33 protein-coding genes and 2 tRNA genes (1 of these 35 running past the window's edge) are annotated in these 45,804 nt (G+C 35.5%); 15 read left to right on the plus strand and 20 right to left on the minus strand.

Annotation, left to right across the window (positions count from 1 at the left end; all coding sequences use genetic code 11):
- Positions 1-7 carry the 5' end (the start) of a hydroxylamine reductase gene (gene hcp, locus EO244_RS10370; protein WP_129254607.1) on the minus strand. It extends 1,640 nt beyond the left edge of the window, so the window shows 7 of its 1,647 coding nt (coding positions 1-7); the start codon lies at positions 5-7; the stop codon falls past the left edge of the window.
- A 357-nt stretch (positions 8-364) separates the two neighbouring features.
- On the opposite strand from hcp, the gene EO244_RS10375 reads away from it, so the two are divergent.
- Together EO244_RS10375 and uvrB are read left to right on the plus strand one after the other, a co-directional pair.
- Positions 365-1,384: an endonuclease/exonuclease/phosphatase family protein gene (locus EO244_RS10375; protein WP_129254608.1), complete on the plus strand. Its 1,020-nt coding sequence runs from the start codon at positions 365-367 to the stop codon at positions 1,382-1,384.
- 115 nt (positions 1,385-1,499) lie between these two features.
- Positions 1,500-3,506 carry an excinuclease ABC subunit UvrB gene (gene uvrB / locus EO244_RS10380; protein ID WP_129254609.1) on the plus strand — a complete coding sequence of 669 codons (2,007 nt, stop codon included), beginning with the start codon at positions 1,500-1,502 and terminating at the stop codon, positions 3,504-3,506.
- 85 nt (positions 3,507-3,591) lie between these two features.
- Here uvrB and EO244_RS10385 read toward each other — a convergent pair whose 3' ends face one another.
- Together EO244_RS10385 and EO244_RS10390 are read right to left on the minus strand one after the other, a co-directional pair.
- Positions 3,592-4,452 (minus strand): sigma-70 family RNA polymerase sigma factor, encoded by an 861-nt coding sequence (locus EO244_RS10385; protein ID WP_129254610.1) that lies wholly within the window; start codon positions 4,450-4,452, stop codon positions 3,592-3,594.
- A 111-nt stretch (positions 4,453-4,563) separates the two neighbouring features.
- Positions 4,564-5,997, minus strand: a complete 1,434-nt coding sequence (locus EO244_RS10390) for a Do family serine endopeptidase (protein WP_129254611.1) — start codon at positions 5,995-5,997, stop codon at positions 4,564-4,566.
- Positions 5,998-6,143: 146 nt separating this feature from the next.
- On the opposite strand from EO244_RS10390, the gene dapF reads away from it, so the two are divergent.
- Positions 6,144-6,935 carry a diaminopimelate epimerase gene (gene dapF / locus EO244_RS10395; protein ID WP_129254612.1) on the plus strand — a complete coding sequence of 264 codons (792 nt, stop codon included), beginning with the start codon at positions 6,144-6,146 and terminating at the stop codon, positions 6,933-6,935.
- A gap of 79 nt (positions 6,936-7,014) precedes the next feature.
- Here the strand turns inward: dapF and EO244_RS10400 are convergent, their stop codons facing one another.
- The 4 genes from EO244_RS10400 to EO244_RS10415 form a co-directional block, all read right to left on the minus strand.
- On the minus strand, positions 7,015-7,587 hold the full coding sequence (locus EO244_RS10400) for an LOG family protein (RefSeq protein ID WP_129254613.1): 573 nt from the start codon (positions 7,585-7,587) through the stop codon (positions 7,015-7,017).
- Positions 7,588-7,683: 96 nt separating this feature from the next.
- Positions 7,684-9,645, minus strand: a complete 1,962-nt coding sequence (gene gyrB / locus EO244_RS10405; protein WP_129254614.1) for a DNA topoisomerase (ATP-hydrolyzing) subunit B — start codon at positions 9,643-9,645, stop codon at positions 7,684-7,686.
- Between the two features lie 424 nt (positions 9,646-10,069).
- Positions 10,070-11,779, minus strand: a complete 1,710-nt coding sequence (locus EO244_RS10410) for a TonB-dependent receptor (protein ID WP_129254615.1) — start codon at positions 11,777-11,779, stop codon at positions 10,070-10,072.
- 41 nt (positions 11,780-11,820) lie between these two features.
- Positions 11,821-15,021, minus strand: a complete 3,201-nt coding sequence (locus tag EO244_RS10415) for a tetratricopeptide repeat protein (protein ID WP_129254616.1) — start codon at positions 15,019-15,021, stop codon at positions 11,821-11,823.
- Between the two features lie 266 nt (positions 15,022-15,287).
- On the opposite strand from EO244_RS10415, the gene EO244_RS10420 reads away from it, so the two are divergent.
- Together EO244_RS10420 and EO244_RS10425 are read left to right on the plus strand one after the other, a co-directional pair.
- Entirely contained in the window at positions 15,288-16,013 is a 726-nt protein-coding gene (locus tag EO244_RS10420) for a cell division ATP-binding protein FtsE (RefSeq protein ID WP_129254617.1), read from the plus strand.
- The gene (locus EO244_RS10425) at positions 16,006-16,668 is read left to right on the plus strand and encodes a rhomboid family intramembrane serine protease (RefSeq protein ID WP_206734535.1); all 663 of its coding nucleotides are present in this window, start codon (positions 16,006-16,008) and stop codon (positions 16,666-16,668) included. Before EO244_RS10420 ends, EO244_RS10425 begins: the two co-directional genes overlap by 8 nt.
- On the opposite strand, the gene EO244_RS10430 is transcribed toward EO244_RS10425, so the two are convergent.
- The 5 genes from EO244_RS10430 to EO244_RS10450 form a co-directional block, all read right to left on the minus strand.
- Complete coding sequence (locus EO244_RS10430) at positions 16,658-18,460, minus strand: MutS-related protein (protein WP_164977466.1); 1,803 nt, start codon at positions 18,458-18,460, stop codon at positions 16,658-16,660. The two genes, EO244_RS10425 and EO244_RS10430, sit on opposite strands and share 11 nt — an antisense overlap.
- Before the next feature lie 150 nt (positions 18,461-18,610).
- Positions 18,611-19,525, minus strand: a complete 915-nt coding sequence (locus tag EO244_RS10435; protein ID WP_129254619.1) for a hypothetical protein — start codon at positions 19,523-19,525, stop codon at positions 18,611-18,613.
- A gap of 250 nt (positions 19,526-19,775) precedes the next feature.
- Complete coding sequence (locus EO244_RS10440; protein WP_241687969.1) at positions 19,776-20,567, minus strand: M48 family metallopeptidase; 792 nt, start codon at positions 20,565-20,567, stop codon at positions 19,776-19,778.
- A 16-nt stretch (positions 20,568-20,583) separates the two neighbouring features.
- Complete coding sequence (locus tag EO244_RS10445; RefSeq protein ID WP_129254620.1) at positions 20,584-22,605, minus strand: thioredoxin domain-containing protein; 2,022 nt, start codon at positions 22,603-22,605, stop codon at positions 20,584-20,586.
- A gap of 141 nt (positions 22,606-22,746) precedes the next feature.
- Positions 22,747-23,367, minus strand: coding sequence for a CPBP family intramembrane glutamic endopeptidase (locus tag EO244_RS10450; RefSeq protein WP_129254621.1), 621 nt, complete (start codon positions 23,365-23,367; stop codon positions 22,747-22,749).
- A 203-nt stretch (positions 23,368-23,570) separates the two neighbouring features.
- On the opposite strand from EO244_RS10450, the gene rbr reads away from it, so the two are divergent.
- Entirely contained in the window at positions 23,571-24,173 is a 603-nt protein-coding gene (rbr, locus tag EO244_RS10455) for a rubrerythrin (protein WP_317133214.1), read from the plus strand.
- Positions 24,174-24,231: 58 nt separating this feature from the next.
- Here rbr and trmD read toward each other — a convergent pair whose 3' ends face one another.
- Positions 24,232-24,912, minus strand: coding sequence for a tRNA (guanosine(37)-N1)-methyltransferase TrmD (gene trmD / locus EO244_RS10460; protein WP_129254622.1), 681 nt, complete (start codon positions 24,910-24,912; stop codon positions 24,232-24,234).
- Between the two features lie 315 nt (positions 24,913-25,227).
- Between trmD and EO244_RS10465 the strand changes: the two genes are divergently transcribed.
- The 3 genes from EO244_RS10465 to yidC all read left to right on the plus strand — a co-directional run bounded on the left by EO244_RS10465 (position 25,228) and on the right by yidC (position 30,869).
- On the plus strand, positions 25,228-27,105 hold the full coding sequence (locus tag EO244_RS10465) for a DUF349 domain-containing protein (RefSeq protein ID WP_129254623.1): 1,878 nt from the start codon (positions 25,228-25,230) through the stop codon (positions 27,103-27,105).
- Between the two features lie 198 nt (positions 27,106-27,303).
- Positions 27,304-28,908, plus strand: a complete 1,605-nt coding sequence (locus EO244_RS10470; protein WP_129254624.1) for a CTP synthase — start codon at positions 27,304-27,306, stop codon at positions 28,906-28,908.
- Between the two features lie 113 nt (positions 28,909-29,021).
- Entirely contained in the window at positions 29,022-30,869 is a 1,848-nt protein-coding gene (gene yidC / locus EO244_RS10475) for a membrane protein insertase YidC (protein ID WP_129254625.1), read from the plus strand.
- 108 nt (positions 30,870-30,977) lie between these two features.
- Here yidC and EO244_RS10480 read toward each other — a convergent pair whose 3' ends face one another.
- Positions 30,978-32,153, minus strand: a complete 1,176-nt coding sequence (locus EO244_RS10480; RefSeq protein ID WP_129254626.1) for an MFS transporter — start codon at positions 32,151-32,153, stop codon at positions 30,978-30,980.
- 234 nt (positions 32,154-32,387) lie between these two features.
- Between EO244_RS10480 and EO244_RS10485 the strand changes: the two genes are divergently transcribed.
- Positions 32,388-32,462: transfer RNA gene (locus EO244_RS10485), tRNA-Arg, on the plus strand.
- Positions 32,463-32,495: 33 nt separating this feature from the next.
- A tRNA-Arg gene (locus EO244_RS10490) sits at positions 32,496-32,570 on the plus strand.
- Positions 32,571-32,675: 105 nt separating this feature from the next.
- Here the strand turns inward: EO244_RS10490 and EO244_RS10495 are convergent.
- Both EO244_RS10495 and EO244_RS10500 read right to left on the minus strand, forming a co-directional pair.
- Positions 32,676-34,700, minus strand: a complete 2,025-nt coding sequence (locus EO244_RS10495) for a cache domain-containing protein (RefSeq protein WP_129254627.1) — start codon at positions 34,698-34,700, stop codon at positions 32,676-32,678.
- 23 nt (positions 34,701-34,723) lie between these two features.
- On the minus strand, positions 34,724-35,284 hold the full coding sequence (locus tag EO244_RS10500) for a hypothetical protein (RefSeq protein WP_129254628.1): 561 nt from the start codon (positions 35,282-35,284) through the stop codon (positions 34,724-34,726).
- A gap of 197 nt (positions 35,285-35,481) precedes the next feature.
- On the opposite strand from EO244_RS10500, the gene EO244_RS10505 reads away from it, so the two are divergent.
- Positions 35,482-38,565 (plus strand): sensor histidine kinase, encoded by a 3,084-nt coding sequence (locus EO244_RS10505; protein WP_129254629.1) that lies wholly within the window; start codon positions 35,482-35,484, stop codon positions 38,563-38,565.
- Here EO244_RS10505 and EO244_RS10510 read toward each other — a convergent pair.
- Positions 38,558-39,376, minus strand: coding sequence for an aminotransferase class IV (locus tag EO244_RS10510; protein WP_129254630.1), 819 nt, complete (start codon positions 39,374-39,376; stop codon positions 38,558-38,560). The two genes, EO244_RS10505 and EO244_RS10510, sit on opposite strands and share 8 nt — an antisense overlap.
- 232 nt (positions 39,377-39,608) lie before the next feature.
- On the opposite strand from EO244_RS10510, the gene EO244_RS10515 reads away from it, so the two are divergent.
- A complete protein-coding gene (locus tag EO244_RS10515; RefSeq protein WP_129254631.1) occupies positions 39,609-39,890 on the plus strand; it encodes a hypothetical protein in 282 nt (93 codons plus the stop codon).
- A gap of 85 nt (positions 39,891-39,975) precedes the next feature.
- The gene (locus EO244_RS10520) at positions 39,976-42,774 is read left to right on the plus strand and encodes an alpha/beta hydrolase family protein (protein WP_129254632.1); all 2,799 of its coding nucleotides are present in this window, start codon (positions 39,976-39,978) and stop codon (positions 42,772-42,774) included.
- A 59-nt stretch (positions 42,775-42,833) separates the two neighbouring features.
- Here EO244_RS10520 and EO244_RS10525 read toward each other — a convergent pair whose 3' ends face one another.
- Together EO244_RS10525 and EO244_RS10530 are read right to left on the minus strand one after the other, a co-directional pair.
- Positions 42,834-43,595 (minus strand): MBL fold metallo-hydrolase, encoded by a 762-nt coding sequence (locus tag EO244_RS10525; protein WP_129254633.1) that lies wholly within the window; start codon positions 43,593-43,595, stop codon positions 42,834-42,836.
- A 102-nt stretch (positions 43,596-43,697) separates the two neighbouring features.
- Positions 43,698-44,648 carry a bile acid:sodium symporter family protein gene (locus EO244_RS10530; RefSeq protein ID WP_164977467.1) on the minus strand — a complete coding sequence of 317 codons (951 nt, stop codon included), beginning with the start codon at positions 44,646-44,648 and terminating at the stop codon, positions 43,698-43,700.
- 200 nt (positions 44,649-44,848) lie between these two features.
- Here EO244_RS10530 and EO244_RS10535 point away from each other — a divergent pair, with 200 nt between their 5' ends.
- Entirely contained in the window at positions 44,849-45,625 is a 777-nt protein-coding gene (locus tag EO244_RS10535) for an EI24 domain-containing protein (RefSeq protein WP_129254635.1), read from the plus strand.
- A 73-nt stretch (positions 45,626-45,698) separates the two neighbouring features.
- Here the strand turns inward: EO244_RS10535 and EO244_RS10540 are convergent, their stop codons facing one another.
- A complete protein-coding gene (locus tag EO244_RS10540; RefSeq protein WP_206734541.1) occupies positions 45,699-45,800 on the minus strand; it encodes an IS3 family transposase in 102 nt (33 codons plus the stop codon).
- Positions 45,801-45,804: the final 4 nt, after the last annotated feature.

The raw sequence follows: 45,804 nt of genomic DNA on the forward strand, positions 1-45,804 counted from the left end.
TAGCCATAATTTAAAATTTTATCGTGTTATTATTAGAGTTCTTAATTTACAAAATCAAATGGAGACTGCCTAAATTAATTCGTTAACAGCCTAACTCCCTTTCGACACTACAAATATGAGCCAAGATCTCAGCAAAAAGTGTAACGAATGTTACAAACACAAAAGTTTTTCAGAGTTTTTTATCTTTTAATCTCTTTATCAGACTAAAATCCTTCTATTCTTTCAAAAAAATAATCCAAAATCAAGAGACAGCTATTGTCGCCATCTTTTTCCCAACTCAATTATTTCATTAACTTTGGTGTAATCGTATAAATCCACAAGAATAACCGCTAGAAGTTACAATCAAATTCTAATGTATAAGCTCATGTTAAAAAAAGCATTGCTATTATTTGCAGTTGCACTCATCTGCCTTTCATCCTTTGCTAAGGGGAAAAAAGATATTACTGTTGTATTCTATAATGTAGAGAACCTTTTCGACACCATCAATAATCCTGATAAAAGGGATAATGACTTTACCCCGATGGGCAAATTGCAGTGGAATACCAAGCGTTATAACGACAAAATATCCAAACTCAGTTACGTTTTAAGCTCAATCGATAAAGAAGAGCTACCTGCACTTGTTGGTCTTTGTGAAATTGAAAATAAGGATGTACTCGAAGATCTTATTGATCAAGAAAAATTAAAAGATGGTAAATACAAAATCGCTCATAGCGAAAGTCCTGATAAAAGAGGAATTGATTGTGCTTTGATTTACCAAAAAAGCCGATTCAAATACATCAAGCATGAAACGATAAGTATTGAATTTCCCTGGGAAAAGGAATACAAAACAAGAGATATTCTTTATGTACAAGGTCTGGTCGGAAGAAAAGACACCTTAAATATTTTCGTGAATCATTGGCCTTCTCGTCGAGGGGGACAAGAAAAATCAGAGCCAAACCGAATATTTGTAGCACAACAATTAAAAAAAGCTGTGGATAAAATACAGGCCAAAAATCCTTTTGCCAAAATCATTATCATGGGCGATTTCAACGATGAACCAACTGATAAGGCCGTAGCAGAAGTGCTAAAGGCTGGCAACAACAGGGACACAGATAATCCTATGCAATTATTCAACCTGATGTATGATATGAAAATCAATGGAGAAGGAACTTACAACTACAGAGGCACCTGGAATATGCTTGATAATTTAATTGTCTCAAACTCACTTCTAAATGGGTCAAGAGGGTATCAAACCTTACACAATGCCGGTCGAATCTATCGCGACAAATGGATCTGTTTTAAAAATAAAAAAGGGATACTAACACCTAATAAAACCTATGGAGGAACAAAATATTATGGCGGTTTTAGCGATCATTTCCCAGTCTATTTTAAACTGAAACGCTAAAACAAATCAAAACACGTTGTTTCAAAGAAATTAGCTTAGGATTAGAGCATATGCATTTCATGTATATGCTCTCTTTTTATTAGTTTTACAACTACAAACAAAGCAAAATTGGCACATGGATTTTAAACTTGTATCTAAATTTCACCCAACTGGTGATCAACCCGAAGCTATCAAACAACTTACTCAAGGTTTGAATGATGGGCATCCGTTTCAAACCCTTTTGGGAGTTACGGGTTCAGGGAAAACCTTTACCATTGCCAATGTCATCAAAGAAGTTCAGCGACCTACACTGGTTTTAAGTCACAATAAAACCCTTGCCGCTCAACTATATGGTGAATTCAAGAATTTTTTCCCTGACAATGCCGTTGAATATTTTGTAAGCTACTACGATTACTACCAACCGGAAGCCTATCTGCCCACTACGGATACCTATATCGAAAAAGATTTGGCCATAAACGATGAGATTGAGAAACTGAGACTAAGTGCTACCTCAGCCCTACTTTCCGGTCGTAAAGATGTGATTGTTGTTTCATCGGTTTCCTGTATTTATGGTATTGGGAATCCTGAAGATTTCCATGCCAATGTTTTGGAATTGAAACAAGGCCAACGTATCTCCCGAAACAAACTCTTACTCTCATTTGTTGATGCTCTTTATTCAAGAAACGAAGTCGAATTTGAGCGAGGTCATTTTAGAGTTAAAGGCGATACTATCGATATTTTCCCCGCTTATGCCGATTTTGCCTATCGCATTATTTTTTGGGACGATGAGATTGATGAAATCTATTCTTTTGATCCAATTAATGGACAAAAAATAGAACGCTACGATAGGATCACAATTTATCCAGCTAATATCTTTGTTACGAGCAAAGATAAGGTACAGAATGCCATTAAAATGATTCAGGATGATATGGTGGCTCATGTTGAATATATGAAAAGCATTGGAAAACATCTGGAAGCCAAACGTGTTGAAGATAAAGTTAATTTCGATTTGGAGATGATTCGTGAATTGGGTTATTGCTCAGGTATTGAGAACTATTCCCGTTATTTCGATGGCAGGGCGCAAGGTTCACGTCCTTTCTGCCTTATCGACTATTTTCCCGACGATATTCTAATGGTTGTGGATGAGAGTCATGTCACACTTTCACAGGTAAAGGCCATGTATGGAGGGGATCATTCGCGAAAAGTCAATCTGGTTGATTACGGATTTCGTTTGCCATCGGCACTCGACAATCGCCCTTTAAAATTTGAGGAATTTGAAGCCTTAAGTTCACAAACAATATACGTCAGTGCAACACCATCTGACTATGAACTTGAGAAATCTGAAGGAGTTGTTGTGGAACAAGTAATACGTCCAACAGGTTTACTCGACCCCAAAATCGACGTCCGTCCAAGTTTGAATCAAATTGATGATTTGGTTGCTGAAATTCACAAACGAAGTGAAATTGATGAGCGTGTTTTGGTTACGACACTAACAAAACGTATGGCTGAGGAACTCTCGCAATACTTTGCTGATCTAAACATCCGTTGTCGCTATATCCACTCCGATGTTGACACGCTTGATCGGGTTAAAATTATGGAAGATCTCCGATTGGGATTATTTGATGTTTTAATTGGGGTCAATCTTCTACGTGAGGGACTTGATTTACCCGAGGTTTCACTCGTAGCCATATTAGATGCTGACAAAGAAGGCTTCCTGCGATCGACAAGAGCCTTAGTTCAAACTGCAGGTCGTGCAGCCCGTAATGTCAATGGCCTGGTTATTATGTATGCCGATAAAATAACCAAATCGATGCAGGAAACCATTGATTCAACAAACTACAGAAGAGAAAAACAATTGGCCTATAATGCCAAACACAATATCACACCAACACAAATTATCAAGGATAAGACCAGCATCATGCAAAATGGTGGTGTCGATCCCAAAGCATATTGTGGTCCTGAAACAATTGAGATTGCGGCTGATCCTGTTATTCAGTATATGAGTAAGGAAAGTCTTGAAAAATCGATTGCTCAAACGAAAAAATCAATGCAAAAAGCAGCTAAGGAGCTCGATTTCCTTCAAGCAGCCCAATTCCGCGATGAAATGTATAAGCTTGAAAAACTTCTGAAAGAGAAAAAATAATTTTAATCACAAACTATTATATAGCAAAGAGGCTATTGAAAATTAATTCAATAGCCTCAATCTATTTTTTCACAGTTCTAAACGATTAACCTAAGTAGGTTTTAAGCAGTTTAGATCTTGAAGTATGTCTTAAACGTCGAATCGCTTTCTCTTTAATCTGACGAACACGCTCACGTGTTAAACCAAATTTCTCACCGATCTCTTCAAGAGTCATTTCTTGAATTCCAATACCGAAGAATAACTTGATAATATCACTTTCTCTTTCTGTTAGAGTAGCCAGGGCACGATCGATCTCTCTTGTCAGCGATTCGTTCAGTAAGCTACGGTCAGCGATTGGTGAGTCATCATTAATCAGTACATCAAGTAAAGAATTATCTTCTCCATCAACAAAAGGCGCATCTACTGATATGTGACGTCCCGATACACGAAGCGTATCAGCAACTTTATCAGCAGGCAATTCAAGAGTATCTGCCAACTCCTCAGGAGATGGTTTTCTCTCGTGCTCTTGTTCAAATTTAGAAAAAGCTTTGTTGATCTTATTCAAAGATCCAACTTGGTTCAATGGCAAACGAACAATACGAGACTGCTCAGCCAAAGCCTGCAAAATCGATTGACGAATCCACCATACCGCATAAGAAATGAATTTAAAACCACGAGTCTCGTCGAATTTCTCAGCAGCCTTAATCAATCCCAAGTTACCTTCGTTAATCAAGTCAGGTAGACTTAAACCTTGATTCTGGTATTGTTTAGCTACAGAAACAACAAAACGTAAATTAGCTCTTGTTAACTTTTCCAAGGCTCTTTGATCACCTTTTTTGATACGTTGTGCCAATTCAACTTCTTCCTCTACAGTAATAAGATCTTCTTTACCAATCTCTTGCAAATACTTATCAAGAGAAGCACTCTCACGATTGGTAATTGATTTTGTTATCTTTAATTGTCTCATAGTCCCTTTTTCAACTCGAAATATTCCGCAAAATTAGCCTTTTAAAAACTTATAGCCAAAATTGATTCACTTTTTATTCCAGTTATTTATTAATTTGCAATTCCGAGTCTTTTAATCTTGCACCAAAGAAAATGCATAATATTTATGCAATCCATTGGGATAAATACCCGAAATAAATACCCCCTCGTCTTCTATCTCACTTAAAGCCCTACGAATATCGTCTTCACTAGAAACAGGCTTATTATTTATGCTAATAATTATATACCCTTTCTTTATTCCTGCATGTTTCAATTTTCCATCAACCAGCTTACTCACTCGCATTCCATAGGGAATTCTAAGAGAATACATCTCTTTTTTTGATATCTTTTGAAATTCTGCTCCCAATAAATCGATTTGATTATCCTTAATCAGTTGGGTACCACCAATCATATTACGTAAAGTTAAGTCAAAATGTTTCTTTTTCCCCTCTCTTTTTACTAAAATATTAATTTTATCTCCAGGAGCATATTGACTAATTTGTTCTTGTAATTCTGAGCTCGTATTTATTTTCTTATTATTGATTTCAATAATGACATCACCCGACCGAATACCGGCTTCATCTGCAGCCCCCTTCATATTCACCCCATCTATATATACTCCTGTAATCTCTTCAAGCTTTAATTTTTTTGCCAAGTCAGCATCAACACTTCTGATACTTACACCTAAAAATGCACGCTGTACCTCACCATATTTCTTTAAATCAGCAATAACTTTTTTAAAAATACTTTCGGGAATAGCAAAAGAATAGCCTGAATAGGAACCCGTTCTCGACTCGATAGCCGTATTAATGCCAACCAATTCTCCTTGGGCATTAACTAGGGCTCCTCCACTGTTTCCCGGATTCACTGCCGCATCAGTTTGCAAAAATGACTCAATACTCATTCTGCCCCCCATGATACCGATATTTCGCGATTTGGCACTGATAATTCCGGCTGTAACAGTTGAAGTTAAATTAAAGGGATTTCCTACGGCCAGTACCCATTCTCCAAGTTTTAAAGCATCAGAATCACCAATATCCATCTTAGGAAAATCGTCTCCCTTTATTTTCAATAACGCGATATCAGTCGATGCATCCTGCCCAATTAATTTAGCCTCAAATACTCTTTTATCATGCAAAACAACCTCTATCCTATCTGATTGCTTAACCACATGATTATTGGTAACGATATAACCATCCTTCGAAATAATAACACCAGAACCTGCCCCCATTGTCGGTTGAGAATGGTAAGAACGCCCATTACCAAAAAAGAAATCGTAAATAGAACTTGATGGCTGTTCACCATAAAGGGTTTTCACGTGCACAACTGATTTTACCGAAGTCTCAGCGGCATAAGACAAATCAACCAACCCGGTGTCCAAATTTGTTGTCGTCGTCAGTTTCTGATCAGTAAAAGAGCTTGATTCAGGTTCAGGATCTCTTTTTTCCAAATAAATAAAAATAGAAACAGCAATTAAACCTCCCAAAATTGCCGTTAGAAGTCTTCCAAAAAACACTTTAGAATTCATAATCAAAAGTTCATATTCATTTTTAATTTCCTGATTTTAGGTCATATTTGAATCAGGATTACTATTTTTGACATCAATTTAATACTATAACATCATTTTTGTTCTGGTTATTATTATTCGTTAACAATTATTAACATATTGATAAAATGGAAATTTGCTTCTCAAAATACCAAGGGACTGGGAATGATTTCATTCTGATTGACAACAGAGACAATTCTTTTCCATCTGAAAATATTTCATTCGTAGAAAAAATGTGTGACAGACGTTTTGGAATTGGTTGTGATGGCTTAATGCTACTCGAAAACGAAGAGGGATTTGATTTTAAAATGAGATATTTCAACTCGGATGGCAGAGAAGGCAGTATGTGTGGAAATGGGGGACGTTGCATCGTAGCATTTGCCTATCACTTAGGTATTATAAAAGACAAAGCTCACTTTATAGCTGTTGACGGAGAACATTTTGCTAACGTCAGCCATGACGATAAGCAACTGATTGTAAAATTACAAATGCAAAACGTTCTTGAAGTCGAAACCGGAGATGATTATTACTTCCTGAATACAGGATCGCCGCATTACACTAATTTTATTAAGAGTCATACTAATTTCGATACAGTCACAAATGGTAGAGCCATAAGATACAATGATCGATTTAAAACTGAAGGAACAAATGTTAACTTCATATCCGGCGCTGGTAATCAGATTCAGGTTAGTACTTATGAGCGTGGTGTTGAAGATGAAACATATTCATGCGGAACCGGTGTTGTCGCATCATGCATTTCGGCCAAATTACAATTCAAAACCGATGACAATCATTTCTATGTAAAAACCAAAGGGGGCAACTTAGAGGTTGTTTTTAATCATAAAGGAGATCAAAATTTTGAAGACATCTGGCTTAAAGGTCCTGCAACATTTGTTTTTGATGGCAAACTTGATATCTAAAAAGAAAATTTATTACATAAAAACAAGCCTTCAATCTTAAGCTGATTGAAGGCTTGTTTTAGTTACTGTTTATAAGATATTAATCCCATTTAGCTACCTGATCGGTTTCAACATAGCTATTTATATAATCCAAAGCTTCCTTAGCATCTTTTACAAAAACATACATTTGACGAAAAGCTTTGTTGGCAAAATTCTCCTGATATTGCATATCAAACTGCGCCCTTAAAGCTGAATAAAAGCCATCGACATCAACAAAAACAATGGCCTTGGAATGATAGCCAAGTTGCTTAAGCGTAATCACCTCCATAATCTCTTCCAACGTTCCAAAACTCCCTGGCAGAGCTATAAAAGCATCCGACTTTTCACGAATCACCTCTTTTCGCTCCTTCATATCTTTAGTCACAATTAACTCATCAGTATAATCAGAAGCAATGCCTTTCGATTGAATCAATTCTGGTATAACACCTATAACTCTACCTCCTGATTGTTTGGTTGCCAAAGCCGAAGCGTGCATCAAACCCACATTAGTTCCACCGTATACAATATGATTGCCTGACTCACCAATAGCACGCCCCAATTCTTCTGCGGCTTTATAATATTTATCAGCTAAGTAATCGCTTGATGAACAAAAAACACAAATATTTTTACTCATAATCGTATTTTATTTAAATATATAATGCCCTTGGAAACAAATCACAAGGGCATTAAATATAACTCAATTTGAAATCTTTATTTCAAGATAATAGTATTAAGCATCAATATTGGCGTAAGTCGCATTCTGTTCGATAAACTCACGACGAGGTGGTACCTCATCACCCATCAACATAGAGAAAACACGATCCGTTTCGGCAGCATTCTCAATAGTCACCTGACGTAAAGTTCTTACCTCTGGGTTCATTGTGGTCTCCCACAGCTGCTCGGCACTCATCTCTCCAAGACCTTTGTATCGTTGAATATGCAAAGAAGATTCTTTTCCTCCACCCAATTCTTCAATTAGTCTTAAACGCTGATCTTCGTTCCAGCAATATTGCTGAGTCTTTCCTTTCTTAACCAAATATAAAGGAGGTGTCGCAATATACAAGTAACCATTTTCAATTAATGATTTCATGTAACGGAAGAAGAAAGTCATAATCAGTGTAGCAATATGGCTACCATCGACGTCGGCATCACACATGATTACAATCTTGTGATATCGTAGTTTTTCAACATTCGCAGCTTTACTATCTTCCTCAGTACCAATTGTTACACCTAAAGCGGTGAAAATATTCTTAATTTCTTCACTTTCAAAAACCTTATGCTGCATGGCTTTCTCAACATTCAGAATTTTTCCTTTTAAAGGCAAAATAGCTTGAAACTGTCGGTCACGACCCTGCTTGGCAGTTCCACCCGCCGAATCTCCCTCGACAAGAAAGACTTCACAATTTGCCGGATCCTTATCAGAACAGTCAGAAAGTTTACCTGGCAGACCTGAACCTCCCAAAACTGTTTTACGCTGTACAAGTTCTCTGGCTTTACGAGCCGCATGACGAGCTGTAGCAGCCATAATAACCTTCTGTACAATCGTTTTTGCATCTTTTGGATGTTCTTCAAGATAATTGGTCAACAAGGCACTAACAGCCTTATCAACAGCAATACTTACCTCAGAGTTACCCAGTTTTGTTTTAGTCTGACCTTCGAACTGAGGCTCAGCAACTTTAACAGAAACAACAGCAGTCAATCCTTCACGGAAATCATCTCCAGCAATATCGAACTTAAGTTTCGATAACATACCTGATTTATCAGCAAAAGCCTTCAGTGTTCTGGTCAAACCACGACGGAAACCTGTTAGATGGGTTCCCCCTTCAATCGTGTTGATATTATTTACATATGAATGAATATTCTCAGAGAAAGACGTGTTATATTGCAAAGCAATCTCAACAGGCACCTCATTATTTTCGATAGAAACATGAACTGTATCTTCGATCAACCTTTCACGAGTACTATCCAAGTATTGAACAAATTCTTTTAAACCTTGTTCAGAGTGAAACAATTCTGATCTAAATGTACCGTCCTGATGAACATCTCGCTTATCGGTTAGTTTAAGAGTGATTCCTCTGTTTAGGAAAGCCAGCTCTCGCAAACGAGCCGATAAAATATCGTATTTATATTCTGTTGTTAAGAAAATAGAATTATCAGGAGTAAAAGTAATATTCGTCCCCGTAATTTCAGTTTCTCCAATAACCTTAACATCAGCAAGCGGTTTTCCTTTGGAATATTCTTGCATGTAGATTTTACCATCACGGTGAATTTCGGCCTGTAAAAGCGTTGAAAGTGCGTTTACACAAGAAACACCAACACCATGAAGACCACCGGAAACCTTGTAAGAATCTTTATTGAACTTACCCCCAGCATGTAAAACAGTCATTACAACCTCTAATGCCGATTTATTTTCTTTCTGATGAAGTTCAGTAGGAATACCACGTCCGTCATCCTTTACGGTAATAGAATTATCCTCATTGATGAAGACTTCAATATTTTTACAATATCCGGCTAAAGCCTCGTCAATAGAGTTATCTACCACCTCATAAACCAAATGGTGCAAACCCTTTACATTAACATCACCAATATACATTGAAGGACGCTTACGAACCGCCTCTAAACCTTCTAATACCTGAATACTATCCGCTGAATATTCGGCATTCTCATTATTCACATTTTCTAAATCACTCATTTATCAGATCTTTAGTATTATTTTGGAAGAAGTCTGAAAAAGAACATTCTTTTTCAAAAAAAAAGAATCTCGATTACAGATTCTAAACATTCGAAGTTTATTCTCAAATAAGATTAGCTGACAATGAAGATGATCACTCAAATCACAAATGATTAATTTTTCTATTAATCAGCACATTACGTCAATCAAAATTAAAATCTATTGAGATAAACAAAGATAATAAAAATGATGAATTTAGATCACCTTATTGTAATAAAATAGCAAGAAAAATGGAGTTTTTGATGAATGATTTATTTGGCATAAAAAAAGGTTCAAGTTTTAATCTCTATCGAGATTTTTAACTCAAACCCTTCTTCTTCTATTTATAAATATCTGATCTTAAATTCGCATCAGAAACAACATCAAATCTGTAATTTCAAAAACCCTAAAAAACCAATTTTAAACCAATCATACCATTAATTCCCTGGCTTGGGTAGCCATGCCATAAATAAGCTTCAGAATTAAAAATATTATTTACATTGGCATAAAGCGATAGTATATCATTCCATGTATATTCGGCACCCAAACCAAAATCAGCAATAGCATCAAGCTGGGCGGCTTTTCCATTTGTCATCACAGGTCGTTTCCCAACAAATAGTAATCTGGCATTAAACAGCCACTGATCGGTATACTGATAGCTTGCCCTGGTTTCCATTTCAAAATTAGGCATATGCCAAGCCTCTTCTAAGCCATCTAATGAATAGTGTGTATATTTTGCTAAAGCATAAAGATTAAGCTCTTCATTCAGCTGTAAATCGAGTTCTCCCGTAAAACCTATTTTGTACAAATCGTCGTAAACAACAGCATACTTATTAGAATAATAGGTTTGGCTTGGAAGATCGCCTTCTGAAGTCAATGCATCGTTAGCCATCGAGAAAAAATATTGATTTTCTATATTGGCATACTCCATAGAAAATAAGGCACTTGATTTTTCTGATATTTTAGTCTTAAAACCGCCATAAACTCTATAATTTGTGCTTGTATTTTCAACATCCAAACCTGAATGTACAAATGGATTTTTTTCAGAAATTGAACGTATTGTGTTCAAATCCAAATTTCCATCTAAACCTGCAAACATGTTTAAGATACGATCAACCAAAACAAGACTAAGTTTAAAATCCGGATAAAGTTTAAAATCAGAATCATTCCCTAAAACGGCTTGTGCCTTTACTCCGAGTCTCATATTGAACCCGCCAAGTGTGATATTATAAGATGGATTAACCATCCATAGTGACGATCTTACATCATGATCCTTGAGCTTGGAATCCCAATACACCAGATTATTTGTTTGAATAAAATCCAAAGAACTCTCCAATGACCACAGGCCTTCACCCGCCTTCATTTCAGCACTTCCATTCACCCCCATATCTACTTCACTTACATTGTAATTGTCAGTAAAATAATCAAATACAACACCAAGTTTATAATTCAAATCCTTAGCATCATTCAAGGTTTCATAAGTGGTGTTCAAACCAAATTCATTGAATTTTTGATCATTATAATCAAAGATATTTTCCTTTCCTGCATTATTTTCTGACAAAGACGAACCGTAATAATTAAACGTTTTGTATTTGTAAAAAATACGGGAACTCAATTTGGCATCATCCAAATAATGATTGCCATAAATCTCTGCTAAAAATTCTCTCCAATCAGGCTTCACCTTTGTATTATCTTCTAATTCAAGCTTGCCGTTACTGGAATAATGTTGCAAATGCAAACCAAAATCCGTTTTCTTCGATTGTAAATTATTATAACGGTAATCCGCATACAAAGTTGCATAATTCCCTGCCGCTAAATCGAAAGTATGCCCATGCACTTTTTTCAAAGGAGCGGTACTCATTTTAGCTGCCTGAATTGATCCCGGCTTAAAATTAACGTTCAATGATTTGCTTCTGATTGAATAATCAAAATCCTTTTTGAAAGTCACCGTATCAACCACAATTGGCATTTCACCTATCCGCTTCGATTTTTTAATTTTAGGCTTAAAATTAGTTCTAACCTTAACTTCCTTTTTCAAATCACGTTGTTCCTGAGCTTGAACAAACAAGCACATAGTAACAACAACACCCGTCAATAAAATTGATTTTATTCTCATATGTTCGTCTATTTTATTCTTTACTACTATCAACAACTCAACTAATCGTCAAGCTCTCCAACCATCTCGTTTAAAATTGATTTAGCATCATTTACCGATAAAGAGTCAGCCTTCACTTCTTGCTTCGTTTTAAGCTCTTTTTCAATCGATTTTGTATTAGCTTTCGAATTAGAAACATCTTGCCTGATTTTTTCCTGAGCATTCTCATTCGGCTTCACCGTTTCTAAAATTGGCTCTAATTTTGCCTTCGCAGCCTCTATAATACCGTCATCTTTTATGCCATAATTATCGATCACACTCTGGAGGGTATAACGCGCCTGAAAGACATCTTTTTTATCCACAAAAATATCGGAAAGCAAAATGAAACTTCTACCCAACCAATAATGATGTGGCGAATTCATATCAATAAATTCATTCACTCTTTTCTCCGCCTCATCTATTTTTTGGGTTCGATAAAGCAAATCAGCCAATAAGAATCGGGACTCTGCCCCTTCTGCACTCTGGACTTCTTTTGCCAAAATTTGAAGATCATCTTTTGCAGCCGAATCATTGTTCAAAGCCAGATAAGCTTTCGCTCTCTTGTACAGAATCTCCTTTTTTTCGTCTTGCGTTACATTAGGCAAAAGAAGCAGAACTTTTGATTCCGAAATCAGTGACGTATAGTCTTTCAATTCATAATTGCATCTGAACAATCCCCAATCAGCAATCCGTTTATTATCTGTAATTTCAGCCTTTTGCTTCAATAATTCAAAATAAGGCTTCGCCTTCAAATAATCCTTTTGCTCAAAATAAATTTGCGATATTCCCAATAAGGCTTTCTCTGTATACAAGTTATCTTCACCATTGAGTACCATTTCAAAAGCCTGAACTGCATTATTAAAATCCTTGCGATTAAAAGCGGCTTCCCCTTTATAATAAGCGGCATTGATTCGAAACAAGCCCTGAGGAAATTTTTCAAGATATTCAGAAAAAGCCAAGGTCGACTTTTCGCTCTGTCCATCCATATACAAGCGCTCAGCAGATAAATAAGTCAAGGAATCTCTTTCAGACGTCTTAACGCTACCTCCCTGCCCCAACGATTCTGTAAAAGCAAAATAAGACTGTACATCATTCATATCGATGTAAACATTCTTGATTCCCAACAAAGCACTTTGAGCATCGTTGCTGTCTGAATAATTCATCACAACCTGCTTATAATACTTGAGCGCTTCAGTGTAATTCTTTTTATTATAATTCAACTGCCCCAATTGCAATAAGGCTTTTGCAATAAACTCGCTCTGAGGATACTCTGAAACTAAATTCTTATAAAGTTTTAAAGCGGTCTCCTCATCTGCTTGCTTAACTTTTGCCTTAGCCAATTCGAAAAGAGCATCATCCTTATAATCAGACTCAGGAAACTTTCTTGAAAAGTTTTTTAAAAGTGTAATCTTCTCATTCAACTGACCACACAAACCTCTTGACAAAGCATTTTGATAAACAGCATAATCTGTCGACCAGTTATTCGCGGCAGCAGCTTTTGTATAATATTCAGCAGCCTTTTCATAATTTCTATTCAAAAAATAACAGTCACCAATTCGATTCTGAACATCGGTTAAATACTCTGATAATTTACCATTCATAAACTGTTCGTACTTCCGAAACCAAACAATAGCCTTGTCGTATGCGTCCAATTCGAATTCGCAATAGCCCAAATTGTAATAGGCATTATTAAAATATTTCGAATTCCCCACGCCTGGTGTCTGAATGAATTCCTGATAATTCTTAATCGCAATTAAATAATCTTCTGTTCTGTAATAAGCCTCAGCCTTCCAATACAAGCAATCAGCAGCAATATCTCTATTGTAAATTTTATAAGTCAGAGCTTTATTAAAATAATCAAGCGATTCCACATATTTTGATTGTTTAAATAATTCCAACGCATAAAAATAAGCCACACGCTGATAGGCCTCTTCAATGCGAGGCGATTTCTCTTTTATCATATTCATCGACTCCAGAGCCTGTTTATAACTCTTAGTCGTCATATACACATCAACCAAAAAATCGTAAGCCTCATCATTTTCATCCGAGTTGGGATATTGGGTCAAATAGGCATCAAAAGCGCTTATCGTTTCATTGGCATTCGAATAAGATAGTTCATAACTAATCTTTGCAAAATTGAAGAGTGCACTCTTTTTAATATCCTCATCAGCGGCCATCTTCGAAGCCTTCTCAAAAGCGTTTTTAGCCTCTTTTTTCTCACCCATTTTAAGAAAGCAATCAGCCAAATTGTAAGTCGAAATTTGAAGCATGGCATCTTCTTTCCCTTTCACTTTGGAGAACAACTGACTGGCATTTTTATAATCCTTTTCCTGATAATACGAAAATGCCAAAGCAAATATTTCTTCTCTTTTTAGATCAAGTCCATCCCATATTAGATAAGGAATTGCCTCAGCATATTTTTTTTGATTATAATAAGCCAAACCAATCATTTTGGCAATCTCTGGCACCCTGTCAACATCTGCTTTTTCAAGAAATCTGGGCGCATAAGCAATCAATTTATCGTACTTCTCTTGCAAATAGTAGATCTGAGATATATAATAAGGAATCAATGGAGCATAAGTTTCATCATTCTCAAGCTTATCAAAAGCATTCAATGCGGTTTGATAGTTGCCTTTTTCGTAAGCAATATGTGCATAGTAATAATTCGAGGCTAATTGATATTCCCCCTTTTTATCAAGAAGCTCAAAAAAATATTTCCCAGCCTCATCCTTATGATCTGTTTTAAAATAAGCATATGCCTTTTTAAAGAAAAATTCATCTTTCTGATCTTTTTCAATCTGATAGGCATCCGTTCTTTCAAACCAACCTAAGGCTTTCTGATATTTCTTTTGATTGTATTTTTGTCTCCCCAACTGAAAAAATGCCTGATGAACAAAAGCATTGCCCGGATACCTGTCTAAAAAACTAAGCATCCCTTTCTCTGCTTCAGGACGAGACAGCTCTATGGCACAATATGCCAAATAAAATTCAGCTTCAATTTTTCTATATGAAAACTCTTTTTCTTTGGCTGCCACTTGCTGAAAACAATAACGGGCACCACCAAAATCTTTGTGTCTAAATAATTCATGTCCCTTTTTCCAATTATCAGAATAAACCTGACCGGCAACACTTTTTTGTGCCAATGAACTTTTAAAGGGTGTACCAAGTATGAATATAAATATGATGGGGAATAGTAATCTTGGGCGCATATTGTCAATTATCATAGTGATTGAAATTAGCTTTGAAAAATGTGCTTAAAGATACAAAAACAGATAGCAGCTCGACTAGAAAAAGCCTTGTTTTAATAAAAATCTTATCTTACCCTAATAACGTCAGAAGATAGCATAAATTGTTCAATTATGCCTAATTGTTTTAAGATTTGGATAATTTTGAAACGATAGAAAGGCTATCACAAATAATTTTCTAGATTTGTAGAACAGAGATTCTACAATGCCTTTAAGCCTGACAAAAACAATAAGAGTAATAAACTATGTCTGAAACTGCTATCATCAAACTAAATAATGCAATTATTCGCCAATCAGAGAACATCATTTTAAAGGATGTAGATTTAGAAATTGAGAAAGGTGAATTCGTATACCTTATTGGTCGTGTTGGAAGCGGTAAAAGTAGTCTTTTAAAAACCCTGTATGCAGACTTGCCACTAAAAGAAGGCACAGGCAGTGTTGTTGGTTATACTCTCCCTAAGATTAAAAATAAGCAAGTTCCCTTTTTAAGACGGAAAATTGGCATCGTTTTTCAGGATTTCCAACTCCTTACCGATAGAAATATTGAAGCCAATCTGCAATTTGTTTTGAAAGCAACGGGGTGGAAAAATTCTCATGACATAAAATCCCGTATTTCAGAAGTGCTCGAAAAGGTGAAAATGAACAACAAAGGGTACAAAATGCCTCATGAATTATCAGGTGGAGAGCAACAACGTGTTGTTATTGCACGAGCCCTTTTAAACTCACCCGATATCATCTTGGCCGATGAACCGACGGGGAATTTAGACCCGGAAACATCTGACGACTTAGTTCAATTACTTCACGATATCAGTAAAAGTGGTAAAACCATCATTATGGCAACGCACCAACACGATTTATTGGCAAAATTTCCTGCTCGTGTAATTGAATGCAAGGATAGCCGTGTAATTGAAATATCAAAAAACACGGCAGAAACCGTTATTGATTTTACCGAAACAGAAACTTTTGAATAGTGAGCCAGCATACAACAAAAAAGTGCAGGAGATCAGATCAAAACAATCTCTTATATTTCCTGTTGCCTTTGTTTGTATCATCTGGTTCCTGAAATTTTTTGAGTGGGGACTCAATATTGATTTTTATCGATTAGGGATATTTCCACTACATACCAAAGGACTGCTCGGCATCATCACGTCTCCATTTATACATAGCGATTTTGAACACCTGATGGCCAATAGCATCCCAATCTTTGCACTGAGCTGGGGGATTTTTTATTTCTACAGAAAACTTGCCATCCGTATCGTTTTATACTGTTGGCTGACAACCAACATACTCCTGTGGCTAGGAGGTCGCGAAGCCTGGCATATAGGTGCATCGGGCTTGGTTTATGCCTTTGCATCCTTTCTTTTCTTTAGCGGCTTGTTCAGAAATTATTATAAACTGATTGCCATCTCCTTTGTTGTCGCTTTTCTGTATGGCGGCTTATTCTGGGGAATTTTCCCGGTTTTGAAAGATGTTTCGTGGGAAGGTCATTTATTTGGTGCTTGCTCAGGATTGATTTACGCTTTCGCTTGCCGAAAGGAAGGACCACAGAAACCGAAAGTCGTTTGGGACAAAGATGATACGATTCCTGAAGAAATATGGAATCAGAAAAATAACTCTAATCCATGATTGCCATTTTCTTCATCAAAAATGAAGCATTTAGTTTTTGACTGATCCCTTTTTTCAACTTGTAATCAAAAATCAACTGGTCATTCGTCAGTTCCACCTCAAAACAATGATTATTGACATACTTAGGATACTTATTCTCTAATTCGCCAATCATTAAATCATGTGTTGCTATCATAACTACTGCATTTAAACTGATCAACTTATCCAACAAACCCAGCGATCCCAATTGCTTATCTTTGGTATTGGTGCCTCTTAATATTTCGTCTAATATCACCAATGTTTTGGGCTGTTTCTCTACATTCTCTATAATTTCCTTAATACGTACAAGTTCTGCATAAAAATAGGATTCATTATTCGACAGAGAATCTTGAATTTTAATGCTCGACAGAATTTGACAAGGGGTAAATCGAAAAACTTTTGCACAAACCGGAGCTCCATTCATGGCCAATATCAAATTAGTTGCTATGGTACGAAGAAAGGTACTTTTCCCAGCCATATTTGCTCCCGTAATAATATTCACACATGGCATTCCTCCATACTCAACTGAGTTATTCACTCTTACTGATGATGCTAATAGTGGATGTCCCATATCCTGAGCATGTAAATAAAAATCCGAATCCAAAGCCTCAGGATAATTCACTTCTGATTGATTATTATAAGCGAATACAGCATAAGACATTAAAGGCTCAATCTCTGCCAAGGCAGTAAACCAAGTTGGAATAAACCGCTTATAGATTTCCTTCCATTTAATCAATCGAAATAGAATTTGAACATCGAAAAGGAATAGAGCATTTAGTGTTAACGAAACAATCCAATTGTAACGCAAATCAAAAGTATTCAACAATTTAAATAGAGATTTCAAAACAAGACTAGCCTTAATGTCCTGATTTGAAAGCTTCTGTTTAATTGAATTTAAATGGGGAGATTCGAAACTTTCGTTCTCTGTTAATTTAATAAGAGCGGTGTATTTTTTCAGTACCGAGGATGAATTGCCCAGGTGAGTGTGCGATTTGTTAATGAGCTTTTTATTTGCATCAACAATAAACATGTTCAATAATATGGGCAAAAAAAGAGAACCTAAAGTGAATGGACCAAAGACTACAACTGCCAACCACGACAGACTAATCAGCGGACAAACAATAGACGAAACCTGCAAAAACCTCAGTTTAGCTACGGGTTCATCCAGCCATGCCTGCAAATTAGCCAACTCTTTTCCCGTTTCGGAAATAAGCATAGCATGTGCCTGAAAGTTCTGCACAAATTCATTTTTCTCACTCAATTCCTTTATAGCCTCTTGCTTTTTGAGAATTACGTCCTCATCTAATTCAAACCGACAAAGACTGTCTGTAAATTGATCTTTGCCATTTTTTGTAAAACAACGATTTAAATATTGATAGAGAGATCCTATCCCAAACAAATCGAAATCAGCCGATAAATACGGGTTTATCACAGCATATTCCGCACCATCTTCCTGATCTATATAATTATGATTCAGATATCCTATTTCGTTCTCATTCAACAAACGTCTTTTAGACAAGAATTTAAGCTCATCTGCAAGTATCAAATCACGTTTGATCACATATATAAAGGACAATAAGCACGAAAAAGACAGTATTAAAAAGAAAGCAGCCTGCCTATGAAAAATAAACAAAGCTATAAACGCAACAAATCCCACAAAGGTAAAGAGCCTGAACAGAGACAAATAAAAGATTTGTTTTTTAATCTTCTTTATTCTTGAATCAAGACTGATAATATTAGAACTGTAATGATCTACAGGTTGAGTTTTCTGCATTGTAAAATATTTTGAGGATAAGTTGTTATCGCGTTTTGTGTTCTTTGATTTGACACAAAACATTCATATGTATCCTCGTCAAATTTATGAATAATAGAAGGATAAACAATCAAAAAAAAAGATGCACTAAATGCATCTCTTTATTCCTAACTAAAATTTCACCCTCAATCCCACAACGCCAATATTCCCAGCTTCGACAAAAATGCCCCAACGCCTGCTAAAATCATAGGAAGCACCCAGGTATCCCATTGTTTCGAATGTTGCAACCGCATCATCGCGACCAGCACCTATGCTACCTCCTGCATACAAATCGAAGTTGGAATTCTTAACCAACAAAGGGAAAATATGGAAATTAGCCCGAAGACCTACGTATATGCTACGATCTGCTTGAAATTTACCTTCCTTGAAAAAGGCATTACCCTGTAATCCCAAAGAAAAGTATTTGCTTATACGATAATCGTAACTTCCTTGAAATCCGTATGGCGTCCAATCTTTATAAGTTGAAATACCAACAGTTAACACATGAGTCGGGTATTTAAAAGTTACTTCATCAGCTGTCTGAATTTCCTTCTTTTCTGTATCAAGATTTTCTATTCCCCCAACAGGAATATCCATCTTCTTCTTTTTCAAAACAGCCTCTACCCTCTCCAAAAGAGCTCTCACTTTATCCCTAAGAACATCTACCTTCTCTGAAAGTATCTTCACTTTTTCGGCAAGAGCCTCCACGTCTTTGGGCTTCTTGCTCTTTTCCATTAACTCATCGGTTTGATCAGGAAGATAGCTTAAGTTTTTTTTCAGATTAAGTGATTTATTGGTTTTATGTACGAGTTTCTTACGAACCAAGGGTATTTTCTTTTCTGATTCAGTCACTTTAGACGAATCTGACAAATCTTGCTTTTTGGTCTCTCCCGGCTTTTCTTTTACGGTTTCAACACTTGGCTGAACGCTATCCTTTTCTCTAGTTATTTTATCTCCAGGACATTGTAATAACAGTAAAATACACACAATTATTACTGCTAACCCCAGCAGTACGAACTTTAAGAATTTCCATACATTTTTTTTCATCATCTTTTGGTATAGGCTTAACTCCTAAGATGGAGGCGAATGAATATGAATCAGTTTAATAGCAATCTTGAAATTTATAATCCATGAATCAAATTTCATCGCATTTATGATTCACAATACGATTACATAATCTCAACTCATATTACTAAGATAATGAATATATGCTTATTACATAATTAATTCTTACAGCAAAAAAAAAGAGATATACAAGTGTGCATCTCTCTTTCATTCATCCCAAAGACAAAAACCTTTATTTCTTATAATATTTCATTGCCTCAGGTAAAAAAGCTTGCAAATTATTCACCCGGGTGGCGTCTGCTGGGTGTGTTGACAAAAACTCAGGTGGTTTTTGTCCACCACTCTCACCCATACGTTTCCAAAAATCAATTGCAACAACAGGATTATATCCAGCCATGGCCATAAAAATCAGTCCCATTTTATCGGCTTCGGTTTCATGCGATCGTGAAAAAGGCAACACGACCCCCACATTTGAAACCGCACCAAAAGCCGTCATCCATATTTGCTTAGTTTCTGCAGGCTTTTCATTCAATGCCATGCTCAAACCAGTCCCCAAAGCCTGAATCCCCATTTGCTGACTCATTCTCTCGTTACCATGTCGGGCAATGGCATGTGCAATTTCATGTCCCATAACCACAGCCATACCCGCTTCGGTTTGCGTGTAAGGAAGTATACCTGTATAAAACACAACTTTCCCGCCAGGCATACACCAGGCATTAGGCGTATCATCTTCAACCAGATTAAATTCCCAGGCAAAACCAGAGATACGGTCAGACATACCATTATCTTTCATGAAAATCTCTACAGCCTCAGCAATTCGCTTTCCAACACGCTTCACCATCTCCGATTGCTCCTTATTATTAGATAATTTATTTTCCTTAAGAAAGCTATCATATTGAATCAAACTCGTTGCAATCATCTGGTCTTCGGGAAATAAATTCATTTGTTTTCTCCCGGTAATGGGCACCGTAGCACATGCAGCTAATACCGTAACCAGGCACAGTAAGGCAATTTTCTTCATCATCATATTAGTCTTAAAATTATTTGATATCGATACGTTTTATAACTTCATCCAGATTAGATGTCGGCAAAAAACAGGCTTTATCTTTACAAAGGTAAAGACTTGTTGTTTTATTACTAAATCTATTTTTCAATAAAGGCAAGTCACTTTCTTTCTCACTCCCCAAGATCAGGACATTAGGCAAAAATCTTTTATTAAACGCCTTCTGAAACGACCTGGCTTCCTTACCGGATATGACCAATTCATAGGGTGACTCAATTTGCTTTAGTATTAAATTCGCCCATTTCCCATGATAAGACAGGTATTTTAAGGTCTGCTCTTTCATATTAGCAAGCATTTGTGCCGATATTTCAACGTACTTTTCATTCCCCAACAGATGACCTAATTGATAAAGAGACTCAGCCATTGAAGCATTTGAAGAAGGAATAACATTATCCATTACTTCCATTTTTCGGGCAACTAAGCCGGAATCTTCAGAAGACGTATAGAAGAACATGCCGGATTTTTCATCGTAGAAATTTTGAATGACATATTTCATCATATCGTCAGCACATTTTAGCCAACTCTCGTCAAAACTAACCTGATACAAGGCGACAAACGCCTCCAATGTAAAACTGTAATCATCAAGGAATGCATTAATTCTAGCATCTCCGTTCTTATATGTTCGATACAACTGAACTCCCGATTGGGTCATCCTTTCTTTTATAAAAGTTGCCGTTTCGATAGCCTTATTTAAATATGCCTCATCACCTAAAGCCTTATAAGCATCAACATATCCCTTTATCAATAGAGAATTCCATGCCGTCAAAAACTTATCATCCAAACCTGGTCGAACTCTTTCTGATCTGGCGAGCAAAAGTTTCTGTTTTAAATTTTCTATCAAGCCATCAAACTCCGTTTCTGAAAGCTGGTATTTATCCAAAAGTTCTGATTTGTCCTTTTTGATATGAAGAATATTACCTTCTTCCCAATTGGCAGATTCCAAAACCTCGTAATATTCAGAAAAAACAGGCGAATCCTCTCCTAAAACCTGATCGACTTCCTCCTTTTCCCAAACGTAAAATTTACCTTCTACGCCTTCACTATCCGCATCGAGTGCTGAATTAAAGCCACCTTCAGTCATAGAAAGTTCCCGCTCAACAAACCCAATCGTTTCTTTTACAACTTTCTTATAAAGAGACCTCTTTGTTAATCGATAAGCTTTAGCATAAAGACTCAAAAGTTGTGCGTTATCGTAAAGCATTTTCTCGAAATGCGGTACTTTCCAATATTGGTCCACCGAATAACGGGCAAACCCACCCCCAATCTGATCGTAAATTCCCCCTTTAGCCATTTTATCGAGACTAAGCTTGAGATGATTTAGGATGGCAGAATCTTTTGAATAGAAATAATAATTCATTAAAAAATCAAGAGAAATCGGCATTGGGAATTTTGGCGCTTTGTTCTCGCCCCCTTCCCTTTTATCAAAACTCGATTTCCAGCCCTCAACAGCTTCTTCGAGTTCCTTCATATTATAAAAAGTATGATCTTCCCTAGAATCAATTAATCCACTTATCCGAACACCTTCAGATAATTGATCAGCAGATCGTTCCACCTTATCATTTTCTGTAACGTAGGCATGATGAATGGCTTTAAGCATACTCGCCCAATTAGCCGTTGAGAAATAAGTTCCTCCATAAAATGGCCTACCATCTGACAAAGCAAAACAATTTAGAGGCCATCCACCTCTTCCGCTGATCAGTTGCACAGCATCCATATAAATCTGATCAATATCCGGTCGCTCTTCCCTATCCACTTTAACACATACAAAGAATTCGTTCATTAATTTAGCAATTGCTTCGTTCTCAAAACTTTCATGAGCCATCACATGACACCAATGACATGCCGAATACCCTATACTTATTAATAAAGGCTTGTTTTCATCTCTGGCTTTTTTTAGGGCTTCATCCCCCCAAGGATACCAATCCACCGGATTGTGGGCATGTTGCAAAAGATAAGGACTGGTTTCATGAATTAAGGAATTGGTATACTTTTCTTTCATCTTATTTATGTGAGTTTGAGCCTCAACACCATTCAAGTCCCACACCAAAAATAGCACAGAACATAGAATTAATAAGGCTTTTTTTAAATCTATTAAGCATAGACATAAATATAGCTTTTATTTTTATTTATTTTAAATAAACTAAGAAGGGGTATAAAAGAAAATACCAAAACCATTGGTAAAAAAGATGTTCCCATAAATAGAATGCTCTATGAAAACCGCATTCAAGGATCGGCTACGAATATAGGTCAGAGAGAACACAATACTTCCTACAAAAGTAAACACCAAAGCAGCCCAGTTTCTAAAAATAATATGCGCCATTGAAAAACATAGCGCATTTACGAAAATCATAAACTGTACATTATCGAATAAAATTCTGTAACGGTTATAAAAAAAGAACCGATAAATAAATTCCTGTGTAAAGGCTGACCAAACAGGATAAGTCAGAATCAGTACTAACCAAAACCAAAAATTCTGAAGGGGCAATTGAAAAAAAACATCCTGCCGGAAAATATAAACCCATAAAGATGAAACCACTAAAAGAAAAAGACTCTTTATACCAATTTCCTTAAGAGAATAATAAGACTTTATACTAAATATACTTCGTGATATATTCTTCCTGTTATACATAACAACAAAGCAGTATATAAAAATCATAACCAATGGAACACCCTTATGAATTGGAATCAATTCAAAGAAATATAAAAGTGGTAACACAACAAAAAGTACCACAAACTCAGTCCAAAGATAAAGTTTCGACATACTACTAAATAAAAAAATATAATTGAAAGGGAATTCAACGAATCTGCTTAATTAAGATACAAAATTTCGCAGCTTTTTACAAAATTATTTATGATATACTCTTATCAATAAACAGTCCAACATCGTTCTATTTAACATCGTTCTAAATTGAATGTCAGAATCTAATTAGATTTTAATAGTCCTAATAAAAATTTGATCTTTGTATGAGACAAAACATAAAAAAATTCAACAATATGAGCATCAAAGGAACAGAAACAGAAAAAAATCTTCTGAAAGCATTCGCAGGAGAATCTCAGGCAAGAGGTCGTTATACGTATTTTGCCAAACAAGCAAAAAAAGAAGGCTACGAACAAATTGCTGCACTATTTTTAGAAACTGCTGAGCAAGAAATGCAACATGCAAAAAGATTCTTTAGCTTTTTAGAAGGTGGAGACGTGGAAATTACAGCAAGTTACCCTGCCGGTAAAGTTGGTTTAACAAGCGAAAACCTAAAAGCTGCGGCTATGGGCGAAAACGAAGAATACACCGAATTGTACCCTGAATTTGCCAGAATTGCGGCCGAAGAAGGCTTCAAAGAAGTGGCTGCAGCTTTCAAAACAATTGCAAAAGTTGAACAAATGCACGAAACCCGTTACCTAAAACTTCTTAAAAACATTGAAGAAGGTCGTGTATTTGAAAAAGAAGAAAAAACAGAATGGTATTGCAGAAAGTGCGGTTACGTTCACGAAGGAACTAAAGCGCCAAAAAATTGCCCTGCCTGCCAACATCCTCAAGCCTACTTTGAAGAAAAGAGTGAAAACTACTAAATAAAATTAAGCTGCAAATTAAGATTCGGACTCTTAAATTTGCAGCTTTTATTTTTTATTACTCATCATCCAACAAATCAGGACGCAAGAGTTTGGTTCTTTTATACGCCTGTTCCTCCTGCCAACGCTCAATTTTCTTATGATCCCCAGAGAGCAAAATATCCGGAACTTTCCAGCCTCTGAATTCAGCTGGTCGCGTATAAAGTGGTGGAGCCAATAAATTGTCCTGAAAAGAATCAGTCAATGCAGAAGTCTCATCCCCCATTGCCCCTGGCAACAAACGAACAACACTATCAGTAATAATCGCAGCAGCCAGTTCGCCCCCAGTTAAAACAAAATCACCAACAGAAATTTCCTTTGTAATAAAATGATCACGAATTCTCTGATCAATTCCCTTGTAGTGTCCACAAAGTATAATGATATTCTCTTTCAATGAAAGTGTATTAGCCGTTTTCTGGGTATACGGCTCTCCATCAGGGCTGGTAAAAATAATTTCATCGTACTGACGCTGATCCGTCAAACTCTCAATAGCCTTAACAATTGGCTCCAAACGCATAACCATTCCAGCACCTCCGCTAAAAGCGTAATCGTCAACCTTATTGTGCTTGTCCTCGGAAAAATCACGAATGTTATGGATATAAATCTCTACGACCCCATTATCCTTAGCTCTTTGAATGATAGAATGTCCCAATGGACTTTCCAATAATTCCGGCACAACAGTCAATATATCAATTCTCATCATTTCTAAATTTTGCTCAAAAGTAGACATCCAGCCTTATTAAAACAAAAAATTTAAACCCATAAAAAGAATTGAAGACAATTTTCTATCATAAAAAAGTCAAAATACATAAATATTTTATTCGTTTCATAAGCGTTTAAATATATCCGAAACCTGTTACTCGGTCGTTTCCTTGATATTAGCAAATAAATAATTATCCTTATTCCTTGATGTTTCATACTTTAATAACTAAATTCGTATTTGTAGTTCATAACACTACTCTCTATATTGTCAATTAAGTAAGCACTATACCGCCTACTTTTCAAGGAAAAGCACATGAAAGAACAAGATCTTACGCCCTCACATGAGAATGAAACTGAGCCAAAAGAAGAGCTTCAGTCAGAAACCTCTCATGATCAATCAGATTCTCAGATTAAGGATGAAAAAATTGAATCTGATTTAAATATTGATCATTCAGAAACAGAACTTCAGGATACTCCTGACTATGCTTCTATGGAGAAGCACGAGTTAATTCAGAGATTACAACTAATTCTTGATTCTGAATTAGATGATGACTCAAAAGAAAGAGCTGAGAGTATTAAGGTTCACTTTTATAAAAAACACAATGCTGCCCTTGAAGAATTAAAACGCCAATTCATTCAGGAAGGTGGCCTGGAAAAAGATTTCCATCCGACACGGGATAAACAGGAAATTGAAATTAAAGAGCTTCTTCAACAATTTAGAGACAAAAAAGCTGAAGTACATAAGAGTATTGAACAGGAAAAAGAAAATAACCTTAAGCAGAAATTATTAATTATTGACGAAATCAAACAATTAATAAATGGGCAGGAATCATTCGAAAAGACCTTTCATGAATTCAGAGCGCTTCAAAAAAGATGGAAAGACACTGGCATGGTTCCCTCACAGTCGGTCAAACACCTCTGGGAAAATTATCATCATGCCGTTGAAAAATTCTATGATTACATTAAAATAAACCGAGAACTGCGTGATATGGATTTGCGCAAAAACTATGAAGCAAAAATCGACATTTGTGAAAGTGCTGAAAAACTCGTTGAAGAAGAATCTGCTGTTAAGGCATTTAATGATCTTCAAAAGCTTCATGAAATGTGGCGCGAAGTTGGTCCTGTAGAACGTAACAAAAGAGATGAGCTGTGGGAGCGATTTAAAACAGCTTCGAATTCAATCAATAAAAACCAACAGAATTTCTATAATAATGTTCGCGAAGAACAAATCTACAATCTTCAGAAAAAATCGGCCCTTTGTGAAAAAGTAGAAGAGATTGCAGCACGTAAAATGGAGTCACACCAGGAATGGAGTGCTGCCTCTAAGGAAGTGCTTCAAATTCAGAAAGAATGGCGTACCGTTGGTTTTGCGCCTAAAAAAGACAACAACTCTATTTACAAGCGCTTTCGTGAGGCTTGTGACCTGTTCTTCAACACCAAGCGCGATTTCTATATTGAGCACAAAGATAAATTAGATGAGAATCTAAAACTAAAAATACAGCTTTGTGAGCACGCAGAAGAATTGCAAAACAGTACGGATTGGAAACAAACAACCAACGAATTAATTCGAATTCAGAAGAAATGGAAAAGTATTGGTATTGTTCCCAGAAAGGTATCAAATGAGATTTGGAATCGCTTTAGAAAAGCTTGTGACACCTTCTTCAACAATAAATCAGAGCATTTTGACTCCTTAGAATCAAGACAAGCTGAGAACTTAAAACTTAAAGATGCATTGATTGAAAAAATCAAAGGATTTAAGTTGAGTAATGATAACGAGGAAAACTTAGATACAATCAAGATATTTCAAAAAGAATGGTCTGAAATTGGTCATGTACCTATAAAGAATAAAGAAAAGATTCAGAACGATTTTAATAAAGCAATCAATAGCCTGTATGATCAATTGAATATTGATTCAAGTAATCTGGAAGTTCAAAAATTCAAACTCAAAATTGATTCAATTCTTGAAAGCAGGAAACCCGAAGACAAACTCATTCACGAGCGTAATAAACTCTACAACAAGATCAAACAACTTGAAACAGACATTACACTTTGGGAAAACAATATGGGTTTCTTTTCATTGTCTGATAAATCCAATTCCATTTTGAAAGAAATGCAGGAAAAAATTAATCAAGGAAAAAAGAATTTGAACCTACTAAATCAGAAAATCAAAATTATTGATGATTTAGCCTAATAAACAATGAATTAAGAGAGACAGAATTAATAAAATAACATTATTAAATCTATTCAAAAAATATGAGACGCCTCTCTGATTATTCATAGAGGTGTTTTTTTTTATTTATGAACTGTTTTTAGTTCAAAAAATAGTTTTCCAAAACGCTATATTTTGCCTATTTTTGCAGTTTTAATCAACCATTAAATCATACTTAAAGTGTCTGCAACTAAATACATCTTTGTTACCGGAGGAGTAGCCTCCTCATTAGGAAAAGGAATTATAGCCTCATCTTTAGCTAAACTACTACAAGGCAGAGGGTATTCTGTTACAAACCAAAAATTGGATCCCTATTTGAATGTTGATCCCGGAACCCTAAACCCATATGAGCATGGCGAATGTTTTGTTACTGACGATGGTGCAGAAACAGACTTGGATTTAGGTCACTACGAGCGTTTCACCAATATTCCTACCTCTCAGGCAAACAATGTTACAACAGGTAGAATCTACAAAAACGTGATCAATAAGGAACGTAAAGGCGATTACCTGGGTAAAACCGTTCAGATTATTCCTCATATTACTGATGAAATTAAACGTAACGTTAAACTTCTTGGTACCAAAAAGAAGTTTGATTTCGTTATTACTGAAATTGGTGGAACAGTTGGTGATATTGAATCGCTACCATATATTGAAGCTGTACGTCAACTTAAATGGGAATTAGGAAATGACGCTTTAGTTATTCATCTGACTCTTGTTCCTTATTTAGCAGCATCAGGAGAATTAAAGACAAAACCAACTCAGCACTCAGTAAAATCACTATTGGAAACTGGTGTTCAGCCAGATGTATTGGTATTGAGAACCGAGCACGAACTTTCATCAGAAATCAGAAGAAAAGTTGCTTTGTTCTGTAATGTTGATCCTAGAGCAGTCATCCAGTCTATTGATGTGGAAACCATCTACGATGTTCCATTGAAAATGCGTGAGGAAAAACTTGATGCTATCGTTCTTGAAAAACTAGGTTTATCTTCGAATGGAGAACCTGAACTTAAAGAATGGACCCGATTCTTAAAAAGACATAAAAATCCAAAATCTGAAGTCAATATCGGTTTGGTTGGAAAATATGTGGAACTTAAAGATGCTTACAAATCGATTGCCGAAGCTTTTATTCACGCTGGTGCAACCAATGAATGTAAGGTAAATTTAAAATGGATCCACTCTGAAAAATTAACTGATGCCAACTATCAGGACGAACTTAAAGACCTTAAAGGTATTTTAGTTGCTCCAGGCTTTGGCCATAGAGGTATGGATGGTAAAATACTTGCTGTGAAATATGCACGTGAAAACAACATTCCTTTTTTAGGCATTTGTTTGGGTATGCAGGTTTCAGTAATTGAATACGCAAGAAATGTTCTGAAACTTGATGATGCCGATTCATTGGAGATGAACCCGCAAACGCACAATCCGGTCATTAACCTTATGGAGGAACAAAAAAATGTTACTGAAAAAGGCGGAACAATGCGTTTGGGTGCTTACGATTGTCAGTTAAAAGAAGGCTCAAATTGTGCTAAGGCATATAAAAGCTTAGATATCTCAGAACGTCACCGTCACCGTTATGAATTCAACAATGAATATCTTGAAAGATTCGAAGCTGCAGGATTAACTGCAACGGGTTTTAATCCTGACACCGGATTGGTTGAGGTGGTTGAAATTAAAAATCACAAATGGTTTGTTGGTGTTCAGTTCCACCCAGAGTATAAGAGTACCGTTATAAATCCTCACCCTCTCTTTGTTGAGTTTGTGAAAGTCGCTAAAAGCGAAAAATAATAAAGATTTATCAACAAGATAGAATGTAATAATAGATTATGCGTTTACAAATCACACAACGTGTCTGAAAAACAAACAACTCTCGCACAAACTATCTAAACAGAAATTAATAAATGGATAAGAATTCAATTTGGGGATTAGTCATTATTGGTGCCATTTTGATTGGGTATACCTACCTGACAAAACCTACGGCTGAACAAATAAAGGCTAAGCAAACCCGCGACTCAATTGCTAAAGTCGAACAAGTACATGAACAGCAATTAGAAAACGAAAGACTTGGTGCGTTAAAAGCCATTGAGGCTGAAAAGCAAAAAGATCCAGTACATTTACAGGAGACTTTCGGAGTGTTTTCTTCAGCGGCAGCTCAAAAAGAAGAATTTATCACGCTTGAAAACAAACTTGTTAAAATTAAGGTGAGCAACAAAGGTGGACGCATTTATTCGGTCCAACTTAAAGATTACCAAACACACGACTCATTGCCATTAATCCTTTGGGAAGGTGATAAGAATCGTTTTGGCATGACTTTTTATGCTCAGAACAAAGCGATTGATACACAGGATTTATTCTTCACAAATGAAGAAGGCCTTGAAAATATCAATGCCAGCTCTCAGAAGAAGACCTTGAGTATGAAACTTAGTGCTGGTGACGGTCAATATCTTGAATATGTCTACACTCTAGAGCCTGACAGCTATATGCTAGACTTCGACATCAAGGCTATTGGTTTAAACAATATCATCTCTCGTAATCAGAATTCGTTAACTTTTAACTGGCAAGCTGATCTCTACAGTAAAGAAAAAGGGCAAGACTTTGAAAATCAATACACCGCTCTTTACTATAAATTTTACGAAGATGATGTAGAAAACTTAGGAGCAGGAGGTGATAAAGAAGAGGATTTAACCACTCAAGTGAAATGGATTGCTTTCAAACAACAATTCTTCTCTTCAGCTCTTATTGCTAAAAACACATTCAAAGGTATTAAGCTGAAATCTGTTAGTATGGATGAGCATTCGCCTATCCTAAAGAACTTTTCTGCTGAAATTTCACTACCGTACAGCGGTGATGTGAAAGAAAGCTACCCAATGCAGTTCTATTTTGGACCTAACCATTATCTAACTCTTCGCAAGTATGGTAAAGATATCCAACTAGAAAAAGTAATCGATTTAGGATGGGGAATTTTTGGATGGGTTAATAAATACGCTGTGATTCCTTTATTTAATTTCCTTGAAAGATTTATGGGAAATTATGGTATTATCATTTTAATCCTAACCATTCTGATCAAATTGGTGTTGTCACCTCTGACTTACAAATCGTATTTATCATCAGCTAAAATGAGGGTATTGAAACCTCAAATTGATGAAATTAACGAGAGAATACCAAAAGACAAGGCAATGGAGCGTCAGCAAGCAACAATGGCTTTGTATAAAAAAGTGGGAGTTAATCCCATGGGGGGTTGTCTACCAATGCTGGTACAGTTCCCTATTCTAATTGCTTTATTCCGATTCTTCCCAGCTTCAATTGAGCTGCGTCAGAAAAGCTTTCTTTGGGCATCAGACTTATCGTCTTATGATTCGATAGCGCAACTACCATGGCACATTCCAATGTATGGTGACCATATCTCTCTATTCTGTCTATTAATGGCAGCAACCAACTTGGTCTACACCAAAATGAATGGTCAGATGCAAACATCTACTCAGATGCCGGGTATGCAGGCTATGATGTATTTGATGCCGGTTATGTTCCTGGTTTGGTTCAACAACTATGCAGCTGGTTTATCGTACTACTACTTTATTGCAACTTTATTTACAATCGTTCAAACCTGGGCAATTCGTAAGTGGATGGTTGATGATGAAAAAGTATTGGCTATGCTGGAAGCATCGAAGAAAAAACCGGTTAAAAAATCTAAATTCCAACAGCGCCTAGAAGAAGCTGCTAAGAAAAAAGGTTATAACGCTAAGAAATAAAATTTGCTATAAGCTAAAAAAAAGAGTCTCAGATGAGACTCTTTTTTTATACATATTCTTTTTCAAGTTAGGTCAATAATTTTTCTATACCCATTCAGTTTTATAAGTCTACTTTCGATCTGTTTTAAAAATAAAAAAGAGAGTAACACCTCCCAGAAGAAATATAATACTTCCAGCAAATATTAAGGCTTCTCCAATACTAAAATGATCGCTATACCAACCCAAAAAAGGAGCAATAATGGCAAAGAGAATACGTATGATAAAATTGCGTAGAGAAAGCACTGTTGCCCTCATATCCGAAGAGGTTATTCGATTGATGTAATCCTTAAGAATCGGGGTTGCAATCCCTCTAATAATATAAAAATAAAACAGACAAACGATTCCCAACTGACTAGTCATTACTCCGGATAAAATAAACCCGCTGGATAGGCCAATTACAATTAAAAGTGACGTTCCAATTTTACCCAAGCGGCTTTCAATTCGATGTGCAAAAAGAGCCGTAAAACCAACCGTTAAATTCAGAAGGGTCCATATCACACCAATACGCCCCACGTCAAAGTTCAACTGTTTTAAATAAGGCTGAACAAACCAAGCCAAAGAAAGAGTGGCACAGCCAAAAATCGATGAATAAAGGATATTTAACCTTAACTGGATATTCTCCCATAAAGAATAGCGAACAATCTTTAAAATGTGGACAAAACCGCCTTTAGAAACCGTTTTATCTCTTTCTACCTCCATCAACATCATTGAGGCTGGAACGGCCATAAAAGCAATGAAAATTTGAACTATGAAAGGGGTTCGTAAGCTAATTAAAGCTAAACTTCCTCCGGCAATTCCCGCAAGAGCCTCAGCAAAATTCCCAACCGACATCATTCGACTCTCTTGCTTCAAGTACGTTTGTTCTTTTTTATCCTGTAACAAGCTATCGTAAAGCAAAGCTGAATCAGCTCCAGAAATAAAACTGGAACCTATTCCCAAAACAAGTTCTGCCAAAAAAAAACCATAAAAATTGGAACTAAAACTATAAACCACAAAACCCAGACAGCCCAATATACTACCTAAGATTAAAGTCTTCTTTCTTCCCCATACATCTGCAAAATACCCGGATGGAATTTCCATCACAACAACGGCAACAGAATAAAAAGCTTTCAACGTTAATACATTCTGCATACTCAAGCCATTTTCCTGATAAAAGAGGACAATGATGGGCATGGTTAGCATGAACCATTTTGCTAATTTGATGATATAGAGTTTGGGGATATTACCGGAATAGCTCCTAGACATGTGTGTATTTGTTTTGAATGAATACATTCGAAAAATTCGAAACATGCGAATTTAATAAAGCGATTATCCAAAACAGACATCTAATTGAAAAAAAATAAAGAAAAATATGAAAACAGATATTCTGACAGTTAGAGATTTAGCTTGAACTTGCCGTAAAACCTCATAAAAAAGGACAAAATAATTTGTGTGAGACAAGAATTAATCCCTATATTTGCATCGCAATTAAGGAAAAATGGTCCAGTAGCTCAGTTGGATTAGAGCAATAGCCTTCTAAGCTATAGGTCCCAGGTTCGAGCCCTGGCTGGATCACTTGATTTTTTTGCAACAACATATATAAAGGATGGTCCAGTAGCTCAGTTGGATTAGAGCAATAGCCTTCTAAGCTATAGGTCCCAGGTTCGAGCCCTGGCTGGATCACAAAGGAGAATAAAACAATGTTTTATTCTCTTTTTTCTTTTCTGAAACTCAACAAAAAACCTCCTCTAAAATTTAGAGAAGGTCTCATATTATCACCGTTTATTTCTAATTCTGAGAACTGCCTGGCATAAGAGGAAGTTTAAAATAAAATACACTCCCTTTATTGATCTCAGATTCCAGCCATATTTCTCCTTTTGAATGTTGAATCATTTGCTTAGTTATACTTAAGCCAATGCCTGTCCCTCCAAAACGACGCGTATAACTTTCTTCGCCTTGTCTGAACTTGTCAAAAATATATGCCTGTTTCTCGATAGGAATTCCCATACCAGTATCTTTCACCCAAAACAGGATGCTATTATTCTCAAGTTTAAAATCCACTATAACTTCACCTTGTATGGTAAACTTAATCGCATTATCAATCAAATAGGTTAAAATCTGCTTCAGTCTTTGAGAATCAAAATAAATATGAGTTTCCTCTAACCTCTTATAATCCGGAAAAATAAGTTCGATATTCGACTTACTATTACTTTCCATAAGTCGTTCAAATTTATCTTTAAGTTCAATAAAAATATCCTTTAAATTGAAATTTGAATAATCAATTTTCACCGTCCCTGTTTCAAGTATAGAGAAATCAATAATATCATTAATCAAAGCCAATAAAGAATTACTATTATCTACAATATGATCCACAAATTCAGTTCGGTGTTCTTCACTCAAATCATCCTGTTGTAAAAGCTGTGAGAACCCAACAATTGCATTCATAGGCGTCCTAATCTCATGAGTCATATTCGATAAGAATGCTGACTTAAGTTGATCTGACTTTTCAACCATCTCAATAGCATGCTTCAATTCATTTTCCTTATTAGTACGGGTATCTACCATCATATTAACAGTAGAAGCCATATTCTTAAAATCGGAAAAATAAAGTTTATCGACATCAATTTTTATAGACTGAGTAGATGCTTTTTTAAAGAAGTCGTTGAATGAATAAATACTTTTATTCATCTTGGATGAAAGTATTCTGGCAGCCAAATAAAGCATTATAAAAGTCATTACAATTAACAAAACGACTTTTAAGCTATAATTCTTCATTCTGGCGTAAAGCTCTGCTTTTTTTGCGGCAATAACATGCTCAATACTATGAGTATAAAATCCCGAACCGATAACCCAGTTCCACTCATCAATATCATACAAATAGGAAATTTTTTCACCTTTTGCATAATTATAGGTAATAAAACGATCCTTCTTTGCCCCTATAGAATAAAGAATCTTTCTTGAAATTTCAATATCATTTTCCTCTTCAAAAGTTCTATAATTTCGGTCTTGGTATTTATTATCTTTATGAAGTAAACAGATTCCATTTTTTGAGAAAATAAAAAAATAGTTGCCATCCTCCACCTCCATGTTTTTAATTCTATCGATACAATCTGATTGAATAGCCTCCAAAAAATCATCCGCATATGCGAAACTTCCCATATACCAATTATAGGGTTCGAATTTCTTCACATAGGATATTTTGTTGTAAGCATTGTATTTATTGGGAACCGCTTTAGAATTCTTATATTCCAAAAAAGATTCGTCCGAATTTTTAAGATGCTGAATTTCATTAACAACCAATTGGTTTTTATTGATATCTTTCAGCTGAAGTAACGATTGTCCCTCCCATTCTGGATTATTGGGATAAAGAACACCGACTCCATCGAGACTGTTTATGAATATGTATCGTTTTCCTGAATTAAATCTAAAAGCAGAAATTGCTTCTTTAATTCTTTTCTGTAGGGCCTTTTTAGAAAGTGTATGCTTGTTTTTGTTATAAATATACAAAGCGATCTCATAAGCCTGATCCACATTTGTTTTTAAGTTTTCCTTAATTGTTTCCTCAGATCGCTTCTCTCTAAATTCAATATAATCAATACTCTTTTTAATATTCTGAATAAGCATATCTTTATGCTCTTCTATATACATATCTCTCAAAGAATTGGATTCCAATTCAAATTTGGCATATTCATTATAAATCCATATCCCACCAATAACTATAAGAACTAAGCTTGACAGCGAAGAAAAAAGAAAAAGGTAAGCCTTACCAATACTTATATTCTGAAAATGTCTGAAAAGAGAAAAATGTTTCAAGGCATTATTTTTTTTAAAATCATTTACTTATGAAAACGATCAACAATTAATTTGAAAATTGGATTAAATAACTCCAGAATCCTTTTAATCTCCTCAAGTATTGGTATATCAATCTGGCCATTTAAATCTTTATTTGTTCCCGAATACTGGTTCAAAATGGCCTGGTGATACCTCCTAACTTCCAAATTTAATATAAAATGAGGAATTTTTCGGTACTCGGCATGTATTACAAATTCATTTTCACGAATATAGTTATTCTCTAAAAGAAAATTATAGATATCAATAAAATGTACAGATGAATTTCCTAAAAAACTCCTAAATTCAAATTTTTGCACCAAAGGTATTTCATAAAATAAATCCAACTCAGAATAAGCTGAAGGCAAATAACTGATAAGAACTCTATTTTGATTGACATTGACATGATCGAATTCAAAAGACCATCTTAGATCGTGATAGTCTTTGAGCTCTTTTTTTATTTCATATAAAAGCTTCAAACGAGGAAGAACCGTATAAGTAAAATTCATATTCGATGTAAACAATTCTTCAGCTTTATTAATATTCTGCAGATTCAATTCAGCTTTCATTCGTATTTGTTTTTTAAATTGTATTAAAATTACGCAATATAGAATTAATCTTTGTCAATAATTCATCTCATTTCCAGAATCAATTTTCGCTTCAAATGGCAATCATATTTATTACTTATTACTAAGAAGTTAAGCTAAAATATAATTTGACAAACTTGACAGTAAAATATTCAACACATATTTCTTATCATTGCAGAATGCTTAGAAAAATCATACCCCTATACATAAGTGTCATATTTTTGATATCGCTTTTCCCTTGCTTATCACAAGCATCAAGTCGATATAAATCATCCATTACACTAAACGACGGTTTACCCAGTAATAATGTTCACCAAATATTTTGTGACTCACGCAATATCGTTTGGCTTGCTACAGATGCCGGTTTTTTTGAATTTGACGGGGGGAAAATAGTCATTCGAAAAGAATTGGAACATCTATACGGAGAACGAATTTTATCTATCTGTGAAGACAACGAAAATAACTTATGGATAGCGGCAACCAATATCGGCTTGTGTTATTTCAACGGACATCGCATCAAAATTTACAGCCATAAGGATTTAGGCATAAAACAAGAAATTCAGACTGTTGTATTCGACAAAAATCTCAATAATCTTATAATCGGTACAACTGATGGCATCTACAAAGTTGCTATCAATAATAAAGAAAAATTACAACTAACAGCTTTTGAAACAAAAAAAGCAATAAACATCACACGTTTTATTCAAAATGATAACCAACTGCTTGCCATTTCAACGGAGGCAAAAAAGATATTTGAATGCAACATCACGACAAATCAAGTTCAGCTTTTAAAAAGAGACGACTACCTTCCTTTAATTGAATTCAATCAGTTTCATACGTCACTCCTTTTAAATGAATTGGCACTAAAAAATGAAGCCTTTAAAATTCGGAATAATGAATACGACGACATTGAATGCGAAATAATCCAAACTGAACAAGTCACAAACGAAATTTTTTACCTGATTCGGTATTTCATTGAGGGTATTGAATATCGAAAAGTGCTTAAAGTTTCCGACCACGAAGTTGAAGACTTCTCTAAATCAAATAATATTGATGATGTATTTGTTCAATCAATTTTTGTGGATGAAGATGAAAATAATATATGGCTAGGTACCAAAGATAATGGTATTTTACACTTTCAGAATTCAATTTTTCAATACTTCGGTGCCTCATATTTCAATCTTGATGAGTTCATTATTTCCGATATTGCAACTGATGACAAGGGATATATTTATATTGCCACAAAAAATGAAATCATCTATTTCAGAGAAAATCAAATCCAAAAACGAATCTCAACCTCAGAATTATGCACCATTAAAGAAGGTCGTCATTCATCAGTGTGTGAAGAGAAAATTAAAATTTATGATATTCTAAATAATGGCAAATCGAAACTTTGGCTGGCAACCAATATGGGATTCTACACCCTTGATTTAAACAACGATTCGATCAAATTCTTAGGTATAAGTCCGGCCGAGAAGTTCACATTCACTAATGATGGACAATTATGTTGTCTTTGGAAGAATGTTTTCTCTGTTTTTTCGGGAAAGAACTTTCAAGAAAAAACGTTCTCTTATCTAATTTCAAAATCAATTAATGTCGATGTCAGTAAAATTGTAGCGCATAATTCAGAGGTTTGGTTTGCCACAAAACAAATGGGACTTTTCAGATATAAATCGGGCGAAATTAACCATTTTAATAAGAACAACTCTGATATTCACAATATTATCAATGACTTACTGATTCTACCCGATGGTAATATGGTTGCCGGAGGAAATAATGGTAATATTTACAAACTTAGATATCAGAACAATAAGCTAAATTTATTAGGAGTAATTGATCATGATTTAGGCCTCACAGGCAATTCAATACAAGGTTTTCAGTATTTAGATGATGGTTCGCTTTGGTGCGGAACCAACAAAGGTGTTTATCGTTTCGACTATCAATCCTGGAAGTCAGATTCTGCAATCTCATATCAATTTTGGAATCAAACAAAAGGATATTATGACCGAAGCGGTAAAAATTCTATCGTTGATAAGGACCAGAATATCTGGGTAAAAACCAACAAACAGCTTCTAAAGATAACACCATCCTTTATTGATGAAATACAAAAAAGCTATTGTTCCATAAATCTAAAAAAGCTACAAGTTTACAACAAAAATTGGCATCCCGATTCTTCTAAAATTAACATTTGGACTAAACAAATAACGGGGCCTATTTCTCTTTCAAACAGTCAAAATTATCTAACCTTTTCATTTGGGTTTCAAAACTGTTTAAATCCTGGCAAAAGTGTCTTTCGCTATCGATTAAAAGAATTCGAATCTGAATGGTCAGATTGGAGCACCAATACGCAAGCTGTATACTCCAACCTTCCAAGTGGAGATTACATCTTAAATATCCAAGGCAAACATTTAAATAAGGCCAATATTATTCCCTTCTCAATTCCTATATCAATTGCCTATCCGTGGTGGAAAAAACCCTGGTTTTACGCCATTACCTTCGCTGCTCTTGTAGCTTTTATAATTGCTGCGATGAGAATTTACACCCACAAAATTCGTAAAGAGGAAGAGGAACGAAATAAAATCGGAACAAGTATCTTAGGTCTTAAGATGAAGACACTTCAAAGTCAACTTGATCCCCATTTTATTTTCAATGCACTTAACTCAATTCAAGGCTATATTTTAGAACAGGAAACTGAAAACGCACTTGATTATTTATCAGATTTTTCAACAGTTCTACGCAAAAACATTGATAATGCAGATAAGGATTACATCACTCTCTCAGACGAAATTGCATACTTAAAACACTATGTAAAACTTGAACAAATGCGTTTCATGGATCGTTTTATCTTTGAGATTGTCTTAAGTAAAGAGATTAACCCATACGACTATAGCATTCCCCCAATGCTGATTCAACCCTTCGTCGAAAGTGCGATCAGATTTGGACTGTCAGCATGTAAAGGTGACGGATTAATCCTGATCACCTTCGATTTGGAAGACAATAATTATATCCGTTGTACAATTGAAGACAATGGCATTGGGCGTTCAAAATCCAAAGAGTTTGATGCCGAAAGCCGGAAGTCATCTCATGAAAAAACTATGCAGATTGTTCAGGAGCGAATCTCACTTCTTAATAAAATGAATAATAATACATCTAAATACGACTACAAAGTTTTCGATCTGTTTGATGAATCGCAAAAACCAATTGGAACAAAAGTAGAAATTGGTCTGCCTTTTCGTAAAACAGAAACAAACACATTTAGATAACTTCAAAATAATGAACAATTTCGTTTCTATAGGCTTCTAAAAGCTGCTTCAATAAAGGATGATTGACATCAAATGAAATAGCATTTATACTTCGGATAGGGAGTATTTGCGGCGATGTTCCCGTAAGGAAAGCAGCATCGAAATTCGAGAGTGTCTCAAAGGGAATATCTTCTTTACAAACAGGTATCCCCATTCGATCGCATATCTCAATAAGCTTACCGCGAACAATACCATTTAGAACCATATCATCCGGAGCAGTCACCAGCCGATCAGCCTTAATAAAAAAAAGATTGGATCGACTCCCCTCGGTTATATGATCCAGATTATCCATTAAAATAACCTCAAATATTTCCGGACTTTCTATTATAGAATTGGTATAGGTGCGAAGTTCATGATTATAAATTTTCGCATTGGGATGGCTTCGTTCTGCCTTGTAAACCACAGTACGAACGCCCTCTTGGTAAGCCTGACTATCAGGGTAATTGTGAGGTACAAAATAGCAATAAAAATTGCGGTTGTTTTGATGAATATTAAATACGATTTTAATATTTCCATCACGCACCCCATTTCTACTGATAACCAGCTCTATTTTCTCAACGAGTTCTGAATAATTCAACCACACAAATTGCCCAACTTGCTTTGCAGAATTCTCCAAACGCATCAAATGCTCTTTTAAAAAGACAGGTTTCGAATTCATAACGCGAATCACCTCATAGAGAGACAAACCTCGTCTAAAAAATTCATTACGAAATTCACTAGTATCCCTAAGTTTACTATTGTGTAGGTATTTATATTGCGAGCACTCTTTCATTTCCAGTTTTACGTCTGTTATAGACTACAAATTAAGCTTTTTTAAGCAACAGTATCTTCCACACAGCCACAAATATTCAAATAGACCTATTTCTTTCTGCCGATCTTAAATGCAACAACATTGAAGACGATTAAATTATAAGAAATACATATAAATTGGTGTATATTTGTAATCAATTGTCAAGCTGCTTAAGTTTAAGCTTTTTCTAAATCAAAACTAAATTAAAAAAAATATGGCCAGTAGAAGAGACTTTAAGAAAGATGTAAATTTCTTAACCAACGAAATCTTTATGCGCAGTATCATTCATCTTGAATTCTTTGGAAAAAGAAATTCAGACGAAGTTTACACCATTATGAACGAAGCTGCTGATGCACGCAATAACTATATTGCTCGTATCAATCAAAAAGTTGAGAACAAGGCCAACATTAAGCCTCATTTCAAATCGATTTATGATGATTTGTTAAAATCGACTCATGATCTGCTTGAGAAGATTGACAATCTGGATATAGACTAAAACACAATAGTATATATTTACAAATGCAAAGGCTATTCGCTTTTGCATTTTTTTATGCAATCACAACCAAAACACAACCAACTCAATGAAAAAATTATTATTCACCCTGATAGCAAGTTCATTTCTAACGATGAGTTTTGCTCAAACCAATAAAAGAGCCTTAAAGCACAGCAATTATGATGGATGGAAAGATATCGAAAACCAGATCATTTCAAATGATGGCGACTGGCTTTGTTATGAAGTAAATCCGCAACGAGGCGATGGCTATCTTTATCTATATCAACATTCAACAGCCAAACTCGATTCGTTTCCCCGAGGATACGATGCAAAATTCACTCCAAAATCTGAAAGTTTGGTTTTCAAGATAAAAGCAGAATTTGATACCATCAGACAGGCAAAATTAAAGAAAGTAAAATCAAAAGATTTACCTAAAGATTCATTGGCAGTTTTAAACCTATCAAATTATAAACTAGATAAATATGCCAAGCTAAAATCATACCAGGTACCTTTAGATAATGGTCAATGGATCGCTTTTTTATTGGAAACAAAGAAAGTCGAAAAAGACACGCTTAATGAGCCGAAAAAATCAAAAAAGAAAAAAGCGAAAGGGAAAGATAAAACTGAAGTGGGTGAGTTAAAACTCAAAAATCTACTTACTGGTGAGATGATTGCCTTTTCAAATGTAAGTGATTACAATCTATCCAGAAATGGACAAGCCCTTGCATTCATCAATCAAAGTCAGGATAGTATTTCTAAAGCTGAAGTTTCTATTCTAAAGTTCGAGGATAAAAAACCAAATGCTATTTTCAACGAGACAGGACAAGCTAAAAAACTAAGTATTTCATCTGAAGGTAATAAATTAGCCTTTATTTTTTCAGCAGATACTTGCAAACAAAAAAGATACAACCTGCACTATTTCGACTCTAAACAAAAGCACTCAAAGCTTATTTTAGATTCACTAAGCAAAGCTGTTACTCAAGGATGGGAAGTGAATGAAAACAGTCAATTAAATTTCTCCAGAAATGGTGAAAATCTTTATTTTGGAATTGCCCCGAAAATAGAAAAAGAGAAAAAGGATTCCCTTTTAGATGAAGAAAAATACCAATTGGATATATGGAGTTGGAAAGACCCATTATTACAATCAGAACAGAAGGTTAATCTCAAGAAAGAACAAAAAAGAACTTATTTAGCCGTTTACAACTGCAAGAAAAATACAATCAAACAACTTGCTGATAAAAATTTACCACAAGTTAAACTATACGATCACGGGAATGCAAATTTGGCTTTGGGAAGTTCTTCACTCCCCTACCAAATGGAGGAGTCCTGGAATGATTGGTTTAAAGATTATTACTTAATCAATGTCAATAATGGTCAGTCTGAATTAGTCCTTAAAAAGAAAAATTCAAAGGTTGATATCTCACCTTCTCAAAAGTACCTGTACTGGTACGAAACGGCTGACAGCACTTGGAATACTTACAATATTGCCAGCAAAAAAACGTGTAAGCTGACTCAGAATATTCCTTTTAACTTTTATTCCGAAACACACGATATGCCAAGCGATCCTGAGCCTTATGGCGTCATAGGATGGACTAAAGATGATCAGTATATCTTAATTCAGGATCGTTATGACATATGGAAAATTGATCCTAAAGGGAAAGAAAAGGCTTACAACTTAACTCAGGATTTTGGGCGTCAAAATAATGTTCGTTTCAGCTACGTAAAACTTGATTCTGAAGAGCGCTTTATCGATTTGAATGAAAGCATACTATTGAAGGCTTTTGGCGAATACAATAAAAAATCCGGATTTTACAGATTAATAAACGGCGAAGTACTTCAGAAAATATGTTTTGATGATGTGAGTTACTCAAATCCTGTTAAAGCTAAAAAAGCCGATCGACTTGTATGGAAACGCTCAACATTTGTTGACTATCCAAATCTTTGGTTGAGTGATTTGAACTTTGAAAATCAAAACCAAATTTCGGATGCTAACCCACAACAAAAAGATGTTCTTTGGGGAAATGTTGAACTTGTCGATTGGATATCTGGCAACGGAGAAAAATTACAGGGAATGCTTTTCAAACCTGAAAATTTCGATCCAAACAAAAAATACCCAATGCTTGTCTATTTCTACGAAAGAGTCAGCGATCGATTACACAAACATTATGTTCCTCAACCCAACTGGTCCATCATCAATCCAAGTTACTGCGTGAGTAATGGGTATTTGATTTTTATGCCGGATATTCGTTATTCCAAGGTTGGGCATCCGGGAGAAAGTGCCTACAGTTCTATTGTTACCGGAACGCTGGCTATGATGGATCGTTTCGATTTTATAGACAAAGATAATGTTGCCCTACAGGGACAAAGCTGGGGCGGTTATCAAATTGCTCAGTTGGTAACAAAAACAAATCTTTACAAATGTGCCATGTCAGGTGCTCCTGTGAGTAATATGACTTCGGCTTACGGCGGAATTCGCTGGGAAAGTGGTCGCAGTCGAATGTTCCAATATGAGCATACACAAAGCCGAATTGGCGGAACGCTTTGGGAGAAACCCCTGCATTACATTGAGAATTCTCCGATTTTCTCAATTCCTAAGGTTAAAACACCTCTACTCATCATGCACAACGACCATGATGGTGCAGTGCCATGGTATCAGGGAATCGAATACTTTGTTGCCATGCGTCGTTTACAAAAACCTTGTTGGATGCTTTCATACAATGATGAAGCTCACAACCTGAAAAGACGTGCCAATCGAATGGATTTATCTATCCGAATGATGCAGTTTTTTGATTATTATTTGAAAGGGAAACCAGCTCCTGCCTGGATGATTGATGGTATACCTGCCATCAAGAAAGGAAAATACGATGGTTATAAACTAAAAGAATAAACATACGAAAAGACCTCAAATAGTTTATTTGAGGTCTTTTCATTTATAACAAACTTGTTTTAAATATCTATTGTCAAACCATCGTAAGCCATAAAAACATTTTCAGGTAGTTCTTTTGATATTTCCTGATGAAAGCCTAATTGATGTGAAAAATGTGTCAAATAGGCGCTCTCAGGCTTTAACTCTTCAATTAAAGCCAAGGCTTCAGAAAGTGTAAAATGCGAAAGGTGTTTTTCTTTCCTCAAAGCATTCAGAACAAGAACCTTTACTCCTTTTATTTTCTCTTTTTCTTCAGATGAAATATAATTGGCATCAGTAATATAAGCCATATCACCAATCCGATATCCGAAAACCGGCAACTTTAAATGCATCGCCCGAATAGGAAGAATACCTGTGTCATTTATTTGGAAAGCCTTATTTTCCACATCAATCAAATTCAATTGAGGAATGCCGGGATATCTAAACTCGGCAAACACATAAGAAAATTCTTGTCTTAAAGATGCTTGAACACGTTTCTCAGCATAAATATCCACAGCTTTTTTATTCACCCAATTAAAAGCACGAACATCGTCCAAACCAGCCGTGTGATCTTTATGCTCATGTGTAAACAAAATCGCATCAAGTTGCTGCACATTCGCCCGCAACATTTGGTATCGAAAATCAGGTCCGCTATCTATAACGATCGTTTGACCATCAACTTCAACCAAAGCAGAAGTTCTTAGTCGCTTATCTTTTTTATCAGTAGATAAACAAACGGGGCATTTACATGCAATAATGGGTATTCCCTGTGAGGTTCCTGTTCCTAAAAATGTAAGCTTCACACTTTTTTAATTAGTGATTAACGATTAATAATGACTTTATAGCTAAGGTTTTAAAACGCCTTAAATTACTGTATACAAAGACTTATAAAAACTTCTCTCTTTTTAACTTTTCCCTTTATCCATAATCCTTTTTACCTTCTTTCTATACTCCATTCGAAAAGACAGATAAAGCAAATAGAGTAATACGAATACGGCCATAACAGCAGAAGGGATAGCCGCTTCCTTTCCAAATAAAGTTAAAGCGGTAACAACAGCAAAACCCGAACTTTTGATTGTCAGTAAAAGGTTTTGTGTCATAGCGACTTCCTTTTTGACACCAATCCGCGCTGCAAATTTCTCATACACCCAACCTAAACCAAATATACTAAGGAATAGAACTAAAGCGACCAGAAAAAGAACTTCAAAATTTGAGAAAAACACTTGTCTGTTTAAGCCTACTGCCGTAAAAATAAGCAGTGCAAATCCCCAATCGACCACTCGCCCTCTCACCTTCTCAACGGTTGGTTTGATAGGTGCCCACAATAATAATCGGGAAATCAGCATCGGTATCAAAACCAATTTAACCATGGTCATAAAAAGCATGCCCGAATCAATGCCTCCATCTACATTACTTAATAAACCAACAATGGCCGGAGCAAGAAAAATTGAACTAATAAATGCCCCTAGTACACCTACAATGCCATATTTGATATCGCCCTCCAAAATGTGTGAAAAAGGAATCACAGCCAAACCTGGAGGCGTAGCAGCAATCACAACAAAACCTAGAAATAATTCAGGAGTAGGCATCAAAAAATAAGCCAGGCTAATGATAACCGCACCAAAGACAAAATAATTAAGCACTGACCCCAACAATAGTGGTTGAATCATTTTTTTCAAAGGGAAAAGTGCTTTGGTACTTAAACCAGTGGTCGAGAAAATCATGACGACAGCCAGAATATAAAAGGTATATTCCTTTAAATTCTCTGCCCAATCACCTATGGTTAAACCCAGAACTACAGCTAGTATTAAAACAAAATTTCGATCTCGTATTATGCGCGTAAAAAATTGTATCATCATTCGTATTTTTGTAAAACAAAGATGATACAATTCAGCTCCAATTCAAAACGATTCTAAGTAATAATAATCCCATCTTTTTTAACATCTAAATTCTGAATTTAAGTAAAGTTGCTAAATTTAAAACGCAATAAAATAAGAAAAGGATATTTTCCCGTTTCATTGATAAACAGATATTACTATTTTTCAACACAATTCCTATGACTTTTATAAAAGATTTCGGATTCGGACTCCGAACCTATTCTGAAGCTCTCAGCTTTATTTTCAAAAAAAAACTAGCTTGGTTCTTCCTATTCCCTATTGCCTTTAATATTCTGCTTTTTTGGTTTGGCTGGGATTTAATAAGTAATTTCTCTGAATCGGCAAAGGTCTATTTAGATAATCAGTTTCAGTTAAAACAAGCAGATTTTTGGGGATCAGGCTTTCTAAAAACAGTGATGGATGTCTTTGTTTGGATCACATTCAAAATCATGTTTTTCTTACTCTTTGCTTATTTGGGTGGGTATATCATCATTATTCTGATGTCCCCCATTTTCTCCTACCTATCCGAACGAACTGAGAAAATAAAAACGGGAGTCGACTATCCTTTTAGCATTGTTCAGCTTTTAAAAGATGTTTTAAGAGGTATTCTAATCGCTATTCGAAACTTCAGTATTGAACTCCTTCTTACCGGCCTCATGTTTATCCTGAGTTTTATTCCCATAATTGGTTGGTTCGCTGCCATTATGCTTTTCTTTATTTCAGCTTATTTCTATGGCTTCTCATTCATAGACTATGCCCTTGAACGCAAAAAACTAAATATAAAACAAAGTGTCCGATTCATGAGCGAGAATAAAGGAATTGTTATTGCCAATGGCTTTGTCTTTTCTCTTTGTTTGATTATCCCTTTTTGCGGTGTTTCCTTTTCGAGCTTTGCTGCCATTATTTCGGTTGTAGCAGGCACTCTGGCCATAAGCGAGATGGATACTAGAAATTAAAACACAACATCAAGCCAAAGCATAAAAAAGCCACCCTTCTGTACTGAACCCCAAAAGTTGGACGGTTAAAAAATTAATTTTGAAAATGAGCTCGATACTTTATCGGGCTCATTCCATTTAGAGCCAAAGATATTCTTTCTTTATTATAATATTGTATGTATTCTTCAATATCGATTTTC

This window comes from Ancylomarina salipaludis, from assembly GCF_004122035.1.
Taxonomy (GTDB): Bacteria; Bacteroidota; Bacteroidia; order Bacteroidales; family Marinifilaceae; genus Ancylomarina; species Ancylomarina salipaludis.

Bases quoted from the DNA above. Each gene is read 5' to 3' on its own strand.
- EO244_RS10375 (WP_129254608.1), top strand. From the start codon at position 365: ATGTTAAAAAAAGCATTGCTATTATTTGCAGTTGCACTCATCTGCCTT.
- uvrB (WP_129254609.1), top strand. From the start codon at position 1,500: ATGGATTTTAAACTTGTATCTAAATTTCACCCAACTGGTGATCAACCC.
- EO244_RS10385 (WP_129254610.1), bottom strand. From the start codon at position 4,452: ATGAGACAATTAAAGATAACAAAATCAATTACCAATCGTGAGAGTGCT.
- EO244_RS10390 (WP_129254611.1), bottom strand. From the start codon at position 5,997: ATGAATTCTAAAGTGTTTTTTGGAAGACTTCTAACGGCAATTTTGGGA.
- dapF (WP_129254612.1), top strand. From the start codon at position 6,144: ATGGAAATTTGCTTCTCAAAATACCAAGGGACTGGGAATGATTTCATT.
- EO244_RS10400 (WP_129254613.1), bottom strand. From the start codon at position 7,587: ATGAGTAAAAATATTTGTGTTTTTTGTTCATCAAGCGATTACTTAGCT.
- gyrB (WP_129254614.1), bottom strand. From the start codon at position 9,645: ATGAGTGATTTAGAAAATGTGAATAATGAGAATGCCGAATATTCAGCG.
- EO244_RS10410 (WP_129254615.1), bottom strand. From the start codon at position 11,779: ATGAGAATAAAATCAATTTTATTGACGGGTGTTGTTGTTACTATGTGC.
- EO244_RS10415 (WP_129254616.1), bottom strand. From the start codon at position 15,021: ATGATAATTGACAATATGCGCCCAAGATTACTATTCCCCATCATATTT.
- EO244_RS10420 (WP_129254617.1), top strand. From the start codon at position 15,288: ATGTCTGAAACTGCTATCATCAAACTAAATAATGCAATTATTCGCCAA.
- EO244_RS10430 (WP_164977466.1), bottom strand. From the start codon at position 18,460: ATGCAGAAAACTCAACCTGTAGATCATTACAGTTCTAATATTATCAGT.
- EO244_RS10435 (WP_129254619.1), bottom strand. From the start codon at position 19,525: ATGAAAAAAAATGTATGGAAATTCTTAAAGTTCGTACTGCTGGGGTTA.
- EO244_RS10440 (WP_241687969.1), bottom strand. From the start codon at position 20,567: ATGATGAAGAAAATTGCCTTACTGTGCCTGGTTACGGTATTAGCTGCA.
- EO244_RS10445 (WP_129254620.1), bottom strand. From the start codon at position 22,605: ATGAAAGAAAAGTATACCAATTCCTTAATTCATGAAACCAGTCCTTAT.
- EO244_RS10450 (WP_129254621.1), bottom strand. From the start codon at position 23,367: ATGTCGAAACTTTATCTTTGGACTGAGTTTGTGGTACTTTTTGTTGTG.
- rbr (WP_317133214.1), top strand. From the start codon at position 23,571: ATGAGACAAAACATAAAAAAATTCAACAATATGAGCATCAAAGGAACA.
- trmD (WP_129254622.1), bottom strand. From the start codon at position 24,912: ATGAGAATTGATATATTGACTGTTGTGCCGGAATTATTGGAAAGTCCA.
- EO244_RS10465 (WP_129254623.1), top strand. From the start codon at position 25,228: ATGAAAGAACAAGATCTTACGCCCTCACATGAGAATGAAACTGAGCCA.
- yidC (WP_129254625.1), top strand. From the start codon at position 29,022: ATGGATAAGAATTCAATTTGGGGATTAGTCATTATTGGTGCCATTTTG.
- EO244_RS10480 (WP_129254626.1), bottom strand. From the start codon at position 32,153: ATGTCTAGGAGCTATTCCGGTAATATCCCCAAACTCTATATCATCAAA.
- EO244_RS10500 (WP_129254628.1), bottom strand. From the start codon at position 35,284: ATGAAAGCTGAATTGAATCTGCAGAATATTAATAAAGCTGAAGAATTG.
- EO244_RS10505 (WP_129254629.1), top strand. From the start codon at position 35,482: ATGCTTAGAAAAATCATACCCCTATACATAAGTGTCATATTTTTGATA.
- EO244_RS10510 (WP_129254630.1), bottom strand. From the start codon at position 39,376: ATGAAAGAGTGCTCGCAATATAAATACCTACACAATAGTAAACTTAGG.
- EO244_RS10515 (WP_129254631.1), top strand. From the start codon at position 39,609: ATGGCCAGTAGAAGAGACTTTAAGAAAGATGTAAATTTCTTAACCAAC.
- EO244_RS10520 (WP_129254632.1), top strand. From the start codon at position 39,976: ATGAAAAAATTATTATTCACCCTGATAGCAAGTTCATTTCTAACGATG.
- EO244_RS10530 (WP_164977467.1), bottom strand. From the start codon at position 44,648: ATGATACAATTTTTTACGCGCATAATACGAGATCGAAATTTTGTTTTA.
- EO244_RS10535 (WP_129254635.1), top strand. From the start codon at position 44,849: ATGACTTTTATAAAAGATTTCGGATTCGGACTCCGAACCTATTCTGAA.